Source organism: Kribbella yunnanensis (assembly GCF_039529655.1).
Lineage (GTDB): Bacteria > Actinomycetota > Actinomycetes > Propionibacteriales > Kribbellaceae > Kribbella > Kribbella yunnanensis.
In genome coordinates, this window is sequence record NZ_BAAANF010000002.1 from 640066 (window position 1) to 694917 (window position 54852).

General features: G+C 67.2%; 61 protein-coding genes (1 of these 61 only partly in view). 23 read left to right on the top strand and 38 right to left on the bottom strand.

The annotated features are described in order from the left end of the window. Positions 1–206: 206 nt before the first annotated feature. Positions 207–635, bottom strand: a complete 429-nt coding sequence (locus tag ABD231_RS04545) for a hypothetical protein (protein WP_344145443.1) — start codon at positions 633–635, stop codon at positions 207–209. A gap of 201 nt (positions 636–836) precedes the next feature. Between ABD231_RS04545 and ABD231_RS04550 the strand changes: the two genes are divergently transcribed. Together ABD231_RS04550 and ABD231_RS04555 are read left to right on the top strand one after the other, a co-directional pair. After that, positions 837–1304 carry a hypothetical protein gene (locus tag ABD231_RS04550; protein ID WP_344145444.1) on the top strand — a complete coding sequence of 156 codons (468 nt, stop codon included), beginning with the start codon at positions 837–839 and terminating at the stop codon, positions 1302–1304. Between the two features lie 179 nt (positions 1305–1483). Next, entirely contained in the window at positions 1484–3277 is a 1794-nt protein-coding gene (locus tag ABD231_RS04555; RefSeq protein ID WP_344145446.1) for an ABC-F family ATP-binding cassette domain-containing protein, read from the top strand. Between the two features lie 361 nt (positions 3278–3638). On the opposite strand, the gene ABD231_RS04560 is transcribed toward ABD231_RS04555, so the two are convergent. Next, positions 3639–4136 carry a MarR family winged helix-turn-helix transcriptional regulator gene (locus ABD231_RS04560; protein WP_344145447.1) on the bottom strand — a complete coding sequence of 166 codons (498 nt, stop codon included), beginning with the start codon at positions 4134–4136 and terminating at the stop codon, positions 3639–3641. Positions 4137–4238: 102 nt separating this feature from the next. On the opposite strand from ABD231_RS04560, the gene ABD231_RS04565 reads away from it, so the two are divergent. Beyond that, the gene (locus tag ABD231_RS04565) at positions 4239–5021 is read left to right on the top strand and encodes a methyltransferase domain-containing protein (RefSeq protein WP_344145449.1); all 783 of its coding nucleotides are present in this window, start codon (positions 4239–4241) and stop codon (positions 5019–5021) included. Then, positions 5018–5365 carry a VOC family protein gene (locus tag ABD231_RS04570; protein ID WP_344145451.1) on the top strand — a complete coding sequence of 116 codons (348 nt, stop codon included), beginning with the start codon at positions 5018–5020 and terminating at the stop codon, positions 5363–5365. Before ABD231_RS04565 ends, ABD231_RS04570 begins: the two co-directional genes overlap by 4 nt. Positions 5366–5417: 52 nt before the next feature. Here ABD231_RS04570 and ABD231_RS04575 read toward each other — a convergent pair whose 3' ends face one another. The 16 genes from ABD231_RS04575 to ABD231_RS04650 form a co-directional block, all read right to left on the bottom strand. Next, positions 5418–7877 (bottom strand): ABC transporter permease, encoded by a 2460-nt coding sequence (locus tag ABD231_RS04575; protein ID WP_344145452.1) that lies wholly within the window; start codon positions 7875–7877, stop codon positions 5418–5420. A gap of 1 nt (position 7878) precedes the next feature. Continuing rightward, a complete protein-coding gene (locus tag ABD231_RS04580) occupies positions 7879–8607 on the bottom strand; it encodes an ABC transporter ATP-binding protein (protein ID WP_380154832.1) in 729 nt (242 codons plus the stop codon). 327 nt (positions 8608–8934) lie between these two features. Further along, positions 8935–9603, bottom strand: coding sequence for a response regulator transcription factor (locus tag ABD231_RS04585; protein ID WP_344145456.1), 669 nt, complete (start codon positions 9601–9603; stop codon positions 8935–8937). Then, positions 9600–10784 (bottom strand): sensor histidine kinase, encoded by a 1185-nt coding sequence (locus ABD231_RS04590; RefSeq protein ID WP_344145458.1) that lies wholly within the window; start codon positions 10782–10784, stop codon positions 9600–9602. The genes ABD231_RS04585 and ABD231_RS04590 overlap by 4 nt, the downstream gene beginning before the upstream one ends. A gap of 172 nt (positions 10785–10956) precedes the next feature. Further along, positions 10957–11598: a TetR/AcrR family transcriptional regulator gene (locus ABD231_RS04595; protein WP_344145460.1), complete on the bottom strand. Its 642-nt coding sequence runs from the start codon at positions 11596–11598 to the stop codon at positions 10957–10959. 58 nt (positions 11599–11656) lie between these two features. Beyond that, the gene (locus tag ABD231_RS04600) at positions 11657–12658 is read right to left on the bottom strand and encodes an acyl-CoA desaturase (protein WP_344145462.1); all 1002 of its coding nucleotides are present in this window, start codon (positions 12656–12658) and stop codon (positions 11657–11659) included. A gap of 281 nt (positions 12659–12939) precedes the next feature. Then, positions 12940–14190 carry a tyrosine-type recombinase/integrase gene (locus ABD231_RS04605; RefSeq protein WP_344145464.1) on the bottom strand — a complete coding sequence of 417 codons (1251 nt, stop codon included), beginning with the start codon at positions 14188–14190 and terminating at the stop codon, positions 12940–12942. Beyond that, positions 14190–14369, bottom strand: coding sequence for a helix-turn-helix domain-containing protein (locus ABD231_RS04610; RefSeq protein ID WP_344145466.1), 180 nt, complete (start codon positions 14367–14369; stop codon positions 14190–14192). The genes ABD231_RS04605 and ABD231_RS04610 overlap by 1 nt, the downstream gene beginning before the upstream one ends. Positions 14370–14383: 14 nt before the next feature. Then, on the bottom strand, positions 14384–15937 hold the full coding sequence (locus ABD231_RS04615; protein ID WP_344145468.1) for a replication initiator: 1554 nt from the start codon (positions 15935–15937) through the stop codon (positions 14384–14386). Then, the gene (locus tag ABD231_RS04620; RefSeq protein WP_344145470.1) at positions 15934–16134 is read right to left on the bottom strand and encodes a hypothetical protein; all 201 of its coding nucleotides are present in this window, start codon (positions 16132–16134) and stop codon (positions 15934–15936) included. The genes ABD231_RS04615 and ABD231_RS04620 overlap by 4 nt, the downstream gene beginning before the upstream one ends. Beyond that, complete coding sequence (locus ABD231_RS04625; protein ID WP_344145472.1) at positions 16131–16388, bottom strand: hypothetical protein; 258 nt, start codon at positions 16386–16388, stop codon at positions 16131–16133. The genes ABD231_RS04620 and ABD231_RS04625 overlap by 4 nt, the downstream gene beginning before the upstream one ends. Next, complete coding sequence (locus ABD231_RS04630) at positions 16388–16774, bottom strand: WhiB family transcriptional regulator (protein WP_344145474.1); 387 nt, start codon at positions 16772–16774, stop codon at positions 16388–16390. Before ABD231_RS04630 ends, ABD231_RS04625 begins: the two co-directional genes overlap by 1 nt. After that, positions 16771–18177, bottom strand: coding sequence for an FtsK/SpoIIIE domain-containing protein (locus ABD231_RS04635; protein WP_344145476.1), 1407 nt, complete (start codon positions 18175–18177; stop codon positions 16771–16773). Before ABD231_RS04635 ends, ABD231_RS04630 begins: the two co-directional genes overlap by 4 nt. 7 nt (positions 18178–18184) lie before the next feature. Beyond that, positions 18185–18457: a hypothetical protein gene (locus ABD231_RS04640; RefSeq protein ID WP_344145478.1), complete on the bottom strand. Its 273-nt coding sequence runs from the start codon at positions 18455–18457 to the stop codon at positions 18185–18187. Continuing rightward, the gene (locus ABD231_RS04645) at positions 18457–18714 is read right to left on the bottom strand and encodes a hypothetical protein (RefSeq protein ID WP_344145480.1); all 258 of its coding nucleotides are present in this window, start codon (positions 18712–18714) and stop codon (positions 18457–18459) included. The genes ABD231_RS04640 and ABD231_RS04645 overlap by 1 nt, the downstream gene beginning before the upstream one ends. Beyond that, positions 18714–19118 (bottom strand): hypothetical protein, encoded by a 405-nt coding sequence (locus tag ABD231_RS04650; protein WP_344145482.1) that lies wholly within the window; start codon positions 19116–19118, stop codon positions 18714–18716. Before ABD231_RS04650 ends, ABD231_RS04645 begins: the two co-directional genes overlap by 1 nt. A gap of 107 nt (positions 19119–19225) precedes the next feature. Between ABD231_RS04650 and ABD231_RS04655 the strand changes: the two genes are divergently transcribed. Both ABD231_RS04655 and ABD231_RS04660 read left to right on the top strand, forming a co-directional pair. Beyond that, on the top strand, positions 19226–19951 hold the full coding sequence (locus ABD231_RS04655; RefSeq protein ID WP_344145484.1) for a GntR family transcriptional regulator: 726 nt from the start codon (positions 19226–19228) through the stop codon (positions 19949–19951). After that, entirely contained in the window at positions 19951–20457 is a 507-nt protein-coding gene (locus ABD231_RS04660) for a GNAT family N-acetyltransferase (RefSeq protein WP_344145486.1), read from the top strand. The genes ABD231_RS04655 and ABD231_RS04660 overlap by 1 nt, the downstream gene beginning before the upstream one ends. A 433-nt stretch (positions 20458–20890) precedes the next feature. On the opposite strand, the gene ABD231_RS04665 is transcribed toward ABD231_RS04660, so the two are convergent. The 5 genes from ABD231_RS04665 to ABD231_RS04685 all read right to left on the bottom strand — a co-directional run bounded on the left by ABD231_RS04665 (position 20891) and on the right by ABD231_RS04685 (position 23442). Further along, positions 20891–21274, bottom strand: a complete 384-nt coding sequence (locus ABD231_RS04665) for a hypothetical protein (protein WP_344145488.1) — start codon at positions 21272–21274, stop codon at positions 20891–20893. Between the two features lie 237 nt (positions 21275–21511). Further along, entirely contained in the window at positions 21512–21973 is a 462-nt protein-coding gene (locus ABD231_RS04670; protein ID WP_344145489.1) for an HIT family protein, read from the bottom strand. Further along, the gene (locus ABD231_RS04675) at positions 21960–22499 is read right to left on the bottom strand and encodes a GNAT family N-acetyltransferase (protein ID WP_344145490.1); all 540 of its coding nucleotides are present in this window, start codon (positions 22497–22499) and stop codon (positions 21960–21962) included. The genes ABD231_RS04670 and ABD231_RS04675 overlap by 14 nt, the downstream gene beginning before the upstream one ends. A gap of 47 nt (positions 22500–22546) precedes the next feature. Further along, complete coding sequence (locus ABD231_RS04680; protein ID WP_344145492.1) at positions 22547–23023, bottom strand: hypothetical protein; 477 nt, start codon at positions 23021–23023, stop codon at positions 22547–22549. After that, the gene (locus ABD231_RS04685) at positions 23020–23442 is read right to left on the bottom strand and encodes a GNAT family N-acetyltransferase (protein ID WP_344145494.1); all 423 of its coding nucleotides are present in this window, start codon (positions 23440–23442) and stop codon (positions 23020–23022) included. Before ABD231_RS04685 ends, ABD231_RS04680 begins: the two co-directional genes overlap by 4 nt. A gap of 41 nt (positions 23443–23483) precedes the next feature. Here ABD231_RS04685 and ABD231_RS04690 point away from each other — a divergent pair, with 41 nt between their 5' ends. Beyond that, positions 23484–24143, top strand: coding sequence for a class I SAM-dependent methyltransferase (locus ABD231_RS04690; RefSeq protein WP_344145496.1), 660 nt, complete (start codon positions 23484–23486; stop codon positions 24141–24143). 19 nt (positions 24144–24162) lie between these two features. Continuing rightward, a complete protein-coding gene (locus ABD231_RS04695; protein ID WP_344145498.1) occupies positions 24163–25584 on the top strand; it encodes a serine hydrolase domain-containing protein in 1422 nt (473 codons plus the stop codon). Between the two features lies 1 nt (position 25585). Here the strand turns inward: ABD231_RS04695 and ABD231_RS04700 are convergent, their stop codons facing one another. Genes ABD231_RS04700 through ABD231_RS04710 form a run of 3 tightly spaced genes read right to left on the bottom strand, consistent with a single transcriptional unit; the run spans position 25586 to position 27134 of the window. Further along, positions 25586–25972: a VOC family protein gene (locus ABD231_RS04700; protein WP_344145500.1), complete on the bottom strand. Its 387-nt coding sequence runs from the start codon at positions 25970–25972 to the stop codon at positions 25586–25588. A 27-nt stretch (positions 25973–25999) separates the two neighbouring features. After that, the gene (locus tag ABD231_RS04705; RefSeq protein WP_344145501.1) at positions 26000–26782 is read right to left on the bottom strand and encodes an alpha/beta fold hydrolase; all 783 of its coding nucleotides are present in this window, start codon (positions 26780–26782) and stop codon (positions 26000–26002) included. Positions 26783–26801: 19 nt separating this feature from the next. After that, a complete protein-coding gene (locus ABD231_RS04710; protein WP_344145503.1) occupies positions 26802–27134 on the bottom strand; it encodes a VOC family protein in 333 nt (110 codons plus the stop codon). Positions 27135–27288: 154 nt separating this feature from the next. Between ABD231_RS04710 and ABD231_RS04715 the strand changes: the two genes are divergently transcribed. The 3 genes from ABD231_RS04715 to ABD231_RS04725 all read left to right on the top strand — a co-directional run bounded on the left by ABD231_RS04715 (position 27289) and on the right by ABD231_RS04725 (position 31071). After that, entirely contained in the window at positions 27289–28509 is a 1221-nt protein-coding gene (locus ABD231_RS04715) for a hypothetical protein (RefSeq protein WP_344145505.1), read from the top strand. A 115-nt stretch (positions 28510–28624) separates the two neighbouring features. After that, positions 28625–30076, top strand: coding sequence for a bifunctional UDP-N-acetylglucosamine diphosphorylase/glucosamine-1-phosphate N-acetyltransferase GlmU (gene glmU, locus ABD231_RS04720; RefSeq protein WP_344145507.1), 1452 nt, complete (start codon positions 28625–28627; stop codon positions 30074–30076). A 14-nt stretch (positions 30077–30090) separates the two neighbouring features. Continuing rightward, positions 30091–31071: a ribose-phosphate diphosphokinase gene (locus tag ABD231_RS04725; RefSeq protein ID WP_344145509.1), complete on the top strand. Its 981-nt coding sequence runs from the start codon at positions 30091–30093 to the stop codon at positions 31069–31071. Here ABD231_RS04725 and ABD231_RS04730 read toward each other — a convergent pair. Continuing rightward, positions 31068–32102, bottom strand: a complete 1035-nt coding sequence (locus ABD231_RS04730) for a type IV toxin-antitoxin system AbiEi family antitoxin domain-containing protein (protein ID WP_344145511.1) — start codon at positions 32100–32102, stop codon at positions 31068–31070. The genes ABD231_RS04725 and ABD231_RS04730 overlap by 4 nt on opposite strands. A gap of 149 nt (positions 32103–32251) precedes the next feature. Between ABD231_RS04730 and ABD231_RS04735 the strand changes: the two genes are divergently transcribed. Then, on the top strand, positions 32252–33013 hold the full coding sequence (locus tag ABD231_RS04735) for a DUF1932 domain-containing protein (protein ID WP_344145513.1): 762 nt from the start codon (positions 32252–32254) through the stop codon (positions 33011–33013). Here the strand turns inward: ABD231_RS04735 and ABD231_RS04740 are convergent. The 10 genes from ABD231_RS04740 to ABD231_RS04785 form a co-directional block, all read right to left on the bottom strand. Next, positions 33006–33608 carry a hypothetical protein gene (locus ABD231_RS04740; RefSeq protein WP_344145515.1) on the bottom strand — a complete coding sequence of 201 codons (603 nt, stop codon included), beginning with the start codon at positions 33606–33608 and terminating at the stop codon, positions 33006–33008. The genes ABD231_RS04735 and ABD231_RS04740 overlap by 8 nt on opposite strands. Beyond that, positions 33605–34210 carry a DUF3137 domain-containing protein gene (locus ABD231_RS04745; protein WP_344145517.1) on the bottom strand — a complete coding sequence of 202 codons (606 nt, stop codon included), beginning with the start codon at positions 34208–34210 and terminating at the stop codon, positions 33605–33607. Before ABD231_RS04745 ends, ABD231_RS04740 begins: the two co-directional genes overlap by 4 nt. A 38-nt stretch (positions 34211–34248) precedes the next feature. Next, on the bottom strand, positions 34249–34905 hold the full coding sequence (locus ABD231_RS04750) for a hypothetical protein (protein WP_344145519.1): 657 nt from the start codon (positions 34903–34905) through the stop codon (positions 34249–34251). Between the two features lie 67 nt (positions 34906–34972). After that, a complete protein-coding gene (locus tag ABD231_RS04755; RefSeq protein WP_344145521.1) occupies positions 34973–35614 on the bottom strand; it encodes a choice-of-anchor M domain-containing protein in 642 nt (213 codons plus the stop codon). Beyond that, positions 35611–36249: a choice-of-anchor M domain-containing protein gene (locus ABD231_RS04760; RefSeq protein WP_344145523.1), complete on the bottom strand. Its 639-nt coding sequence runs from the start codon at positions 36247–36249 to the stop codon at positions 35611–35613. Before ABD231_RS04760 ends, ABD231_RS04755 begins: the two co-directional genes overlap by 4 nt. A gap of 12 nt (positions 36250–36261) precedes the next feature. Beyond that, positions 36262–37128: an anchored repeat-type ABC transporter permease subunit gene (locus ABD231_RS04765; RefSeq protein ID WP_344145525.1), complete on the bottom strand. Its 867-nt coding sequence runs from the start codon at positions 37126–37128 to the stop codon at positions 36262–36264. Beyond that, the gene (locus tag ABD231_RS04770) at positions 37125–37871 is read right to left on the bottom strand and encodes an anchored repeat-type ABC transporter ATP-binding subunit (RefSeq protein ID WP_344145527.1); all 747 of its coding nucleotides are present in this window, start codon (positions 37869–37871) and stop codon (positions 37125–37127) included. The genes ABD231_RS04765 and ABD231_RS04770 overlap by 4 nt, the downstream gene beginning before the upstream one ends. Continuing rightward, positions 37868–38638, bottom strand: coding sequence for a choice-of-anchor M domain-containing protein (locus ABD231_RS04775; protein WP_344145529.1), 771 nt, complete (start codon positions 38636–38638; stop codon positions 37868–37870). Before ABD231_RS04775 ends, ABD231_RS04770 begins: the two co-directional genes overlap by 4 nt. Beyond that, entirely contained in the window at positions 38635–40158 is a 1524-nt protein-coding gene (locus tag ABD231_RS04780) for an anchored repeat ABC transporter, substrate-binding protein (RefSeq protein ID WP_344145531.1), read from the bottom strand. Before ABD231_RS04780 ends, ABD231_RS04775 begins: the two co-directional genes overlap by 4 nt. Next, positions 40155–42506 carry a choice-of-anchor M domain-containing protein gene (locus ABD231_RS04785; protein WP_344145533.1) on the bottom strand — a complete coding sequence of 784 codons (2352 nt, stop codon included), beginning with the start codon at positions 42504–42506 and terminating at the stop codon, positions 40155–40157. Before ABD231_RS04785 ends, ABD231_RS04780 begins: the two co-directional genes overlap by 4 nt. A 305-nt stretch (positions 42507–42811) precedes the next feature. On the opposite strand from ABD231_RS04785, the gene ABD231_RS04790 reads away from it, so the two are divergent. Genes ABD231_RS04790 through ABD231_RS04810 form a run of 5 tightly spaced genes read left to right on the top strand, consistent with a single transcriptional unit; the run spans position 42812 to position 49405 of the window. Next, positions 42812–43441, top strand: coding sequence for a 50S ribosomal protein L25/general stress protein Ctc (locus ABD231_RS04790; protein ID WP_344145535.1), 630 nt, complete (start codon positions 42812–42814; stop codon positions 43439–43441). 43 nt (positions 43442–43484) lie between these two features. Continuing rightward, positions 43485–44060, top strand: coding sequence for an aminoacyl-tRNA hydrolase (gene pth / locus ABD231_RS04795; RefSeq protein WP_344145537.1), 576 nt, complete (start codon positions 43485–43487; stop codon positions 44058–44060). 12 nt (positions 44061–44072) lie between these two features. Next, the gene (gene mfd, locus ABD231_RS04800; protein WP_344145539.1) at positions 44073–47696 is read left to right on the top strand and encodes a transcription-repair coupling factor; all 3624 of its coding nucleotides are present in this window, start codon (positions 44073–44075) and stop codon (positions 47694–47696) included. 28 nt (positions 47697–47724) lie between these two features. After that, on the top strand, positions 47725–48351 hold the full coding sequence (locus ABD231_RS04805; protein ID WP_344145541.1) for a SurA N-terminal domain-containing protein: 627 nt from the start codon (positions 47725–47727) through the stop codon (positions 48349–48351). Between the two features lie 10 nt (positions 48352–48361). Continuing rightward, complete coding sequence (locus tag ABD231_RS04810) at positions 48362–49405, top strand: MazG family protein (protein WP_344145543.1); 1044 nt, start codon at positions 48362–48364, stop codon at positions 49403–49405. Between the two features lie 482 nt (positions 49406–49887). On the opposite strand, the gene ABD231_RS04815 is transcribed toward ABD231_RS04810, so the two are convergent. Next, entirely contained in the window at positions 49888–50334 is a 447-nt protein-coding gene (locus tag ABD231_RS04815; protein WP_344145545.1) for a hypothetical protein, read from the bottom strand. A 66-nt stretch (positions 50335–50400) separates the two neighbouring features. Here ABD231_RS04815 and ABD231_RS04820 point away from each other — a divergent pair, with 66 nt between their 5' ends. The 6 genes in view from ABD231_RS04820 to ABD231_RS04845 are tightly spaced (at most 39 nt apart) and all read left to right on the top strand, a layout consistent with a single transcriptional unit that may run on beyond the window. Continuing rightward, entirely contained in the window at positions 50401–51264 is an 864-nt protein-coding gene (locus tag ABD231_RS04820; RefSeq protein ID WP_344145547.1) for a LysR family transcriptional regulator, read from the top strand. Then, positions 51261–51800 carry an RNA 2'-phosphotransferase gene (locus ABD231_RS04825; RefSeq protein WP_344145549.1) on the top strand — a complete coding sequence of 180 codons (540 nt, stop codon included), beginning with the start codon at positions 51261–51263 and terminating at the stop codon, positions 51798–51800. The genes ABD231_RS04820 and ABD231_RS04825 overlap by 4 nt, the downstream gene beginning before the upstream one ends. Positions 51801–51839: 39 nt before the next feature. Further along, positions 51840–53120, top strand: a complete 1281-nt coding sequence (gene eno / locus ABD231_RS04830) for a phosphopyruvate hydratase (protein WP_344145551.1) — start codon at positions 51840–51842, stop codon at positions 53118–53120. A gap of 1 nt (position 53121) precedes the next feature. Then, positions 53122–53727 (top strand): FtsB family cell division protein, encoded by a 606-nt coding sequence (locus ABD231_RS04835; protein WP_380154566.1) that lies wholly within the window; start codon positions 53122–53124, stop codon positions 53725–53727. A gap of 4 nt (positions 53728–53731) precedes the next feature. Next, on the top strand, positions 53732–54214 hold the full coding sequence (locus tag ABD231_RS04840; RefSeq protein WP_344145553.1) for a DUF501 domain-containing protein: 483 nt from the start codon (positions 53732–53734) through the stop codon (positions 54212–54214). Positions 54215–54221: 7 nt separating this feature from the next. Further along, a protein-coding gene (locus tag ABD231_RS04845) for a Ppx/GppA phosphatase family protein (RefSeq protein WP_344145555.1) crosses the window boundary here: on the top strand, positions 54222–54852 show its 5' portion. 290 nt of this gene lie beyond the right edge of the window; only the first 631 of its 921 coding nucleotides appear in the window; it begins with the start codon at positions 54222–54224; its stop codon lies off the right edge, out of view.

Sequence of the window (54852 nt, forward strand, 5' to 3'; positions counted from 1 at the left end):
ACCCCCTCAACCCCCACGAATACCAATCCCACCTGAACGGAACCCGATGACCGAACCCCAGGGCCATCACAACTGAAGGCGGCCGGGGTTCGTGAGCGTGGAGTGTGCCGGTCAAACCCAAATGTGATGGCCCGCAGGTCCGCTCGTTGTGCCGTAATGCGACAGCGCCCGAAGTCTGTGGGGGACTTCGGGCGCTGCGGGGGAGGTCACTTCTTGGTGATCTCGAGGTACTGCTGCTTGGTGACGAGGCCGGCGACGGCGACGCGGAAGTAGTTCTTGCCGACGCGGGAGGACTTCACGTAGACCGAGTAGGTGCCCTTCGAGGTGACCTTGGTGGTCGCGGGGAAGTTGACCCACTTCTTGCCCTCGAGGCGCTGGACCTGGACGGTGGTGTTCTTGGCGATGCCGGTGGTCTTGCCGAAGTAGCGGACCTTGGAGCCGGCCGGCACGATCCAGTCGCTGGCGTCGATGGTGACGCTCTTCTTGACGGCGGCGGTGGAGGCGGCCACCGTGGTGCTCTTGGTCTCCGCGCTGGCGGACGTGGCGCCGACGATCCCGGCGATCGCACCGGCCGCAAGCCCAAGCCCGGCAGCGGTGGCGGTAACCCGGCGAACCAACTGAGAACGAACGCGCATGATAGTGATTTCCCCTCGTATGCAAGGGCTCCCAGTGAGCCCGCCGCCCATAGAGACGCCGCCACACACCATTTGGTTGGATCACAGCCGGATCACGAACTTCGTGCCTTTGGATGCCTTGGGCAACAGGAGGTGAAATGTGCATGAGAGGGATGCCCGGAGGGTGACTCGGATGCTTGTACGACGGACGATGGGTGCCTGATGCGATTCGAACTCGACCCGCCACGCGGTGTACCGCCTCTCGAAGTCGGCATGAGCCTGGCTGAGGCCAGGGAGGCCATGGGGTGCTGGGGTTCACCGGAGGAAGTACCGGGTGGACTGACGCCGGCGCTTCGGGTGCGAGATGCTCAGCTCGCCTTTGACGTTTTCGCGCACTTCGAGGACGGAGTGTCCGTGACCGCGGTAGAGCTCTGGAGACCGCTCGGGCCCGGAGCCGCTTCGGTTGTGTGGAACGGTGTCGACGTGTTCCAGACCGCTGCAGACGCGGTGCTGCAGAGACTTCGCGAATCTGGGGCAAACGTCGATGTGTCAGATCCTCGGAGCCCCTTCTGCCCGGAGGTAACTATCGGCTTCGACAGGTCGGGAGGACCACAGTTCGCCGGGCCTGACCTACCGCCGTGGTTCGAGTCGGTGCTCGTCGCCGCGCCGGGCTACTACTCGCTTGCGTGACGTGACTCGGTCAAGTTGAGCTAGGACGATCAGGATCGCTGCGGGCGATTGCTGCGGAGGTCAACGCGATCTGTGCGAGAACTGGAGCGCTGGTCGTGTGGAGTGATGCCGGGCCGTTCGGGGCCTAGGTGGGCCAGGGCGGCTGGCTGTGTTGGTACGTCGGATAGGGTGGGGCGGTTATGGCTGCCGCTAATTTGGTCAACTTGGAAGCTGTGTCTAAGGGCTTCGGGACTCGTGTGTTGCTGGACTCCGTGAGTCTGGGGGTGGGGCGGGGGGACCGGGTTGGGGTGGTTGGGCGCAACGGGGACGGGAAGTCGACGTTGTTGTCGGTGTTGGCGCGGCGTGAGGAGCCTGATAGCGGGCGGATTACGCATATGCGGGATCTGCGGTTGGGGTATCTGGGGCAGACGGATGAGCTGAACCCGGAGGAGACCGTGCTGCATGCGGTGCTGGGGGATGTGGAGACTTATACGTGGGCCGCGGATCCGCGGGCACGGTCGGTGATGGAGCACTTGCTGGGTGAAGTCGACCTTGAGGCGAAGGTGGGCACGCTCAGTGGTGGGGAGCGGCGGCGGGCTTCGTTGGCCAAGTTGCTGATGACTGAGGTCGACCTGCTGGTGCTGGATGAGCCGACGAACCACCTGGATATCGAGGCGGTCAACTGGCTGGCTCAGCATGTGGTGGATCGGGCCGGGGCGTTGATCGTGGTGACGCACGACCGGTGGTTCCTCGACGCGGTGTGTACCAACACGTGGGAGGTGCAGGGCGGCAACATCTCGTCGTACGACGGTGGGTACGCCGCCTATGTCCTCGCGAAGGCGGAACGCTCGAGGAGCGCCCAGGTCAGTGAGGTCAAGCGGCAGAATCTCCTGAAGAAGGAGCTGGCGTGGTTGCGGCGGGGTGCGCCGGCGCGGACGAGTAAGCCGAAGTTCCGGATCGATGCGGCGAACGCGCTGATCGAGAACGAGCCGGAGCCGCGGGACAAGCTGGCGTTGTCGAAGCTGGCGACGGCGCGGCTGGGTAAGGACGTGTTCGACGCGGAGGACGTGAGTCTGAAGTTCGGTGATCGGGTGATGCTCGATCACGTGACGTTCCGGCTGGGCCCGGCGGACCGGATCGGGTTGCTGGGGCCGAACGGGGCCGGCAAGACGACGTTCCTGAAGGTGCTGACAGGTCTGCTGCCGCCGGACCAGGGCAAGGTGAAGCAGGGGAAGACGGTTCGCGTCGCCAACCTGTCGCAGCATCTGGAGGAGGTCGACGGGACGGTGACCGTCCTCGACCACATCACTGCCATCAAACGTACGGCGGCGCTCGCGGGCGGCGGCGGTGAGATGACGAGCTCGCAATTGCTGGAGCGGTTCGGGTTCACGGGTGATCGGCTGACGACGCGGATCTCGGATCTGTCGGGTGGTGAGCGGCGGCGACTGCAGTTGCTGCGGATCCTGCTGGATGAGCCGAACGTTCTGATCCTCGACGAGCCGACCAACGATCTGGACGTCGAGACGCTCACCGTGCTGGAGGACTTCCTCGACAGCTGGCCGGGTGTCGTCGTCACCGTCACCCACGACCGGTACTTCCTGGAGCGGGTCAGCGACATGGTCTACGCGATCATGGGCGACGGCCGGGTTCGGCACCTGCCGCGCGGGGTCGACCAGTACATCGAGGACCTCGATGCCGGCGTCACCCGCCGTACCGATGCGAAACCGGTCGAGACCGTGGACGGTCCCAAGACCGCACAGCCGCAGCCGCCGGTGGATGCGGCCGTGGCGCGGGCGGCGAAGAAGGAGCTGAACCGGATCGAGCGGCAGATCGCGAAGATCACCGAGTCCGAGGCGAAGCTGCACGATCAGATCGCCGCGAACGCGAGCAACTACGAGCGCCTCGCCGAACTCGACACCGAGCTGCGCAAACTCGGCGACGAGCGTTCCGAGCTCGAAACGCTCTGGTTCGAAGCTGCCGAACGGGCCGAATAAACACCAGCAATAGAAAATAGCTGTCGCGCCCTCCGATCCCCTGTGATTCGGAGGGCGCGACAGCTTGGGTGAGCGGGCCCCGTGCCGATCGTCGTTGTCCGGGCCCCGAGCCCCGGACACCAGCGACCGCTTTCGGCGAACCACCTCTAGCCGCCGAAGTCACCGTTTGTTCTAACTTGCTGTAGTCAAATAACCACCGACAGTGAGGACCCTAGTGGCCTCGATCACTCTGTGTCGATAGACCTCCGCTACAGCAGTCTCTCGATCTCGTTGCAACTAGCAACGATTCGGGAGATGCGAAGTGACGGGGTGTGGTTTTGCAGAATGGCGGCATCATTCTGCGGAATGTGTATACAAAAAGTCAGTGCTTTTCCAGGTCGAACGGCCGCACGAGTTCGCGCAATACCTGCGCGATCCGGGTCTGGTCCCGCGCGCTGATCGACCCGAGCAACGTCCGCTCGTGCGCCAGCAAATCGGCCATGGCCGCATCTACCGCATCACGCCCGGCGTCTGTCAGCTGAACCAGTACGCCGCGCCGGTCGCCCGGATCCGGAAGCCGCTCGACCAAACCGCGTGCGGTCAGTCGATCAACCCGGTTCGTCATCGTCCCCGAGGTCACCAGGGTTTCCTTCAGCAGCTTCCCGGGAGACAGTTGGTACGGCGATCCCGCCCGCCGCAAGGCCGCCAGTACGTCGAACTCCCATGACTCGAGCCCGTGGGTCTCGAAGGCCTGGCTGCGGGCCCGGTCCAGGTGCCGCGCGAGCCGGCTGACCCGCGACAGGACCTCCATCGGGGTCACGTCGAGGTCCGGCCGCTCCCGGCGCCAGGCCTCCAGCAGCCGGTCGACCTCGTCTTCCATACCCGTGAGCGTACGCCATCAAGACTCTTGACATCAAGAGATCTCCGATGCCTAATATATCTCGACATCAAGATAAACCCCGAAAGACTGAGAGGTGCGACGATGCGCACGTCACCCGTCTGGAGCCCCGAGCAGTACGGCACGTACGCCGACGAGCGCGGCCGCCCGTTCGCCGACCTGGTCCGCCGAATCCACGCCGACGACGTCCGCACGGTCGTCGACCTCGGCTGCGGTCCCGGTGGGCTCACCGCGACCTTGCGCGAGTCGTGGCCGGAGGCAACGATCGTCGGGGTCGACAGTTCGCCGCAGATGATCGCGGCCGCGCAGGAGTTCGCCGATGACCACCTGAGTTTCGAGCTCGGCGACGTACATGACTGGTCGGCGCCCGAAGGCAGCCTCGACGTGATCGTCACGAACGCGACCCTGCAGTGGATCCCCGATCAGCTCGACCTGCTGCCCGGCTTCGTCAAAGCGCTCCGCCCCGGCGGTTGGCTCGCGATCCAGATCCCCGGCAACGGCAACGCGCCCTCACACGCGATCCTCCGCGAACTCGCCGCCAAGGACCCGTACGCCGAATTCGCGCGCGACCGCTCGTTGCGCCCCGAGGTCCCCGGCCCGGGCGACTATGTCGACGTACTGAGTGCCGAGGGTTGTGTCGTGGACGCGTGGGAGACGACGTATTTCCACCTTCTCCAAGGGGACAACGCCGTACTGGAGTGGGTGAAGGGGACTGGTGCTCGCCCGGTGCTGCAGTCGCTGCCGGATGAGCTGCGCCAGGAGTTTGAGGCCGAGTACGGCGCTCGGCTGGCCGGGGCCTATCCGCAGCGCGACTACGGCACGCTGCTTCCCTTCCGCCGGATTTTCGCAGTAGGGCAAAAGCGATGAGGCTCGACCACGTGCAGGTCTCCTGCCCGCCCGGCGGCGAAGATGTCGCCCGCGCGTTCTACCGCGACGCCCTCGGGATGACCGAGCTCGAGAAGCCCGAGCTGCTCAAACCGCGCGGCGGCTGCTGGTTCCGTGCGGGTGATGCCGAGATCCACGTCGGCGTCGAACAGGACTTCCGCCCAGCCAGGAAAGCTCATCCGGCCCTCGCAACAGCTGACCTCGACGCACTCGCCGCCCAGCTCGAAAGCCGCGGGTATCCAGTTGCCTGGGACAACGAAACGATCCCGGGCCGCAGGCGTTTTCACACCGCCGACGGCCACGGGAACCGGATCGAGATCGTCTGACACACAGCGGCTCGCCCAGCCCCCTCAAGCCGGGCGAGCCGCTAGCTCGGCGTCACTCCGTCGCGAGCGCACCAGCCGGTGCGACCTTGGCGGCGCGGCGAGCGGGCAGTACCGAGGCGAGCAGACCGGCGACCGCGGCGATCGCCGCAATCGCGACCAGCAGTCCGACCGGCACGGCGTACTGGACCTTGCCGTCGATCGTTTGACCGCCCATCAGTGCACTCGTCCCAGTCCAGCCGTAGGCCAACCCGAGCGCGATTCCGAGGCCGGCGGCAACCAATGCCATCAGCAACGATTCGATGGCGAGCATGCTGCGCAGCTGGCGCCGGGTCAGACCCATTGCCCTCAGCAACGCATTCTCCCGGGTCCGCTCCAGTACCGACAGGCTGAGCGTGTTGCCCACGCCAACCAGTGCGATCAGGACCGAGACCCCGAGCAGACCGATGCCGACGGCAAGCAGTACATCGAAGATCTTCGTGTACGACGACCGCTTGGCCAGGCCGCCGCTGACATCGAGCTCCTTCACCGACGGCAGTGACTGGCTCACCTCCTCGATGACCTTCGAGCCATCGGCCTTCGGATCCGAGGCCAGCCAGTACCCGGCGATCGGCGCGGTCGGCGCCAGCTTGGCGAGATCCGTTGAAGTCACGTTGAACGGATCCAGGCCGAGTCCGAGCTGCAGTGTCACTGTCAGCTTGTTCTTGCCGGAGACGATCGTGACCTTCGAACCCTCCTTCAGTTGCAGCCGATGAAGCGTGCTGTAGTCGACCAACGCCGTACCGGACTTGAGCTTGTCGACGAGCGCGGGGTTGTGGATGACCGTGCCGGCCGTGGCCTGGTCGATGCCCGTGACCGAGTACTCCTCGCCCTTGGACTTCACGACCATCTTGTGGACCGGGACGACCTGGGTGATGCCCTTGATCGCCTTCAACTGCTCGGCGGCACTGGCCGGCATCTTCTCGTTGTAGGTCATCACCGTCAGGTCGACCGGGTACTGCCCGTCCATCGACACGTCGAACGTCTTGCGGACCGAGGCGATGCCGACACAGGTCAGGCTGATCAGCGTCACGCCGATCAGGAGCGCCGCGGTGGTGGCCGCCGTACGCTTCGGGTTCCGTACTGCGTTCGCGACCGCGATGCGGGACGGAACGCCGGCCCGTGCCGGCAGGGCGCCGAGCACCTTGATCAGCGCCGGCACCAGGAGCGTGCCGATCGCCAGCACCCCGAGGAACGAGATCACGCCACCGGCGACGCCGACGATCACCTGGTGCTCGGTTGCCGCCAGCCCCAGCAGCGCACCGCCACCGGCGAGGAGCAAGAAGCCGAGGACCAGCCGGAACACGCCCCGCTTCGAAGCGGCCGCCGGTGCGACGTCAGGCCGCAGCGCAGCCAGCGGAGCAACCTTGGTGGCCCGACGAGCCGGTACGACGGCTGCCGCGATCGTGGCGATCGTGCCGAGCAGCAGCGGCAGGAAGATCGACAGCAGGTCGAGGTGCAGCGAGACCGGCGGCATCCCCCAGTCGAATTCGCGGGACAGCGCCAGCGCCAGCGCGGACAGTGCGACCCCGAAGACCACACCGATCGCGGAGGCGATCACGCCGACCACGGTCGCCTCGGCGAGTACCGAGGAGAACACCTGGCGGCGGGACGCGCCGACACAGCGCAGCAGTGCCATCTCGCGGGTCCGCTGGGCGATCACGATGGTGAAGGTGTTGCCGATCACCAGGCAGGCGACGAAGAGCGCGATCACGGCGAACATGCCGAACACGCCACCCAGGACGTCGATTCCGTTGGTGTAGTTCTTGACCTCGTGCTCGATCCAGCCCTTGCCGGTGAAGGCCTGGACACCGTTCGGCAGCACGGCCTGCACGGAGTCGGCCAGCGCCTGCGGATCAGTACCGGGCTTACCGGCGATCTTGACGCCCTGGATGTAGCCGTCCGGCTCGAAGATCTTCACCATGGCCGGCGTGGCGACGGCCGCGCCCTGGCCGAAGGCGCTCTTGTCGTCGATCAGGCCGACGATCTTCACGGTCCAGGACTTGTTGTTATACGACGTGATCCGCAGCGACTGGCCCAGTGTCAGATGGTGCTTGGCCGCGAGCCTGTTCGGCAGCGCGATCTCATTCGTTGCGGTCGGCAACTTCCCGGACGTCGTACCGGGGGAGGAGATCTGGGTGGTGGGGTGCAGAGCGTCGATCGGCAGCGAGACCGGCCGGACCAGGCCCGGGAAGCTGGCCTCCATGTAGGCGGTCGCCGTCGGGACCACCTCCGCGACCTGCGGCAGCGCCTTCACCTTGGCGACGGTCGCCGGGGTGATCGACTCGCGATCGGGGTACACGTACGCGTCGACACCCTTGTACTGCGCGCCGACCGTCTCGTCGATGCCGTGTGATGCAGAGCTGTGTGCAGTCAGCGCCAGGGTGCCGAAGCCGACCCCCAGCACGATCGCCAGGCAGGCGGCGACCAAGCGGCCCATGTGGGCGCGCAACGAAGAAAGGAGCGAACGTCGCACGTCAGGCCCCCAGCTGGCGCAGCGCGTCGAGAACGGTCTCCGGCTTCGGGTCGTACAGCTCGCCGGCCAGCTTGCCGTCGGCGAGCATCACCACGCGGTCGGCGTACGACGCCGCCAGCGGGTCGTGGGTCACCATCACCACGGTCTGCCCGAACTCACGGACACTGCGGCGCAGGAAGCCGAGGACCTCGGCGCCCGAGCGCGAGTCCAGGTTGCCGGTCGGCTCGTCGGCGAAGACGACCTCCGGCCGCCCGACCAGCGCACGCGCCACGGCGACGCGCTGCTGCTGGCCGCCGGACAGCTCCGACGGGCGGTGCGTGAGGCGGTCCTCCAGACCCAGTACGTCGACCAGCGTGGCCAGCCACTGCTGGTCGGGCTTGCGGCTGCCGAGCTCGAGCGGGAGCAGGATGTTGTCCTTGGCGGACAGCATCGGCAGCAGGTTGAAGGACTGGAAGACGAAGCCGATCCGGTCCCGGCGGATCTTGGTCAGCGCGGCGTCCGGGAGCTGGGTCAGCTCGGTCTCGCCGAGCAGGACCTGGCCGCTGGTCGGCGTGTCCAGCCCGGCCAGGCAGTGCATCAGCGTCGACTTGCCGGACCCGGACGGGCCCATGATCGCGGTGAAGTTGCCGACCGCGAAGTCGACCGAGACGCCGTCCAGCGCGGCCACGGCAGTGTCACCCTGTCCGTACACCTTGCGCAGCTCGTGCGCGCGGATCGCCGTACGCGGCATCCCGTCCTGCGGCAGCCGCCCTGCCGCAAGCTCACCGGTCTGCAAACTCATGTCACTCCCTGGTTCCACGACAGGCCCGCCCTGTCATGCTCACCAAGTTAGTGAGAACGGCATCCCGGTACGTCGGACCACGGACCGTATTCCGTGTAGTACCTGGGTATGAGAGGGGGTCTGGGGACTCCACGCCTACTGCGCAGCACTCGGCACGGCACCTCGCCGCACTGGTGCAAAGGCCACGATGGAAAAACATCGAGGCCTCCGCCCCAGCACGCCGAGCTACCGCACCGAGCACTTGCTCGCTACGGCGTGCAGTCCCCAGACCCCCTCTTACTTGGTCGGCCGGACCAGCCCGGTCTCGTACCCGAGGACGACGAGCGCGACCCGGTCGCGCAGTCCGGTCTTGGCCAGGATGCGGCCGATATGCGTCTTCACCGTTGCCTCGGACAACGTGAACAGCTTGGCGATCTCGGTGTTCGACAGGCCGCGTGCCACCTCGACCAGCACCTCGCGCTCGCGGGCGGTCAACTCGGCCAGGTCCGGTCGCTCGACCCCTTGGTCCGGCAGGGCTCCGGCGAAATGCTCGAGCAGGCGCTTCGTCGTACTGGGGGAGACGACGGCGTCGCCGGAATGCACCTGGCGGATGGCCGACAGCAGGTCGGCCGGCGGGGTGTTCTTGAGCAGGAAGCCGGCCGCACCGGCCTTGATCGCGGCGAACGCGTACTCGTCCAGGTCGAAGGTGGTCAGCACGATCACCTTGGGGGCCTGCGGCAACGACTGCAGCCGGTTCGTGGCCTCCACCCCGTCGAGCCGCGGCATCCGAACATCCATCAGTACGACGTCGCACGCGGTCACGGAGATCTTCTCGACCGCCTCACCGCCGTCGCCGGCCTGCCCGACCACCCGCATGTCCGGCTGGGAGTCCACGAGCATCGTGAAGCCGGCCCGGACCAGCTCCTGGTCGTCCACCAGGAAAACCCGGATTACGTCTTCATTCACTGCTGGCCTCCGTTGGGCAGGTGATACGGCAGCTTGGCGATCACCTCGTAACCGCCGCCCGCCTTCGGTCCGGCGTTCACCGTACCGCCCGAGACCGATGCGCGTTGATGCATCCCCACCAGGCCGTGACCTGGTTCGGTGCTCGGGGCAACGCCACCGCCGCGGCCGTCATCGGTGACCACCACGGTCAGCATCTCGCGCCCGAAGTCCAAGGTGACGGACGTGTGCGCTCCCGGCCCGGCGTGTTTCAGCGTGTTGGTCAGACCCTCCTGCACGATCCGGTACGCCGTCAGTCCGAGCAGCGCGGGCAGATCCCGCGGCGCGCCGGTGACCTGGTAGTCGACCGAGAGGCCGGCGTCCCGGACGTTGTCGATCAGTTCGGGGAGGCTGGAGACGCCTGGCTGGGGGCGCGGCTGGTTCGGATCGAGCTCGCGCTGCTCCTCCTGTTTGAGCAGGCCGAGCATCTTGCGCATCTCGGTCAGGCTGGCGCGGCCGGTATCGCCGATCGTGGCCAGCGCCTTCTTCGCCGCCTCGGGCGACTGGTCGGCGGCGTACAGACCGCCGTCGGCCTGGACGATCATGATCGACAGACCGTGCGCGACCACGTCGTGGATCTCGCGGGCGATCCGAGTCCGCTCGGCCGAGACCGCGAGCTTCGACTCGCGGTCGCGATCACGCTCGGCCTGGACAGCGCGCTCCTCGAGTTGGACGACGTACAGGGCTCTGGTGCGACGGCGTTCGCCGAACGCCCAGACGCCGAAGACGAGCGCGCCGAGGGCGACCATCATGGTCACCTGCTGGCGCCAGTCGGAATTCGACCAGTAGCGGGAGGTCGCCATCAGCACGCCGAGACCGCCGACGCCGAGCGCGATCCGGCTGAGGCGGACGTCGCCGTACACGGAGATCGCGTAGAGGGCGACGATCAGGCCGACGTTGCCGGGCTGCAGGTCGACACCGCCCAGCCACTGCAGGACGGCGACTGACGAGACCGCGAAGAAGACGAGTTCGGGGTGGGTGCGGCGCCAGATCAGCGGACCGAGCATCGCGAGGCCGAGGAGCCCGCCCCACCGCGCCTGCGCGAGCCCGAGGAAGCCGGCCGACACGACGAGGGCGCCCGCGAACAGCAGATCGAACGCCTTGCTGCGCGCAGGCAGCGGCCGCGCGGTCAGTAACCCCGTCATCCGGCCAGCGTACGGGTGAGCGCCCCGCCCGCGAGTCATGCCACGGTCGGATGTCGCCGTACGACCAGCGCCCTAACGACAGGACGTAGGCATCTACGCATACCGCTCCACACGCCTGGGTCTGGCGCGGATCGGCCGTCAGTGGACGTATACGTCCTGTCCTTCGGAGGATTTATTTGTGCGGCCGGGTCGATAGAACCGGTTTGGGTTCTAGCCCGGAGAGGCCGTTCCAGGCGAGGTTGACGAGGTGGGCGGCGACGTCCTGTTTGCGCGGGCGGCGAGCGTCGAGCCACCACTGCCCGGTGAGCGCGACCATGCCGACCAGCATCTGGGCGTACATCGGGGCGTTCTTCGGGTCCAGACCGCGGCGCTTGAAGTTCTCGGCCAGGATGTGCTCGACCCGGGTACCGACATCGCTCAGGATCGAGATGAACGATCCCGTCGAGGAGCCGACCGGCGAGTCCCGGACCAGGATCCGGAAGCCGTCGGAGTTGTTCTCGATGTAGTCCAGCAGCGCGAGCGCCGCCTGCTCGACCAGTTCGTGCGCCCGGCCCGCGGTCAGCGACTGGGTGACACCGTCGAGCAGCGCGCGAACCTCGCGGTCCACGATCACGGCGTACAGGCCTTCCTTGCCGCCGAAGTGCTCGTACACGACCGGTTTGGAGACCTCGGACCGGGCCGCGATCTCCTCCACCGAGGTGGCGTCGTAGCCGCGCTGCGCGAACAGGCCGCGGGCGACCGTGATCAGTTGCTCGCGACGCTCGGCACTGGTCATCCGGATCCGCCCGGAGCGGCGCGGTTTGGGTTCCGTCACGTCGAGATCACGTCAACATCATGCCGCATTTCGGGTGTTGCCGGTGGGAGTTTTACGGTCAGGCCGCCTTCAGAGTACGGCGCGCGTCGTCCACGCGCCGGGCTTCCAGCCGTTCCTTGACCGGCCAGCGGACGTCGCTCACCCAGCCCATCTTCTCGAAGAACCAGATGGTCCGGGCGGAGGTGTCGAGCTGACCCTTCAGTACGCCGTGCCGCGCACAGGTCGGGTCCGAGTGGTGCAGGTTGTGCCACGACTCGCCCTGGCTCAGGATCGCCAGCCACCACACGTTGCCCGACTTGTCCCGGCTCTTGAACGGCCGGTCGCCGATCGTGTGACAGATCGAGTTGATCGACCACGTCACGTGATGCAGCAGCGCGATCCGGACGAGGCTGGCCCAGAAGAATGCGGTGAACGCGCCCTCCCACGACCACGACCACAACCCGCCGATCACAGCCGGCAGCAGCAACGAAACCGTCACCAGCACCGGGAACATCCGCGACACCCGGACGATGTCCTTGTCCTTCAGCAGATCCGGCGCGTACTGCCGCTGCGGAGTCTGCTCGGTGTCGAACAACCAGCCCACATGCGCGTGGAAGAACCCCTTCGTCAGCGCCCCCAACGTGTTCCCGTACTTCCACGGGCTGTGCGGATCGCCGTCACGGTCGGAGAACTTGTGATGCTTACGGTGATCAGCCACCCACCGAACCACCGGCCCCTCGATCGCCAGCGAACCAGCGATCGCCAACGCATACTTCATCGGCCGGTTCGGCTTGAACGACTTGTGCGTGAACAACCGGTGGAAACCGATCGAGATCCCGTGCCCCGACACCGTGTAGAACGCCACCGCGAGCACGATGTCCCGCCACCCCAGGAACCCGCCCCAAGCAATCGGCACCGCAGCCAGCACAGCCAGGAACGGAATCCCGATGAACAACGCCAGCGCGACCTGCTCCCACACCTGCTTCTGCTCACCCCCGAGCGTCCCCGTATCGACGTCGAGCACGTCGTCCTGCACAACGCGGTCCGGAGCCTCCGGCGCGGCAACGGCGGGTGGAGTCATCGCTGTCTTCCCTCGGTCGGCGGACACCTTACCTACGCAACCGTAACCTACGGACCCGTAGGTAAGGAACCCCTCAGCTTGTCACCGACCCCACTCATGGCACACTGTCTCGGCAACCACGATCCCCCGTGGGGTAATCGGCAGCCCGCGAGACTTTGAATCTCGAAGACCTGGATCGAAACCAGGCGGGGGAGCGACAAGAACCCCCAGGTCAGAGCGTTTCTGACTTGGGGGTTCACTCGTCTCCGGGTCGTTTTGCTAACGCTTTTGCTAACAGGGCCTTACTCAGTCGCCTTGCTCTCACTCTCGGTAGCCCTTTCCTCGGGCTTCCCGTCGACAGCGTCGGCGAAGGTGTTAGCAGCCTCGTCGGCGTGCTGGCGAATGACGTGGGCGTAGACCCGGAGCGTGATGGCGGGGTCGGCGTGGCCGAGGCGCTCCGCCACGACGTGAACCGGTACCCCAGCGATCAGGAGCAACGTCGCGTGGACGTGTCGCAAGTCGTGCAGCCGAGCCGGTGGCAGGGGATGAGCTGGACGGGGAAGCTTCTGTCGTGGCGTCTTCCGGGTGCCCGGAATGGCCGGTTCGTTGAACTGCCGAATTAGCACCGAGATCAGGTTGGTAACGGTGTCGGGTGGAACCGGCCGACCCAGACCGGTGGTGAAGACGTAGTCCTCGCCGAGCCAGGCATCTCCGGCTGTCATCTGCTCCACGGCCTGTCGGGCCTGGTGCTCGCGGAGGATCGTCAACGTTCGCTTGTCCAGAGGGACAGTCCGTTCACGGCCGCTCTTGGGAGTGCCTTCAAGTCGCTTCCCGCCGACCATGCCCGCCGTACCTTGGATTCGGATCGCTCCCTTCTCGAAGTCCACGTTTGCCCAGCGCAGGAACAACAGTTCGCCTCGGCGAGCGCCGGAGTAGGCCGACAGCCGGAAGAACGCGAACAGGCGGTGCGACTCTGCGTGCTGGAGGAACATGCGCAGCTCCTCGGCCGACCAGACCGTCCCAAGCGGCTTGGCCTCACGTCGCGGACGCTTGGCTGTCTTGCAGGGGTTCGACGGGATCAGTCGATCAGCGTGGACGGCGTCGTTCAGCGCCTTCCGGAGAATCGCGTTGATGTACTCGATACTCCGGCTGGACACGCCGGTTCCGTGACGGCCGCCCTTGGTCGACAGGTCCTTGTACAGCTTGGTCAGCGTTGCCGAACTGACAGCCTGCAACCGCATGGAGCCGATCTTCGGGTACACGTGTCGGGCCAGCCACTCGCGATACCCGGCCAGCGTGCTCGGCTTGATCTCCATCTCGTGGCCGTCGAGCCAGCCCTCCACGTACTGCTTCAGCGTGATCTTGCTCTTGTCGATGAACTCACCCCGGCGAGCAGCAACCCGGGCCTCATCCCGAGCTTCCTTGGCGTCGTCCTCGCGCTCGAATCCGCCGACCCACTTGGGCTTGCTCTTCCCGGTGGCGGCGTCCTTGACGCGGATGACGTAGTACCACTTCTTCCCGCGCTTGATCAGACCGTCGTTCAGCTCGGTCATCAGGCCACCTCATCGAGGTCCGCGACGAAGTCGAGCAGGTCGGACGAGCGGACCAGGCGCGAGTTGTCGATCTTGACCGACCGCAGCGCGCCGGACTGGATGAGCTGGTACACCTTCGCGCGGCTCACGGCGAGCGCTTCGGCGACCTCGGGGACGCGGTACAACAGCTTGTGCTCCATGGTGATCCCTCGATTCAGGCCGCAGGCGCGGCGGTCGTGGCAGTTGCCGAACGGGTGTCGTCGGGTGGTGCGTTGGGTCGTTGTTTGGCTTGCTCGTAGGCGGTTTGCCAGCGGATGCGTTCGTTGATTCCTCGGGTCATGACGCCGTGCCAGGTGGGCAGGTCGGTGTCTTTGGCGCGGTCGACGGGTTCCCAGATGAAGCGCGGTCGGCCGTCCTCGAGTTCGGCTGTGGCGGCGTAGCGGTCGGTGTCGGGCATGTCGACGCCAGCAGCGGCGAGGGTCTGCCGGACGACCTCGGCCCGGTCGGCGCGGTGCTCTGCGAGGGTCTTGCCGGTCCACTGACGCGAGACCAGGACACGGCGGCCACCAAGACCTAGGTGGTGCCTGTCGTGGGCTTTGGAGGGGCACCAGCCGGGGCGCATGCCCCCTTCTGCGTCCTTGGGCTGGACGCCGTACCGAAGCCAGTTCGAGCAGCCTGGAGAGCAGGGCAGCCAGCGGACCTCGCGGTGCAGCCGGTCAAGGTGGATCGCCTGCCGGGTGGTGATCTCGTCGTCATCGCCGTAGGTGTCGGCGATCGACTTGGACAGGTACTTGGTCAGGTAGCCGACCGCCTTGCCGACCTTGTCGTCGGCCGAGGCGATGATGCCTTGATAGTCGACCTGGCTACCGAGCTTGACCACGTGCGCCGGGGTCGCCGCCGGGTCCTCGCCGATCGCGTCTAGGGCCTGATCCCAGGTCGGGAGAAATCGGCCGGCCTGGTCGACGTATCGGCCGGCCAGGTCATCCCACCGAGGCACGTCCTCGCCGACGTAGACAGGTTCCGTGCACTGCGGCCACCAGAGCTGGTGGTAGGTCGCGGCGGCAACGTCCTTGACGGTCTGGCGAGGGATGACGCCCCGGACAGCGGCGTGCAGGTGCGGCGCGAGACGGCGTTGTGCCTCGACGGTGGCGAAGTACTGGACCTTGTACCCGGCGCAGCGGCGCAGGTTCTGCCAGAACCGGTCAACGATCTTGGGGAAGTGCAGCGCGTCCATCGCGGCGCGGTGGTAGTCGTACGTGCCGGGGTTGATCGGTGTGCCGTCTGAGCCCACGCGGCCATACGACGGCAGCGTCAGCGTGAGGAACATCGACGGCCGGTAGGTCTTGCCATCAGGGGTCGTGAACGCCGTACCCACAGTGCGGTTGTCCATCGGGACCTTGGGCAGGTCGGGAGCGTCCTGGCGGCGACGAGTCGACCGGGTACGGCGAGCCGATTCGGTGTCGTCGGCCTGGTCCTCGTCGCCGTTTTCGGACAGCTCCGCGGAGAGGTCGTCGGCCTGGTCGTCGGCGGGGATTTCGTCGTCACGGTGCCAGCCCTCGCGGCACTGCTGCATGCGGAGCTTACGGGCGCGATCGGCGCACACCGGGCACTGACGGGCCTGCGTGGACCCGCACGGGATCGGGACAACGAGCTGTTCACCGGTCGCGGTGTCGGTCAGCCGGGACAGGATCGGGCGGACACAGACACCGTTGCGGACGGCAAGTTCGTGCAGGACATCGGGGGCGACTTGGCCCAGCGTCGACATCATTGGGGACCATCTCCTCGGCGTGACTGGTCTCGTTCACCGGCCCAAGGGATCCGCGCCGTGAGGTAGACGCGGACACCCCTCGAACCACGGTTGGGGTAGAGGCGGCCGGAGCCGGTGAAGTCGAAGATCACGCCCAGGACCTTGAGCATGACCTCGATCTCCTCGGGGTCGCCGGAGACGCGGAGGCGGACTGTCATCGGAGTGCCTGCCACTCGGCGAAGGCCTGTCCGAAGATGTCCGCTGCGCAGGTCTCGCACCACCGCAGGAGCGGGCGGCTGTTCACGGTGACGAGGGCGTGCGGTTCGCCGGACAGGATCAGGCCCCGGCACGATCCGGCCTGCGGGTCGGCTGCGAATCGCGTGCACACGAACGGGCCCAGGGCCACGAGGATGAACTCGTGTCGGGCGTACAGAACGATTCCGTCGCTGATGTGGAACGTGAACCCGGTCATCAGGCGGCCCGCCACAGCAGTTCGGGCAGCAAGGTCGTGCGATCGAGGGCATCCGGGACGGTGGTGCCGTCTGACAGGTCCCAGGTGAGGACGTGACGCTGTACCTCGGTCGTGCCACCCCATACGCCGTACTCCTCACCGGCCGACAGCGCGTAGGCCAGGCACGAGCGGCGGACCGGGCAGAAGCCGCAACGATCGAGGGCAGCGGCCTTGCCGGTGGTGTCGGCGTCCTCGGGGAACCACGCGTCGTTGCCGGTCGAGCGGCAGTCACCCATGCCTTCCCAGCCGGGTACGACGTGCGCGGCCAGCTCGGCGCGTAGCTCGTTGCTCAGCTCGGGTGGGGTGAAGACGAGTTCGAGCTGTCCAGCGGTCTCGCGTCGCTTCATGCTGCTTCTCCGGTCTCGCTCGTGGTGGTCTCGTTGAGGTCGACCGAGTGCAGCCGATGAACCGGCCCGTATTGGGCGGCCATGGCCTTGATCTCGTCGTCGGTGACGTAGGCAGCGCGGACCCGGGTCGAGTGGCTTTGGCCTTCGAGCCGGACGTAGCCGATACCGGGGGTGTCTCGCGAGATCGAGTCGCACAGTGCGCCGTTGTCCCAGGCGTCATCACCCAGCACCATGTCGACCTCAGAAGCCTTGGCCAGCCGGAGCGCGATCTTGTCGGGGAACAGGTCGCGCCACTCACACACCCGCTTGGTCACGTCCTGCGCGGCGGCCATGACGTGGAAACCGGGAGCGCGGCCCTTGGTGAGCAGCAGACCGAGCGCGTTCTCTGCGCGGCCCTGCAACCGGCGATCTGGCTGCAACGCGGTCAGGGTCGCGAGCTCGTCCACGATGACCATCACCAGCGGTGTCGCTGTGGTCGGCTTGAAAGTCCGAGTCGTGCCGCGCAGACGCTTGCACCGGGCATCCATCTCTTCGGCGGCCTCTTCGAGCAGCTCAACCATCGACTCGTAGTCGTCGCGCTCGTAGCGGGTGAACAGCTCCTTGCCGAACTCCAGCTCCATCCCGCCCTTGGGATCGATTGCCCAGACCTGCACGAGCCCTGCCCGGATGAACGGTGCCAGCGCCCGCAGAGCTGACCAGATGATCGAGCCCTTACCGGAGCCGGTCGCACCCGCGATGAAGACGTGAGAGCCCCGGATCCGCAGCCGCCAGGGAGTGCCGTCGTCGGCGTGCCCGATGACGATCCCATCGAGCTGCGCCAGGTCGAGCGAGGTCGGGATCGGGACAGCAGGGATCGTTGCCCGCAAGGGGTTTCGCATCTCAAGGTCAAGCCAAACCCGGCCGGGACGAGCCTTGCGGAGCCGGGCGTCAACGGCGCCCATCGACTCGGCGAGATTGGTTCGCTTGCCCTCAAGGTCCTTGATCGTCATGCCGACCGGGAGCTGAAGGAGCAGCCGGTCAACGCTCGGCGTGCAACGAACCTTGACGATCCGGGGACGCATCGTGCGACCCGTGGCCTCGTCGGTGATGCCGAGCGACAGGCGCCCCATCCAGAACCGCCAGGCCATCCCGTAGCGGACCCAGCGGCGGAACCACTGCACGGCCGGACGGCGAACGAACCGGTTGAACGAGGACCGGTGACGCCACCACCACGCTGCACCGCCACCGAGGACCAGGACCGCGACCAGGGTCCGGGTCGTCCAGCCCCACCGGGCCACCTGCACCGCGACGAACGCGACGACCAGGAGGGGACCGGTGAGGCCAGGACGGCGCAGCAGCGCATAGACCACGATTGCCAGCGCTCTAACCAGCCGCCAGACCACTTGAGCCAGCTTGGTAACCATCCGCCCATCACCCCCGGCCCCTGGCATGAGCGCGGAAGCCACCAACGGCGCTCAGCATCGCTTCCTCGATGTGCGCCAACTCGTCGCGTGCGGCGGCCAGCGCGTCACTCGCGCCACAGTCCGTGAGATCGGCCGTCGCGTCGACCAGGCGTGCACACGTCTGCTGCGCGGTGATCGTTGCCACGAGCAACTTCGAGAGCGCCCGCAGTGACTCCGCGTCGTTGCCAGCCCCCAGCGCGACCGCCCACAAGTCGAGCGTGCGTCCCGCCGTCGCAGCCATCACAGTCCCCTTTCATGCCGGTGGAAGGCTCGCGTTCCGGCATCCAACGCCGCGTACGCGTCTTCCAGCGCCAAGGCAGCCCGCCGAGCGTTCACGCCCTCGGGCAGGATCGCCAGCGAGTTGACGAGGTTCTTGCTGGTCTCGTGGGCTTCCACGACCTTGTTCATCAGGTCGAGCAATGCGTTGACCGCCTCGTCGTCAGTGCGGGCGTCCAAGACCACAGCCCAGTCGTTGAGGTGTTTCGACGACATGCTCATCACGCCGCCGCCTGCTTGGCGTTGCGCGGGGCGCGGACCTCGGTCGCCCGGAACGACCAGGCCAGCCGGGGACGGCCGTTGTTCTCCGCGACATACGGGGTAGCCGTCATGCCCTCGAACACCACCGGCGTGAACGGCATCCCCGGAGACATCGGCGGCAACACCGGCTGCACCTTGGCCAGGATCTTGACCGACACGGTCTTGTCCGCCTTGCGGGCATCGATGTCGCCGTCCATCACGTCGACCGACCAGATCGGCAGACCGGTCTCCTCGTCCACCGAGTACACCGGCCGCTCCTTGGTGGACCGGTCGAAGTCCTTCACCTGCGTGACTGCCGACACCGCGAACGCGCCGTACGGGAACACGTCGTCGCAGGTCACCTTGATCTTGCGGGGCATCGCCATGGCTATTCTCCTTCTAGGACCTATTGGACATGTACCAATAAGCGGTACACGACATATTGGAACAAGTCCCATAGGCTTGTCAAGGAACCAGCGGAAGAGGGCTTGAAGTGACCGAGACCAAGCAGGAGCAGACGCGGCGGTTGCTACGCGATCGGCTGCCCGAGCCGGGTGCTGCTCTGCCCAGCGAGTCCGAGCTGATGGCCGAGTACGACGTCAGCCGGAACACGATCCGGGCTGCGTTGGCGGCGCTGGAGGCCGAGGGGCTGATCACGAGCAGCCAGGGGAGCCGCCGTATCGTCCGGGAGCTCCACCGCTGGGAATGGTCGATGAGCGAGTGGGAGCGGGCGCACTCGAACGACGGCGATGCGTGGGCCAACACCATCCGCGCGCAGGGCGGCGAACCGGCCAACGACCTCCAGATCGTCACCATCGCTGCACCGGCCGACGTGGCGGAGGCTCTCGGCATCGAGCCAGGAACCGCGATCCAAGCCCGGCACCGGCTCCGGAGCGTCAATGGCGAGCCGCACCAGCTCAGTGACTCCTATTTCCCGCCTTTCGTGACCGATGGCAACGAGCTGTTCTGGCGGCCGACTGACCTTGGTGTTCAGGGAGGTCTTCTGGCGGCCACCGGTCACCCGCAGGTGCGCTGGCACGACACCCTCACGGCCCGGATGCCGTCAGCCGAGGAGGCGCAGCGTCTCCGCATGGGGCCGGGCACTCCGATGCTGGTGCACACCCGGACCGGCTACGACGCCGAAGACCGCATCGTTCGCTTCATGGTTACCCGCATGGCGGCCGACCGTGTCGAGATCTCCTACGACCTGGACGCCTGATGCTGATCACCCTTGACGAGTCACACCGCCCGCTCGTCTACCAGATCCGCGCCGACGCTGAGGACTGGCTAGAGGCCCGCGACATCGACCAGTACCGGCGCGGCCTTGACCCGACAGTCGTCCGGGCCAACATCGACCGCGAGTTCGACGCCGGGGAGTTTCGCGGCTGGCAGGTCGACGGCGAGGTAGTTGCGGTCCTCGCGATCATCGAGCCGGACCCGGAGCTGTGGACCCCGGAGGAGATCGCCGAACCGCAGACCTACGTTAGCCGGGTCATGGTCGCAAAAGACCAGCACGGCAAGGGCTACGGCTCCGCGATGCTCAAGGCCGTCGAGGAGCAGGCCAGTGCCCGTGGGGATCGCTGGATCCGGCTGAACTGCTGGAGCACCAACTACCCCTTGCACGACTACTACCGGGGCCTCGGCTTCAAGTACGTCCGCACGGTCGACATTCCCGGCCGCATGAGCGGAGCGCTGTTCCAGCTCGATCTCACCCAGGTGAGCTGACCGCCTGTATCCAGGTCGCCGAGAGGTCCCGGGGCATCGGTGTCTTGTCCCTGTCCCGTGGCTCTCTGCCGAGTTTGGCTCTTATAGATCAAGGCGCGCCTTCGGCGCGCGGCCCGGCCGTGCGCATGCGACCTCCGGCCGTTCACCGTCCGGGCCGACCCTCGGGTTCCTTCACGAGAGCCAACAACATCTGCCTCCGGCAGGGGCCTCACGACTCCGGGATGACGGGAGCCTGTCGGCCGGTAGATCGTGGGTGGTCGGGGTGCGTCTTCCCGCCTGCCGCTCAGCCCAGTCAGGACCTATCAGGAGCCACCAGAGGGGGCAAGGTCGTTCGTCCAGCGGGGCGCTCCACCTTGCCCCCTCAGCCGCCTCCTGATCGCGCTACGCGTGGGCTGAACGGCAGACGGGAAGACGCTGGCGATGGAGCGTGGCCTCAGCCGGATTTCCACCAGCGCTGTGGGGCGTCAAGGACCGTTAGGGCCGCGCTGGCTGCCGACGAGATTTGCCGGTGTGTATCGCCCGCGTTCTCATGGGTGTGCCACAGAGCGAAGTCCTGGAGTGCCGCCCGAGCCGCAGGCTTCAGCCACTTGTGTCGCCTCGCAAGTGCTGCCAGCAGGTGGATATAGGCGACCTGTTCTGTTACTCCGACCTCGCGCTTGTCGGCCGGTCGAGCATGTGCGATCAGGACCATCGATCCGAACTGATTGGCGGTCTCCAGCTCGCGGCGGAGTTGAAAGTCCCGCGAGGCGATCCGAGCTCCCCACAGGACGCCCACCGTGGGGATCAACGCGACAACGATCGGAAGCAGCGACCTCATGGGTAGAGCCTGCCCAGACGCGGCAGCTTGCTAACGCTTTTGCTAACAGGAGGGGTGGACGGCCGTGGACGGCGAGCCCTGATTTGGGCAGCCGCCCCGCTCAGAGGGGGCGTCAGCATTGACCGCTGTAGACGTGTGTCGACGGGGGATCAGCAACTTTGAATCTCGAAGACCTGGATCGAAACCAGGCGGGGGAGCAACCGAACCCCGGCTCGGGTCTCCTGAGCCGGGGTTTTGCTATCGCTCGAGATGCGCGCGGAGTTTGTGGGCGTAGGGCTCGCGGTCGGCGCGGGTGGCGGGGGTTGGTAGGTGGCGGGTGTTGTAGAGGTTGTCGCCGGGGTAGCGCGGGAAGACGTGTACGTGGTGGTGCCAGGCGTCCTGGTAGCCGGCTGGTTCGTTGTGCTGGCGGGTGGAGACGCCTGCGCAGCCGTAGGTGGAGCGGATGGCGATGGCGATCGCGCGGACGGCGTCGTGGACCGCGTGGCCGTCGGGGGCGGGTAGGTCGTACAGGTTCTCGTGGTGGGTGTTCGGTACGACGAGCAGGTGGCCGAGGTTGTTCGGCCACCAGCGGGAGGCGACGAAGGCCGTGGCGCGGTCTGTTCGCAGTACGACGTCCTGCTGGCTGGTCAGGTCGTCTTCGTCGCCACGAACGACCAGGCAGAGCGGGCATTCGTAGCCTGCGGGCTCATGGTTGAACACGGCCGGACCAGGTGGCTAGGCATTGTTCGGTGCCGTAGGCGTGGTAGCGGGTTAGCTCGGTGAAACCCAGCTTGGTGGCTAGGCGGAGGGAGCGTTCGTTGGCTGTTTGGGTGGTGAGGACTACTCCCTCGCCGGGGTGGGTGGTCGCGAACCAGGCGAGCGCTGCGGCACACGCCTCGGCGGCGTAACCGCGACCCCAGGTGTGGGGGAGGAACAGGTAGCCGAGTTCGACATCTCCGGCCTCCGGGTGGAGATAGTCCGGGCTCTCCACGTTGCGCCCGCTGAGCGTGACCGTGCCGATCGCCGAACCGTCGAGTTCGACAACGAAGAACCCCGGCCGCTGACCAGGCACCTCGGGAAGCGCCCGCTCCAGCTCACCACGGTCCTGCGCACCACCGACGTACGCCCCAACCTCCGCCGAAGCCAGCAACTCGACGATGGCCGCGCGATCCCGCCCCTCGGACTCACGCAGTACCAGCCGCTCCGTCCGAATCGGCACAGGCGGCCAAGCAACACTCCCAAGCATCCCGCGAACCTACCAACGACACCGGCCACCGCCGGGAGGAGCGATGCCTACGGGTTGCGCTCTGGGCAGTTGGAATCTGTCCAGGTGACCACCAAGTCCTCGCAGGTGATGATGAGGGAGCCGGACAAGCAGGTGAATTCGTGGGTGCAGCCGTGCTCAACGGGGAGGATTTCGTCGAGCATCACACCTCCGAGGTCGGCAACTTCGGAGACCTCGCCTGGCGGGTCCATCGCCACATCTTGTACGCCGGTGTAGCGGATCGTCAGGTCGTCCTCGTGCTTCCAGCAGTTGTGCTTCAGATGTAGTTCGGCCCAGGGGATGCCGTTGGCCTCTCCGAAGGTGAGGTGCTGGGGCTTGAGGTCCTTGATGCAGCGCTTGCCCCAGAAGTTGTAGTGCTCCGGATCAGTTGCGAAGGCACGCGCACCTGCGGGGAGTGAAGTTGCTAGCGATGGCAGCTGTGCCAGGTAGGCGGCCGGATCGGAGAAGGTGCCATCCCTGGTGAACTCCACCCTGACGTATTTCATGAGCGTGCGCCGCCGAGGAGGAACCAGTAGTTGACGGTGGGGCCTTGGTCGGCGAGGCCGCCGCCGAAAGCGTCGTACAGGGAGCGGGCGGGGTGGTTGTCGGCGCCGGTGGTGAGGAACATCTTGGTGGCGCCGGCTTGGGTGCCGGCGGTTATGAAGGCTTGGAGGAGGGCTCGGCCGATGCCGCGGCGGCGGTGGGGTTCGGCTACTGCTAGTTGGTGGAGGTAGAGCATGGAGCTGCCGTCGGGGCGGGGGAGGTGATAGCCCCAGCACCAGCCGAGGATTTCGGGGTCGGCGGCTACGAAGGCGAGGTTGGCTGGTGAGTCGAGGTAGGTGGGAGCGAGGTCGGCGCCCATGAATTTGTGTACGGCGGCCTTGAGCAGGTCGGGGGTCGCGGCCTGGATCGTGGGCGTGTGCATATTCGGAAGCCTGCCATGGGGATCGTGTCTACGGTGGGGGGATGCGTTACTACGAGGTTGAGGCGCGGGCGGTTTATCGGCGGGTGGTGCGGGAGGGGTGGACGCAGTGGAACGAGGTTTTTGAGGGTGGGGGTGGGTTTGCGGACTTTCCTAATCGGGGGTTCTTGGAGGGGGTGGTGGGTGAGCTCGCGGTGGGTGGGCGGGTTTTGGAGTATGGGTGTGGGACTGGGCCGGCGGCTTGTTTCTTGGCGGGGTTGGGGTTTCGGGTTGATGCGGTCGACTTGATTCCGGAGGCGATCGCGTTGGCTGAGCGGTTTGCGGAGGAGTTGGGGGTTCGGGTCAACTTCGGCGTACAAGATGTTTGTCGTTGGCCTGCGGAGGTTGAGACGCGGTACGACGTGGTGCTCGACAGCTTCTGTTTGCAGAACATCGTGCTGGACGAGGATCGGGCCGCGGTGTTTCGTGGGGTGCGGGATCGATTGTTGCCGGGTGGGCGTTATTTGATCTCGACGGCCTTGTACGACGAGGATCGCGGGTACGGCGAGGAGTTCCGGTACGACGCGGTCACCGGGATCTGCTATCGGGGCGAACTGCCGTATCGGCGGCATCTGAGGCCGGCCGCGTTGCGCGCTGAGTTGGTGGCGGCGGGGTTCGAGGTGTTGTCGTTCAGCGGGAATAATTTGGTGTGCGCGCGGGGGTAGTCGCGGATACCGTGCACGGATGACCGCCTTGTTGCCACGGTCGACTCCTGCTGCTGTGGGGATGTCGTCGCGTTCGATCATCGCGCTGCTGGATCGGATCGCGGCGGATTCCGTCGAGCTCCACTCGATCATGGTGGTACGCCGGGGACACGTCGTCGCGGAAGGTTGGTGGACGCCGTACTCGGCGGATCGGCCGCATCTCCTGTACTCGTTGACGAAATCGTTCACGTCGATCGCGGTCGGGCTGGTGATCGCTGACGGGTTGCTGTCGTTGGATGATCGCGTGGTGGACGTGTTGCCTGAGCAGGTTCCGGATGATGTTTCGGAGCAGGGGCGTCGGATCACCGTGCATCACTTGTTGTCGATGACGGTTGGTCATCCGATCGACAGTCTTGGTGAGGCGTGGGAGCTGGAACCGGATGATCTGGTGAAGGGCTTCTTGCGGGTGCCGTTCACCGATGCCGAGGGGACGAAGCACACCTACGACAACGCGACCACGTTCATCCTGGCGCGGATGGTGGAGCGCGTGACTGGCCGCGGTCTTCCGGAGTTGCTGGATGAGCGGTTGTTCAAACCGATGGGGATCGACCACGCTGAATGGGATCGCGTGGCGAGTGGGCTCGCGTTCGGGTTTCACGGGCTGTATCTGCGGACCGAGGCGATTGCGGCTTTCGGGGAGCTGCTGTTGCGCGGCGGGCGGTGGGGTGATCGTCAGCTGGTACCGCGTGAATGGGTGGAGCTCGCGACGAGTCGGCAGATCGAGACGTTGCAGGTCGAGGACGCCTGGGCCGCCGAGGACTTCCTGTGTGGGTACGGCTATCAGTTCTGGCGGTCGCGGCACGGCTTCTTCGGGAACGGTGCCTTCGGTCAGCAGTGTGTGGTCGTCCCGGAGCATGAGCTCGTCATCGCCGTGACGTCCGCGCTCGACGAGCGGCAGCCGATCCCCGGGATCTTCTGGGACTATCTCCTGCCCGCACTCGACGAACCGGGGAGCGCCGAGGACGACGAGCTCCTCGTCGAGTGTCTGCGGCAGCTCTCCCTCACGCCGGTCCCGGGCGAGGCCGCGCCGGGGCGTTCCGCCAAGGCGACAGTCGATGCATCCGCCGAGAACTCGGCACTGCCCGACGGTACGACGGTCGTCGTCGATCCCGTGGACGGCGGATGGCTGCTGCGGTTCGGTTCCTGGCCGAGTGTCGCAGTCGGCCACGGCGATTGGCGGGAGAGCTCACCACTCGGCCGCCCAGTCGTGGCAACCGCCGCTTGGCACGACGACACGTTCGTCGCCGAGCTCCAGATCATCACGAGCCCACACCGAGTCCGCCTGGAACTCGACACCACAACAGCAACCGCAGTCGCCATCTGGAACGGCGTACCGCTAACCGGCCCCAACCTCGAGCGCCTCCTGCGCGCACCCCTGATGACCCGCCCAGACGTCTCCTGACCTAGTCGGTGGGGAGCCAGCAGAGGCAGAAGGGGTGGCCGGCGGGGTCGGCGTAGGTGGTTACGCCGCGGGGTGCGGTGGGGTTTTCGGCTGGTTTGAGGAGGCGGGCGCCTAGGGAGAGGGCTTTGTCGTGGGCTTCGGTGTGGGCGGGTTGGCCTTCGAAGTAGAGGTCGAGGTGGATTTGCTGGGGTTGGGTGTCGTCGGGCCAGGTGGGTGGCTGGTGGTCGGGAGCGTGCTGTACGCCGAGGGCCCAGCCGCCGTCGACCCAGATGGCGTGCCAGCGGTCGTTCCACTTGTCGACGGTGCCGTCGAGGAAGCCGGCCCAGAAGGTGCTTTCGGCGTCCAGGTCGGCGGCGTCGAAGACGATCATGCGGTGCTTGATGTCCATGAGGTGAGTCTCCAATGACGGGGCAGTTCAGGCGAGAAACTCGTTGAGGTGTTGGGCCCACACGTCGGGGCGCTCGAAGTGGCACATGTGGGCGGTGTTGGGGATGACGGTCAGCTGGCTGTTCGGTACGGCGGTGTGCAGGCGCTCGGCGAGTTGAAGCGGGAAGCCCATGTCCTTCTCGCCGTGCAGGATCAGGATCGGCTTCGCAAAATCGCGCAGGATGGCTTCGGGATCACCTGGACACCAGGGGTGATAGAGACCGGCGAGTGCGCGTTCGTAGCTCCAGTCGCCCTCGTCGGTCCCGAGGCTCTCCAGCAGTTCGAGGTACGCCGGGGCCTTGGCGAGGTCCCAGACGAAGATGGTCGAGTTGCGTTCCGCGGGTTGCGCCAACCGCTCTCGTCGCTGGTACTCGTCCCAGCCGGCCAGATACTCCTCGGCCGCATGAGCGTCGTACGCCGAAGTCGACGCCAGCACCAACCGCCGTACCAGCTCGGGGTGTTTGTCCACGAACTGCATCGCCGCGCGCCCGCCGGTCGAGAACCCCAGTAGGTCGACCTGCCCGAGCCCGAGCTCCTCGATCAGCCGCCGGGTGTCCTCCACGACGTACTCCGGTTGCAACCGATCGGCAGGAAGCCCGCGGGTGCTCCGCCCGCACCCTCGGAAGTCGAACAGCACCACATGTCGCCGCACGTCCGCGAACCCCGGTATCAGATACCCGTGCCCCACATCCGGCCCACCGTGCATCACCACCAGCGAAGGCTCATCCCCGCGCTGCCCCAACTCCCGCACGAACAACTCCACCTCACCCACACCCACCATCCGCTCCATCTCAGGGGTGGATGAGGCAGAAGAGGGTGCCGTCGGGGGCTTGGAGGACGGTGAAGTCTGCGTTCTCGGGGTAGGTCCAGTCCTCGACGAGATGGGCGCCGAGAGTTTCCAGGCGGGTGATCTCGGCGGCGAGGGAGGTGTCGGGGGTGAGCCATAGGTCTAGGTGGGTTCGGTCGGTGGAGTCGAGGTGGAGGCGGGTGGCGGCGCGGTTGGGTGGGATGAGGAAGTCGGGGTTGCTGGCTTGGGGGGTGTAGTCGAGGGCCTGGCTCCAGAAGGTGGAGGCGGGGGTGGTGTCGGGGACGTTGAGGACGATGGCGCCGAGGGTGAGACCCATGATTTCTCCCGGTTCGGGGTGAGGTTTTCGCCTGGAGGCAATGGTCTCGCAGGGCACCGACAGAAAGCAGAAGTCCAGTCGGCGAAGTGCTTGCTGTGGGCAACGACCAACCCATCCGGATGACTTACCGGGTGGGTGAGTCGTTGGGGTGGGCATGAAGCGGGTCGGGTGGTTGGTCGTCGGTGGACTGCTGGGTGCTGGGCTGGTGGTGGCGCCTGGTGGTCCACGGGTGGGCGTACTGCCGGTTGCCGCTGAGCTGGGGTTGCCGTCGGCGGGTGACGGCCGGGTGGAGCCGGTGGTGGGTTCTGCGGTGGATGTCGCGCTGGCTCGGCAGGCGGTGGCGGTGCGGCGGGGGGATGCGGCCGGGTTCCTGGCTGAGGTGGCGCCGGGGGCTGTGGGGCGGCAGGCGCGGGTGTTCCGGGGGCTGCGGGCGCTGGAGGCTGAGGTGGGCTTCCGGCGGCGGGAGGCGTGGGTGGATCCGGGGGCGGTACGGCGGTATGGGGCAGGCGCGGTGACATTCCGGGTGAGCCTGCGGTACGCCGTAACGGGGTTGCCGCCGGCGGTGGCGGATCTCGGCTACACGTATGTGGTGCGGGGTGGGGTGGCGCGACTGGTGGATGTGAACCGGCTGGACGCGGTGCTGAAGAGCAACCGGCAGCCGTGGGATGTGGCTGAGCTGGAGGTTGTACGGCGGTCTGGTGTCGTCGTGCTCGTGGATCGGGGCCAGCGCGCGCGGGGTGAGCGGATCGCGGCGGTGACCGCGCAGGCGGCGCAGGTGGTGGACCGCCTGTGGCCCGGACCGCTCCAGAAGATCCCGCTGGTGGTCGCGCTGAAGAACCCCACCGTCCTCACCACCCTGCCGGCCACGCTGCCGGGGCAGGAGCCGATCCGAATCCAACCGATGCACAGCGCGAGGCCGGACGGTCGCCCTGTCGGGGGATGGGTAGTGGTTGAGCCGTCCGACAGCGTGCCGAGTCTGGCTGAGGTGGTGCATGGGCTTACTCACCTGGCTGCGGTGAAGATGGGGGATGAGGCTCCTCGGTGGTTGGCTGAGGGGCTGGCGGCTTATGCGGCCAACCTGGTTCGGCCGGTTGAGGTGGTGGCTCGGGAGCGGGCGGCGGTGGCGAAGGCTGTGCGGGGGCGGGTGGAGCGGCTGCCTCGGGATGACGAGTTCGGGACTACGGAGAGTTACCGGGTCAGCTGGCTGGCGGTGGAGCTGATGGTGCGGGCGGTGGGTGTGGGATCGGTCACGCGGTTCTACCTGCAGGTCGCCAGGCGGGGATACAGCGAGTTCGCGCGGGCGCGGATGATGCAGGAGTACGCCGGGATCACGGCCGGCGACCTGGTGGTGAACCTGCGGGGACCGGCTGCCTGAGCAGCCGGATGCGGAAACCCCGGCGAAGAGCAAGTAGGCTTGCGCGGGCACCGATTCGAGTGCCTGTGCAGATACTTGTTCCAGAAACTCGCAGGGAACTCGAGGAGAAGACCGCGTGACTTCCCATCGCCCCGCGGCGGTCGTGATCATGGCCGCCGGGCTCGGAACCCGGATGAAATCGTCGACCCCGAAGGTGCTGCACGAGATCGGCGGGCGCAGCCTGGTCGGTCACGCGGTGGTCACCGCGCGTGCGCTCGCCCCGGAGCACCTCGTGGTCGTGGTCGGCAACGGCCGGGAGCTGGTCGAGGCTCACCTGACCGCGCTGGACCCGGACGTGAAGACCGCCGTCCAGGAGCAGCAGCTCGGGACCGGTGACGCCGTGCGCTCCGGACTGACCGCCGTACCGGCTGCTTTCGAGGGCTCGGTGATCGTCACGTCGGGTGACGTTCCGCTGCTGCAGGCCGAGACGCTGCACGAGCTGGTCGCCGAGCACGACAAGCAGGGCAACGCCGTCACCGTGCTGACCGCGCGGGTCGCCGACCCGACGGGGTACGGGCGGATCGTCCCGGGCGCCGACGGCACGGTCGCCGCGATCGTCGAGCACAAGGACGCGACCGCCGAGCAGCGCCAGATCGACGAGATCAACGCCGGGATCTACGTCTTCGACGCGGCCACGCTGCGCGACGGGCTGAGCCGGCTGACCACCGACAACGCGCAGGGCGAGCTGTACCTGACCGACGTCCTGTCGATCGCCCGGACCGACGGCAAGCGCGTCGGGGCGTACGTCACCGAGGACGCGATGCAGACCGAGGGCGTGAACGACCGCGTCCAGCTGGCCACGCTCCGCGCCGAGCTGAACCGCCGTACGCTCGACAAGCTGATGCGCGGCGGTGTCACGATCGTCGACCCGAACACCACCTGGGTGGACAGCACCGTCGAGCTCGCCCAGGACGTCACCCTGCTGCCGAACACGCAGCTGCACGGCGCCACCACGGCCGGCAGCGGTACGACGATCGGTCCGGATACGACCCTGACCGATGTACAGATCGGTGCGAACGCGACGATCATCCGCGCGCACGGCTCGAGCTCGGTGCTCGGCGACGGCGCGAGTGTCGGCCCGTTCGCCTACCTGCGCCCCGGTACCAAGGTCGGCGTGAAGGGCAAGATCGGCACCTTCGTCGAGACCAAGAACACCAGCATCGGTGACGGCGCCAAGGTGCCGCACCTGACGTACGCCGGGGACGCGACGATCGGCGAGGGCGCGAACATCGGCGCCGGCACGATCTTCGCGAACTACGACGGCCAGAAGAAGTACCCGACGTTCATCGGCAAGCACTCGTTCATCGGGAGCAACTCGGTGATCGTCGCCCCGCGGACGGTCGCGGACGGCGCCTACCTGGCCGCCGGCACCGCGCTGACCGAGGACGTCGGTCCGGGCGAGATCGCCGTCGCCCGGGGCCGGCAGCGCAACATCAAGGGCTGGGTCGCGCGCAAGCGGGCCGGGACGAAGACGGCGCAAGCTGCTGCGGAAGCAGAAGCCGCGGCCGATACTGGCGACAAGAAGTAAACGGGAGGCCGGCCATGAGCGGGATGAAGCGAACCACCGAGAAGAACCTGATGGTGTTCTCCGGCAGAGCCCATCCCGGGCTGGCCGAGGAGGTCGCCGAGCAGCTGGGATCCGGCCTGGTGCCGACCTCGGCGTACGACTTCGCCAACGGCGAGATCTATGTCCGGTTCGAGGAGTCGGTGCGCGGTAGCGACGCCTTCGTGATCCAGAGTCACACCTCGCCGATCAACGAGTGGATCATGGAGCAGCTGATCATGGTCGACGCGCTCAAGCGCGCCTCGGCCAAGCGGATCACCGTCGTGCTCCCGTTCTACGGCTACGCCCGGCAGGACAAGAAGCACCGCGGCCGGGAGCCGATCTCGGCCCGGCTGATGGCCGACCTGTTCAAGACGGCCGGCGCGAACCGGCTGATCTGCGTCGACCTGCACACCTCGCAGATCCAGGGCTTCTTCGACGGCCCCGTCGACCACCTGATGGCGCTGCCGATCCTGAGCGACTACGTCCGCGACAAGTACGGCGACCAGCAGCTGGCCGTGGTCTCGCCGGACGCCGGCCGGATCAAGGTGGCCGAGCAGTGGTCCGCCCGCCTGAACAACGCCCCGCTGGCCTTCATCCACAAGACCCGCGACATCGACCGGCCGAACGAGACGGTCGCGAACCGCGTCGTCGGTGAGGTCAAGAACCGCGTCTGCATCCTGGTCGACGACATGATCGACACCGGCGGCACCATCACCAAGGCCGCCGACGCCCTGATCGCCGAAGGCGCCGCCGGTGTGGTCATCGCCGCCACCCACGCCATCCTGTCCGGCCCCGCGGTCGACCGCCTGAAGAACTGCCAGGCCAGCGAGGTCATCGTCACCAACACCCTGCCGATCGCCGCGGACCGCCGCTTCGACAAACTCACCGAACTCTCCATCGCCCCCCTCATCAGCCGAGCCATCCGCGAAGTCTTCGAAGACGGCTCCGTCACCAGCCTCTTCGACGGCCGCGCCTAACCCTCCACCGAACCGCCGGGGAGCGTCAACCGCCCGTTTCGGGTGATAGAACTCCCCGGCCCTTCAGCGCGGACAGGGCCGACCGGGCAGGTGGGGCTGCACCGGGTTGGGCGGCCGGGCCAGCCGCGGTAGGTGAGTACAGCGGCGACTTGGGCTGCCGCGGCACAGGGATCGCCGGTCAGCTGATATCCGAACCTGAGCGTCACCTGAGCGTCGACTGCCGCGGCGTTGTCCCTTGCCATGTCTCGCCACTGCGAGGCAACATCCGCGTGCCCGATACGCCCGTCGACCTCGACGATCACGCCGTACGGGTCGTACCGACAGTCCCGCCGAATCGTCGTACCGCCGAGGGGCCCGAGCGCTTGGCGGGTGGCGACCGGAAGGCCGTGAGCACGCTCCACCCTCTCGAGGTAGACGAGTTCCAGCCACGACTCGACCCCTGCGCCGGCGTCACGCAGTACCTGAACGATGGCCTCGCGGCGAGGAAGGTTCCGTAGTTGATCGAGTTCGGCCAGTAGGCGCCGCGGGGTGGTCAGGCGCTGACGACAAGCATCCAGAACCATGGCCAAGGCAGCATCGCCGTTCGGCCGTCGGCTCGCGACCGTCAGAAGGGCAACCTCCAGCCGCACGATCGGTGGCTCACGGCTACCCAGCAAGCGGCCGTCCAGATCGCGGCAGCGCCGAATCACGATGCCCGGTTGCCGACGTACCCGCCGGTGGTGTGGGAGGTCCAGCCACACCGGCTCGGCCGCCCAGTCGCCGTCCAGCCCGTACCGGCGCAGCGCGGTCTCACCACCCAGCGCTGCATCAGGTCCGTAGGCCAGCCACGCCGCCCAGATCCGCGTTTCCCACGGAACCGCTCCGGTGAAATTGACGTACGCACCGCGATAAACCCGCTGGATTCGCCCCGACCGCAGCCGCGCCGTGATCATCTTGTCCGACACTCCCTCCAGCCGCGCCTGGCGCCAGCTGAATGCGCCCAGCTGCTTCTGCAGCAACTCCCCGAACTGTTTCCCCAGAAATCCATTCACACCCCAGAAGATGCACCCATCCCGCCCCTCCTCACCCCCTCCTCCCGTCCCCTGTGGATAACCAGAGCTGGGGAGGCTTAACCGTTGTTTTCGGGTGGTGAGGCTCCCCGGCGTTGGCATATCTCGGTCAGAGCTGATCTGCTCGAGCCATGCGGATCACCGTCTTTCACCCGGGCGCGATGGGTTCACGGCTCGCCGGAGAGCTCGTCAGCGCTGGCCACACCGTCAGTTGGGTCCCCGAAGGGCGCAGTCAGGCCTCTGTTGAGCGGGCTGAGGCCGCCGGGCTGGTGGGGCTGCCTTTTGAGGAGGCGGTTGCGGGGGCTGAGGTGGTGTTGTGCTCGTGTGCGCCGCAGGGGGCGGTGGACATTGCTCGGCAGGTCGGGGGTGCTGGGTTCACCGGCCTGTACGTCGAGGCGAATCCGCTCTCGCCGGTGTCGCTGCGGGAGGCGCAGGCCGCCGTACCGGGGGCGACGTTTGTGGACGCTGGGGTGATCGGGCCGCCGCCGAGTGGTGGTTCCAGTCCGACGCATCTGATGCTGTCCGGAGGCGCTGCGGGCGATGCTGCTGCACTATGGGCTGGTACGGCGGTCACTCCGCGCGTGGTTGGCGCGGAACCGGGTGCGGCGAGCGCGGCGAAGTCGGCGTACGCGTTGTACAACAAGGGGAAGGCGGCCCTTGCAGTGCTGGCGTTTCAGCTCGCTGAGAAGCACGGGGTGACGGACGCGCTGGTCGCACAGCAGGTGCGCGCGGATGCGGGGTCACTCCGCGATCCGGAGTTGCCGGAGCAGTTGCGATCCGTGGCGTGGCGCTGGGGACCGGAGTTCGACGAGCTGGCCGCGACGCTGGACGACGCCGGGCTGGAGGGCGATGTGGCCCGGGCGCTGCGTCAGGTGTGGACCAAGCTCAGCTGAAGTCTTTGAACACGTACGGGTCGATGCGTTCGAGTAGACCGTCGAAAGCCTGAGTGGTGTGCTTAACCGTGTCTGCCGTCCAGTAGCCGACGTTCCACGCGATCAGCACGCCACCGTCGATTCGCCACTGCAGTTTCGGGTAGCGGAGTAGCCATTCCAGCACCCGCGGTGTGAGGAGCGCACTGGCAAAGCGGCGGTCCGAACACTCGACCGAGAACGTCCGGTTGAACTCAGCGCTCTCGAACTCCAGGTTGTCCGGCAGCATCGGGTTCTTCGGGAACACGGCCAGTGGAGGCAGTGCGGTCGGCAGACTCATCGCAACCACGTGACACTTGGCGGCGGTCGCCGTACGGGATGCCTGGTAGGTGAAATCGCAGGCCCACAACCGCTGGTCGCGAACCATCCGCTCCGCGTTGCCCTGTACGCCGAACGCGCGGCTGGCCGCCTCAGCAAGCCATGGCTCGACAGGGGCCGGTGTGAGTCCCACAGCAGTCACCCGGTCCGCAAAGAACGCCCGCTGCCGCTGCTGCACCCGCAGGTAGAGCGCACCGAGCCCCACGGCCAGTACGGCGATCACTACGACTGTGATGATCATGAGGCCGCGTAGTCCCTGAGGACGAACGGCGGGATCCGGTCGATCACACCGGCCATCGCCTCCAGCCGGACCAGGACCTCTGCCACCGGAACCTCGCCGTACCCCCAGGACACGAGTGCGTTGCCGGCCAGGTGCCACTGCAGGTCAGGGTTCTGCAACATCCACTCCATCAGCCGCGGCTGCAGTACGGCGGAAGCGAACCGCTGATCATCAGCCTGCACCCGGAACCGGTCGTTGAACGCTTGACTCTCCAGCTCGATGTCATTTCCCAGAACCCGCGTCAACGTCGAGTCCCGCGACACCGTCAACCGCGGCAACCCGACTGGCAAGCTGAGCGCGATCAAATGCACCGGCGCCGGCCCGCGCCGCGCAGTGAACTCATAATCGAGCACCCGCAACCCCCGCCCACCGAAGTCCCCGGTGAACATCTGCGTAGCCCGCCCCTTGATAGTCAGCCGCCCAGCAAGCTCCACCAACCAAGGCTCCGCCGGAGCCACCAACCACCCCTGCGCCTCCATCACCGCAGCCCGCCGCCTCAGCGCAGTACCCCGCCTCCGCCGCCGTACGAGGAGTATCGCCACCCCACCCACCAGAATCAGCACCCCCAACGTCCCCGTCCCCACGGGAATCCACCACACGTTCACAGGGGAGCGCCGTAGTCGCGGAGGACGAAGGGTGGGATGCGGTCGATGACGCCGGTCATGGCTTCTAGGCGGGCTTGTACGTCGGGGGCGGTGAAGGGGCCGTAGCCCCAGGAGACCAGGGCGTTGCCGGCTAGCTGCCATTCGAGGCCGGGGTTGGCTAGCGTCCACTCCATCAGTTGCGGGTGTAGGACGGCTGAGGCGTAGCGCTGGTCGGCGCAGTCGATGCGGAAAGCGTCGTTGAACGCTTGGCTCTCCAGCTCGATGTCGTTGCCGAAGGCACGTCGCAGCGCGGAGTCCTTCGACACAGTGAGTGGCGGGAGCGCGGTGGGGAGGTTGAGGGCTACTAGGTGCACGTTGTGGGTCTGGGAGGACTTGCCGTTGCTGGTTGTGTAGAAGTAGTCCAGCGCGCACATGCCGCGGCCGCGGTAGTCGCCGGCGAACATTTCACCCGGCCGACCGCGGGTGTACAGCCCGGCGGCCACATCGGCCAGCCACGGGTTGGCGGGTGCCAGGTGCCAGCCGTACTGCGCCATGGCCTGCGCTCGCTGTTGCAGTGCGGCGCGGCGGCGTTTGGTGTACTCGATGATCACCAGCACCACGGCCACGATCACCGCAGTACCGCCCAGCAGCAGCACGATCATGAACGCGGTCACCACGGCAATTTAGCGTTCCCGAGGTGCAGGGGGCTCGGCGCCGAGCCCCCTGCCTGTGTCGGTGCTGTTACGGCTGGACGGTGAAGGTGTAGGTCTTCTGTCCGGTGGTGACGGCCGTGCCGCCGGTGGTGGTGGCGGTTACCTCGAAGACTGCCGTGTAGGTGCCGGCGGCTTCGAAAGCCCAGTTGGCGTGGGCGTGGGTGTTGATGGCGATGGAACGGGTGTCCGGCAGGCCGTTGCCGCTGTCGAACCACACTGTCGGCGTACCGAGGGAGTTGGTGGTGTAGACGGAGACGTCGTCCGGTCCGCTGACCGAGACCAGCTTCACGGAGACGGTGTTGCCGGACAGGACGCCGCTGGCGACGCCCTCGGTGCTGAAGCCGGGCCAGACGATGTTGCTGGCCTGCGTCTGCGGCAGGATCCAGACCGGGTCACCGGGCGCGCCCAGGAACGAGTTCGCCGAGCTCGACGGGACGGTGGTCTTGCTGGCCGACACTGCGTTCAGTACGACGTCCGCCGGTGCGCGGTCGACCGCAGGGGTCACCGTGCTGTCGCGGAGGTCGAGTGTCAGCGCCGAACCGGTCCAGTCGACGTCGATGGCGTCGACGTGACCCGACGAGATCGTGGTGGCGGCGAACGCCGGGCCGACCGACAGGACAGTCGCAGCGAAACCGGCGATCAGGGCGCCGGCCACCCCACGGGCCTTCACGCCTGCACCTTGAAGGTGTAGGTCGCGATGGCCGACGTGACCTTCTGACCGGTCGCAGCGAGGGTGCCACTGACCTTGAACTTCAGCTTGTACGTACCGGCCGCCTCGAACGCCCAGTTCGCGTGCAGGTGACCGCCGGCCGTCGTACTGATGGTGTCCGGCAGACCGTTGCCGCTGTCCGCGAGCCGGGTCGGCGTACCGAACGCATCCGTGGTGAAGATGCTGAAGTCGGCCGGGCCGTAGACGCTGACCAGGGTGACCTTCAGAGCGTCGTTGGTGAAGACACCACTGGCGATCTCCTCGGCGCCGATCCCGGGCCAGAGCAGCTCGGGGTCCTGGACCTGGGGCAGCACCCACGCGGCGCTGCCCGGCGTACCGAGGAAGCTGTAGGCCGCGTCATCCGGTACGGCGATCTTCGCGCCCGGCTTGGCGACGAGCTGCACCTCGGACGGTGCGTACTCGGTGTCGGTCTCCTCGTCGTGAACGTGCACGTTGAAGGCGTTGTCCTCCCAGGCGAGGCCGACGACGTCGACATGTCCCTGGTCGAGGGTTACAGCAGCCGACGCCGGGACGGCGACTGCAGTGAGCGCGAGGACTGTCGTTGCCGACAGCACAACGCGATGGAATTTGCGCATGCGTTAGACCTTTCAGGGGTTGGCGGAAACCACTGCCGCCGTACGTGAGGTACGGCGGGAGAGCAGACCGTGCCGGGGCGCGAACACCCAGCACGCGATGAACACCGCGGTGGCGGTGAGGACGATCAACCCGCCGGCGGCAAGGTTGAAGGCGTAGGACAGGTAGAGACCGGTCAGGCCGGAGACGGCGCCGATCACCGGCGCCATCACCATCATCACGCCGATCCGGTCGGTGAGCAGGCGGGCACAGGCGGCCGGGGTGATCAGCAGCGCCAGCACGAGAATGTTGCCGACGGCCTGGATCGAGATCACGATCGCGACCGTCACCATCGCGTACATGGCCAGGTCCAGCCAGAAGATCGGCAGCCCGACCGACCGCGCAGTCTCGCGATCCAGACCGACCGTGACGAACTCCTTGTGCAGCGCTCCGGTGATCAGCAGCAGTACGGCGCCCGCGATCGCGACCGTGATCACGTCCGCGTTGCCGATCCCGAGCACCGAACCGAACAGGAACGATTCGAGCGAACCGCCGTACCCGGGCGCCGTACTCATCACGACGATGCCGAGACCGAACGCGGCCGCGAAGAACACGCCGATCACAGTGTCCTCCTTGAGTCGCCGGTTCTGCGAGAAGACAGCCACCGACAGCGCGGTGATCAGACCGGCGACGATGCCGCCGAGAACGAGGCTGGTCTTCAGCACGAACGCGATCGCGATGCCAGGGAAGACCGAATGCGCGACCGCGTCCCCGATGAACGCCATCCCGCGCAGGGCGACGTGGGTGCCGATGACGCCGCAGACGATGCCGGACATCAGTACGACGAGGAACGCGCGCTGCATGAACACATGCGTCCACGGCTCGGTGAAGAACTCGATCATCGGGCCACTCCCAAGCTGTGCAGGAGCTGCTCGGACCGCGCGACCCCGAAGGCCCGCAGCCAGATCGCCGGGTCCCGCAGCTCGTCCGGGGTGCCGTCGGCAACGACCGTGCCGTTGAGCAGGCAGAGCCGGTGGCAGGTGTCGGCTGCGGCCGGGAGGTCGTGCGTGGTCATCAGGATCGCGGTGTCCTCGGCGGTGAGGTCCTTGAACAACCGCGTGAGAATCTCCTGCGTCGGTACGTCGAGACCGGTGAACGGTTCGTCGAGCAATAGCAGGCTCGGTTTGAGCGCTAGTGCGCGCGCGACCAGGACTCGTTGCCGTTGGCCCCCAGATAGCTCGCCGATTGGTCGACTGGCGAGGTCAGTGAGATCGACGCGCTCAAGAGCTTCTTGTACGGCGTCGCGGTCGGCCTGACCCGGTCTGCGCAGCCAGCCGATGCGATGCGTGCGACCGGTCATTACGGCGGTTCGGACCTGGACGGGATAATCCCAGACGAACTCGTGGCGCTGGGGAACGTAGCCGATCGAACCGCGTGCCTCGGTTGGTGTCTTGCCGTCGATGGTGATGGTTCCGGCGGTGATGGGGAGTAGTCCGAGCAGGGAGCGCAGGAGGGTCGTCTTGCCGGCGCCGTTCGGGCCGATCAGGCCGACGTGTTCCCGGGCTGCGATGGTGAGGGAGACGTCGTTGAGGACCTCGCGGCCGCCGAGCTCGACGGCGACTCCGGTGATGGTGAGGACGGTCATGTGCGCCTCCTGATCACGACGAAGCCGGTGGTGGCGAGGACAAGGACGGCCGCGCCGGCGATGAACCACCACAGCTCGATCCGTTGGCCCTCCTGGGGTGTCGCGCTGGCGGCCGGTATCGGCGTCGGCGTGGCGAACGCCGTACGGGGGTCTCCCTCGCCGGCGTGGATGCGGAGGGTGCGGCGGTCGGTGACCGAGGTGCCGTCCGTCAGTTTGGCGGTCATCGCGACGTCGAGCAGGTAGGTGCCTTGGGCATCGAAAGTCCAGTTGCCGTGGACATGAGTGTTGACGTCGATCCCGGTCTGCTGCGGGAACGGTTTGCGGCTGTCGAAGACGGGCTGCGGTTTACCGAAGTCCGAGTTGAGGAACAGCGTGAACGCGCCCGGACCGCGCACACCTTCCAGCGACCAGGTCACCTCGCGGTCAACCCTGGTGGCGACTTCGGCGTCCTGCGTGTTCCAGCCCGGCCAGACGATTCCTTCTTGCTGGACTTGCGGGATGACCCAGATCGACTGGCCGGGCTTGCCGAGGAACTGGTACGCCGGATCGGCCGGTACGGCGATCTTCGCCTTGCCGGTCGCTTGGAGGACGACCGTGTCCAGGTCGCGCCAGGTAGCGGGGTCGGTGGTGTCGTCGCGGAGCTGAACCGTCCACCGACCGTCGACGAACTTCGGGCCGAGGTCGACGTGACCGTTGCTGATGACAACTGGATCGGCTGTGGGGGCCAGTGGGGCAACTGCGAGGAGGAGAGCGGCGAGGAGTTTCATCGGTGGTCTCCCAGGCAGCGCTTCAGCTCGTCGGCGTTGTGGCGCATCATGTCGACATAGGTCCTTGCGTGGTCGTCGAACGCGTCGCCGTACAGCGAGCAGACCTGGACGCCTTGGTCGCGGGCGACCTGGATCAGGACGGATGCGCGCTGGGCGAGGTTCGGTTCGGTGAAGACGGCTGGGACCTTCAGATTGCGGATCGTGTCGGAGAGTTTGCGCACCTGCTCGACACTTGGTTCCTGGGCTGGGTTCGGTACGACGAAGCCGGCGACGGTCATCTGGTACGCCGAGGCTAGGTATCCGAATGCGTCGTGCGTGGTGATGAGTTGGCGACGATCCGGCGGGATGGTGGCGAGCGTCGTACGGAGGTATTCGTCGAGCTCGTCGAGTTTTCGTAGGTATGTGGTGGTGTTGGCCTCGTAGGTCTGCTTGCCGGCCGGGTCCTTGGAGCTGAGGGTGTCGCGCATCAGTTGCACGTAGGCCTTGGCGTTGGCGACGTCCTCCCAGAGGTGGGGGTCGATCTCGCCGTGGACGTGTTTGCCGAGGACGGCTTGCGGGAGTTGGTGGATCTGCATGCCGGGTTTGCCGAGGAAGGCGAATCTCGGGTCGTCGGGGATGGGGACCAGGGCCTTGTTCGGTACGTCGATGACTACGTTGGCGGCGGGGACTTGGGTCTGCGCGCCGGGTTTCTTGGCGTCTGAGTAGGCGTAGACCTGGCCGGAGTCGAGGTCGACGGTGAGGTCGGTGTGGCCGTCGTCGAGGACTGTCGTCTTGCCCTTCACCGAGTGTGGGTCTACGCCGACGGCGAAGGTGAAGGTGCCTTGGCCGAGGGGTTGGAGTTTGCCGTCGTTGTTGTCGAGGGCCCCTTTGAGGGTGAGGTGGTAGATGCCCGGCTTGGTGAACGCCCAGTTGAGATGCGTGTGCGCGGCGGGAGGGAGCGTCGTACTGTCGGCTTTGTCGAGGCCGTCTGTGGAGTCGAAGTAGCGGTCCGGCTGGCCGAGTGATTCGGTCAGGTAGGCAACCAGTTGACCGGGGCCGTCGAGCTTGGTGGCTGCTAGTTGGACTGACGACGTTCTGGTGGCACCGCGTTGTTTGCCGGTACCGCGGACGCGGAGTCCTAGCCAGAGGACGTCGAGCCCGATGTTCTCCACGAGCGGGATGACATGCGCGCCGTACGACTCGGCCGCTTCGGCGAGGGAGACGTTGGGCGCGTCCTTGGCGGCGTTCGCGTCGATGGTTTTGATGAGGCTCTGCGGTTCGAGCAGCAGGTGATTCGTGAACGTGACGTCGGCTTTGGCCACGCGCTTCGCGTCCGCCGGGGTCGGTTCGTAGGAATGCGGGTCGCCCCCGGGCGGAACCAGACTCGTCGCCGCCACCCGGTCGCCGCCGACCTGCTGCACAAGATCAGCCAAGATCTCGGTCGTGGTGACGACGTTCAGCTTCCCGTCGCTACCTGCTGCCGTGGTGCTGCACCCGGTGAGCAACGCCAATGCCGTCGCTGCCGCGATAGCCCGCTTCACTTCGTGCCTCGCTTCGACACAACCAGCAGGCCGGTGCCGAGCAGGATGAACAACCCAGCCGCCACAAACCACCCAACCGGTACGTCGGCCCCGGTAGCCGCCAGCCTGCACCCCGACCCCGCACCTCGTGCACCCACCAACCGCTCGGTGGCCGATTGCGTGGTCGAACCGTGCTCAAGGTGGAGGGAGCGGGCTCCGCCGGTGGGGGCTACTACGACCTTGAGGGTGGAGGTGGTGTGGGCGGTGGGGGTGGAGTGGGTGAAGGTGAGGTTGTAGGTGCCTGGTTTGGTGAAGGACCAGTTGCCGTGGGCGTGGGTGCCGATGGGGATGCTGTAGGTGTCGGGGAGACCGTCGGCGGAGTTGAAGATGATTTGGGGCTGGCCGAAGGAGTTGAACTCGAAGACGGAGACGCGGCCGGGGCCGGTCACCTTGTCAAGGCGCCAGGTGACTGCGTTGCCTGGGATCTGGCCGGGTTTGAGTTCTTCGGTGTTCCAGCCGAGCCAGATGACGCCTTCTTTCTGCGTCTGGGGGATTTGCCAGACGGGGGTGCCTTTGGGGCCCAGGAAGCTGAAGGCGCCGCCGGGGGAGGTGGTACCGGCTGCTGAGGTGAGGCGGATGGTGACCGCGGCCGGGTCACGCCAGACCGGCGTACCGGACTTGGTGCCGTCCTTGATGCGCGACTGCAGTGCACCGGCAACCAGTCGTACGGCGTAGTCCGCGTGACCGCTCGAGAGCGTCGTACCGGTGGTCGCGGGCTGGGTGGTGGACGCGGTCGGCGTACTGGGGGCTACGGCGGGTGGCGGTGTGGTGATGCAGGGCTTCGGGGTGCTGGACGCCGACACGGTGGTGGATGCGGTTGCCGAGTGCTCGACCGGTGAGGTGGGGCGCTGTGTGGGCTTCCGCGTGGGCGGCGGAGTGCTGGTGGGGTGGGTTGTGGGTGACGACGTTGGCGTGGTCGTGGTGGTGGGTGGGTTGGTGGGGCAGAGGGGTTTGAGGTTGGTGCCTACTACTACGGGGAGGGTGGCGGTGTCGGTTAGGTGTTTGCCGGTCTTGGTGGTGGCTGTGTAGGTGAAGGTGAGGCGGTAGAGGCCTTGGTGGGTGAAGGCCCAGTTGCCGTGGGCGTGGGTGGGGGCTGCCAGGGGGATGGACTGGGGGAGGTGCTTGCTGCTGTCGAAAGAGATGAGTGGGGCGCCGAATTGGTCGAATTGGAAGATCGCTAGTTTGCCGGGGCCTTGGACCTTGTCGAGGGACCAGCGGACTGGGCCGTTGAGGGTGGTGTAGTCGACGGACTCGGTGTTCCAGCCGGCCCAGAGGAGGTTGTCGGACTGGGTTTGGGGGATTTGCCAGATGGTTGCGCCTGGGGTGCCCAGGAAGCGGTATCTCGGGTCGGCGGGGACGGTCTCGGCGCCTTCGGGTTTCACCTGGAACGCGACGGTTGCCGGGTCGCGCCATACCGGGGTGCCGCGGGTGCCGTCCTTCACCTGGAACCGCAGCCGGTCGCCGACAGTACGAGCGGCGACATCCACGTGCCCGACCGACAGCACCGTGGTGACGCAGGACGGCGTACTGGGTGACGGCGTCGTGGGGTGCGGGGTCGACGGCCGCGGAGTCGTCGGCGGCGTACTGGACGGAGTCGCTGTCGGAGTCGGCGTTGGTTCGGTCACCGGCTCGTAGGGGCCTACTGCCCAGGTGTAGGTGATGGGGCCTGATGTGACGGGGGTGCCGGTTGGGGTTACGGCGGTGGCTCCGAAGGTTAGGTGGTAGGTGCCTTGGGCGGCGAAGGACCAGTTGGCGTGGACGTGGCGGCCTACGGGCTGGTGGAGGGTTTTGTAGGCGGGGTCTACCGAGCTGAAGATGCGGGGGACCGTGCCGGTGAACTCGTCGTAGTTGGCGAAGACCTCGACGGCGCCTGGGCCGTCAACACCCAGGAGGGTCAGGTCGACGGTGTCGTCACGTAGTGCGCCCGCGGGGATCGTTTCGGTGTCCCAGCCGGGCCAGATGAGGTCGGGGTCCTGGGATTCGGGCGCCATCCAGACGGTGCTGCCTGGTGTGCCCAGGAAGGAAAAGGCCGGGAGGTCGGGGAGTTCGACGCGGGCCGAGCCGCGGTCCTCCAGGTTGAAGATCAGGCCGGCCGGATCGGCCTCCCGGTACGTGCCGGTGCCTATCCGGGTGGCCAACTTCAGTGCGCCCCCGTCGTACGTCGTGTGGAGGACGTCGGTGTGGACGGCGCGCAGCACCTCGGGGGCTGGAGCGGCCCCCGCAGTCCAGGGGACGAGCAGGCAGAGGAGGCCGAGGGTGAGGCTCAGGAGGGCAGACAGCAGCGCTGGACGGGAGTGAGTGGCGGTCACAGCTGCGGACTTTATCTGAATCGACAATCATTTTCATTAGAGTCGATCGTTTCCCGCCTGGATGGCGGTCAAAAGTCGTGCTCCGCGGCCGGGGACCCGGATTTCCTGTCTGAGCGCCTGCGTGGGTAGACTGTTGAGGTTGCCTCGGCGAGGGACGCCCCCCGAGAACTGATGGGCGCGGCTCCGTGATCGACGCGGTGGTTCGTTGCTTGATGCCTTCTCGGTGTCAGCAGGCGCCCGCTGAGGCCGCAGCCGAGTTTCAGCCAGTCAACAGATCACCGCAACGCATCTGAGGAGTTCATCTCGTGGCCGAGGTCAAGATCCAAGCCGAATCGCGCACGGAGTTCGGCAAGGGTGCTGCCCGCCGAATCCGCCGGGACAACAAGGTGCCCGCCGTTCTCTACGGCCACGGCACGGACCCGGTCCACATCACGCTGCCTGGTCACGACACCATGCTGGCGCTGAAGACCGCCAACGCCCTGCTGCTGATCGAGGTGGCCGGTAGCGAGAGCCTGCTGGCGCTGCCGAAGCAGGTTCAGCGCGACCCGCTGAAGGGCACCATCGAGCACGTCGACCTGGTCATCGTGAAGCGCGGTGAGAAGGTCGAGGTCGAGATCGCCGTGCACGTCGAGGGCGAGGCCGTCTCCGGCACCCTGGTCGTGCTCGAGAACGCCACGGTCCTGGTCGAGGCCGAGGCGACGCACATCCCGGACGGTGTCACCGTCTCCATCGAGGGCCTCGACGCCGGTACGGCGATCCACGCCTCCGACCTGAAGCTCCCGGCCGGGACGACGCTGGCCGTCGACCCGGAGACCCTGATCGTGAACATCACCACCGGTACCACGGCCGAGGAGCTGGAGGCCGACCTGGCCGCCGCGCCGGGCGCCGAGGCCACCGAGGCTGCCGCCGAGCCGGTGGCTGCCGCCGCCGAGTAGTCTGCGGCCGACAGCAGCAACAGTTTCAGGAGGGCCGGGATCCGTGGCGGACGACGTGTGGTTGGTCGTCGGACTGGGGAATCCCGGCCCTTCGTATGCCCGGACCCGGCACAACATCGGGCACCTGGTGGCCGACGAGCTGGCGGCCCGGACGGGCAGCACGTTCAAGCAGCACAAGCAGGTCAAGGCCGAGGTGATCGAGACCCGGATCAGCGGGCTCCGCACGATCCTGGCCAAGCCCCGGTCGTACATGAACGAGTCCGGCGGACCGGTGTCCGGCCTGCTGAAGTTCTTCAAGGTGGACCCGGCCAACCTGATCGCCGTGCACGACGAGCTCGACATCGACTTCGGGGTGCTGCGCTGCAAGTTCGGCGGCGGCGACAACGGACACAACGGGCTCAAATCGCTGCGGAAATCGCTTGGCACCGGTGAGTACTATCGAGTGCGGTTCGGTGTGGGTCGTCCACCGGGCCGGCAGAGTCCCGCCGACTTCGTCCTCAACGAGTTCTCCTCGACCGAGCGCAAGGATCTTCCGTTCGCCGTGGACCGGACCGCGGACGCCGTGGAATCACTGATGACGGCGGGCCTCGAAACAACCCAAGGCTTGTACAACTCCTGAAATGGGCTCCTCGTGAAACTCAGCGGTCTGGTCGACACCCTGGTCACCGATCCGGTGGTGGCCGAGGCCGTTCGTGATGCCCGCGGCGAGGTGGTCACGGCCCTCGACCTGGCGGCTCCCGGCCCGATCCGGCCGGTCCTGCTGGCGGCTCTCGCGGCCGAGCGCGGTGCGGATCGCCCGGTGCTTGCGGTCACGGCGACGTTCCGTGAGGCCGAGGAGCTGACCGAGGCGCTGCAGTGCCTGGTCGAGCCTGGTTCGGTCGCCTACTACCCCGCCTGGGAGACGCTGCCGCACGAGCGCCTGTCGCCGCGCTCGGACACGGTCGGCCGACGCCTCGCCGTACTGCGGCGTCTGGCGCACCCGGATCCGTCGGACGAGACGACCGGGCCGATCAAGATCCTGGTCGCGCCGGTGCGGTCGGTGTTGCAACCGCAGGTCGCGGGGCTGGCTGACCTCAAGCCGGTGCAGTTGCATGTCGGCGACACGGTCGAGCTGGCCGATGTCACCGAGCGGCTGGCCGGAGCGGCGTACAACCGGGTTGACCTGGTCGAGCGGCGTGGTGAGTTCGCGGTCCGCGGCGGCATCATCGATGTGTTCCCGCCGACCGAGGAGCACCCGCTGCGGGTGGACTTCTTCGGTGACGACGTGGAGGAGATCCGGTACTTCGCAGTCGCCGACCAGCGGTCCCTGGAGATCGCTCAGCACGGTCTGTGGGCTCCTCCGTGTCGCGAGCTGCTGCTGACCGACGAGGTGCGGGCGCGCGCCGGCGTACTGGCCAAGGAGCACCCGGAGCTGGCTGAGCTGTTCGAGAAGCTCGCCGAGGGGCATGCGGTCGAGGGCATGGAGTCGTTGGCTCCGGTTCTGGTCGACCACATGGAGCTGCTGGTCGACCTGATGCCGGCCGGGACGCATGTTGTGGTGAGCGATCCGGAGCGGGTGCGGGCGCGGGCCCACGACCTGGTGGCGACCAGCCAGGAGTTCCTGGAGGCGTCCTGGGCGGCCGCGGCTGGTGGCGGTGAGGCGCCGATCGATCTGGGCGCAGCGGCGTACGTCTCGCTCGGTGACGTCCGGTCGCATGCACTGGGCAAGGGCCTGGCGTGGTGGAGCCTGTCGCCGTTCTCCGCGGCGCCGACCGACGAGCCGGAGCTGCGCGACTCGATGGGTGCGCGCGTCTCGTTCGACATCGACACCGACTCCGGTGCGGTGTCCAGCCGGGCGGTCGCGGCGCACGAGGTCGATCCGTACCGCGGTGAGACGGCGGCTGCGGTTGAGGACATCCGTGGCTGGTTGCGCGACGGCTGGCGCGTTGTCTGCGTGACCGAAGGACACGGCCCCGCACAGCGACTGGCCGAGCTGCTGTCCGAGGCCGAGGTCGCGGCCCGGGCGGTCGAAGGGATCGACACGGTCCCCGAGCCGGGCGTCGTACTGATCTCGCAGGGACAGCTCGATCACGGGTTCATTGCCGAGGGCATCAAGTTCGCCGTACTGACCGAGAATGACCTGGCCGGGCAGCGGTCCGCGGCCGAACGCCGTTCCCAGCAACGGATGCCGAGCCGGCGGAAGAAGGCGGTCGACCCGCTGGAGCTGCAGCCCGGCGACTTCGTCGTCCACGAGCAGCACGGCGTCGGCCGGTACGTCGAGATGATGCAGCGCACCGTCGGGACGGGCACCCAGAAGGCCACCCGCGAGTACGTCGTCATCGAGTTCGCCCCGAGTAAGCGCGGTCAACCGGGCGACCGGCTGTATGTGCCGACCGACCAGCTCGACCAGGTCACGCGGTACGTCGGCGGTGAGCAGCCGAGCCTGGACAAGATGGGCGGCGGCGACTGGGCCAAGCGCAAGGGCCGGGCGCGCAAGGCGGTCAAGCAGATTGCCGGCGAGTTGATCAAGCTGTACGCCGCGCGCCAAGCGACCAAGGGACACGCGTTCGCCAAGGACACTCCGTGGCAGCGTGAGCTCGAGGACGCGTTCCCGTTCGTGGAGACGCCGGACCAGCTGGCCACGATCGACGACGTGAAGCGCGACATGGAGCGCATCATGCCGATGGACCGGATCGTGTGTGGTGACGTCGGTTACGGCAAGACGGAGATCGCCGTACGGGCTGCGTTCAAGGCGGTTCAGGACGGCAAGCAGGTCGCCGTACTGGTGCCGACCACGCTGCTCGTCCAGCAGCACTACGCGACCTTCGCCGAGCGGTACGCCGCCTTCCCGGTCAACGTGGCGCCGCTGTCGCGGTTCCAGACCGACAAGGAGGCCAAGGGCACGCTCGACGGGCTGGCCGACGGGTCGATCGATGTCGTGATCGGAACCCACCGGCTGCTGTCGGGCGAGGTGGCGTTCAAGGATCTGGGGCTCGTCATCGTCGACGAGGAGCAGCGGTTCGGCGTCGAGGCCAAGGAGCAGCTCAAGCGGTTGCGGACGGCCGTCGACGTACTGACGATGTCCGCGACACCGATCCCGCGCACGCTGGAGATGTCGATCACCGGCATCCGCGAGATGTCGACGATCGCGACCCCGCCCGAGGAGCGGCACCCGGTGCTGACCTTCGTCGGCGCCTACGAGGAGGGCCAGGTGACCGCGGCGATCCGGCGCGAGTTGCTGCGTGAGGGCCAGGTCTTCGTGGTGCACAACCGGGTGAACACGATCGAGAAGGCGGCCGCGCGGATCCGGCAGCTCGTGCCCGAGGCGCGGGTGTCGGTGGCCCACGGCCAGATGAACGAGCACACCCTCGAGCAGGTCATCCAGGGCTTCTGGGAGAAGCAGTCCGACGTCATCGTCTGTACGACGATCGTCGAGTCCGGGATCGACATCTCGAACGCGAACACGATGATCGTCGAGCGCTCCGACCTGCTCGGGTTGTCGCAGCTGCACCAGTTGCGTGGTCGCGTGGGTCGTGGTCGCGAGCGGGCGTACGCGTACTTCTTCTTCCCGCCGGAGAAGCCGCTGACCGAGACCGCGCACGACCGGCTGGCGACGATCGCCCAGCACGCCGATCTCGGTGGCGGTATGGCCGTCGCGATGAAGGACCTGGAGATCCGCGGCGCCGGCAACCTGCTCGGCGGTGAGCAGTCCGGGCACATCGCGGATGTCGGCTTCGACCTGTACGTGCGGCTGGTCGGCGAGGCGGTCGCCGAGTACAAGGGTGACACTCCGGCCGAGGAGCCCGAGGTCAAGATCGAGCTGCCGATCGACGCGCATCTCCCGCACGACTACGTGCCGTCGCAGCGGCTGCGACTCGAGATGTACCAGCGACTGGCCGCCGTACGGGATGCTGCTGGGATCGCGGAGCTGGTCGAGGAGCTGCACGACCGGTACGGCGAGATTCCGCAGGCCGTGCTGAACCTGATCGAGGTGGCGAAGTTCCGCAACCACGCCCGGCAGGCGGGGTTGCAGGACGTCACCCTGCAGGGCAATCTGATCCGGTTCGGGCCGGTGGACCTGCCGGACTCGAAGGTCCTGCGGCTGAACAGGCTGTACCCGAAGAGTCTGGTCAAGCCGCAACTGCGTACGATCCTGGTGCCGAGACCTGCCACCCGGCAGATCGGCGGCCAGCCGCTCCGCGACCAGGAGCTGCTGCAATGGTGTACCCGGTTGATCGACGACGTGATCGCCGAACCGATCGTGGTACCGGCGTGACTTCGACTGGAGATGCGAGGAGATTTCGGTGAGCAGAGCGCTTAAGGCTCTCGGTGTGGTTGCGGCCACGGTGCTGCTGGCGAGCGGCTGTGCGGCCGGGACCCACCCGGGCGCGGCGGCCGTGGTCGGCGACACCGAGATCAGCGTCGGCGACGTCGACAAGGTCTCGCGCGCGGTGTCCGGCGCGCTCGGACAGCCGTTCGAGACCAAGGTGACGCTCAGCGAGCTGGTCAACAACGCGCTCGTCCGGCAGGTCCGCGACCAGCGTTCGGTGACCGTCAGCGACGCCGAGACCGCGGCCGCGATGAAGCTCGTGGTCCGCGACCCGGCGGCGTACCAGAAGTTCGAGTCCGACCCGGTGGCGAAGGACTTCCTGGCCCAGGTGGCCGCGACCGCGGTGGCGACCATCAAGCTCGGCGGCGGTACCGGCGTCACCGACCCGCAGGTCCAGCAGGCCCAGAAGGCCGGCCTGACCGTGGTCAAGGACGCCTCGAAGAACATCGAGGTCAACGTCGCCCCGCGCTTCGGCAAGTGGACCGACGGCGCCATCGACGGCGCGATCTCCGGCTCGCTGTCCGAGGAGTCCGCGCAGGCCAAGGCCAAGCGCGAGGCCGCCGAGGCACAGCAGCAACAGCAGCAGCAGCCGCAGGGCTGAGGTTCTGTCGATGTCAGGTGCACCCGGCGGGTCGATCACGGTCGTCCTGACCAGCCCCCGGGTCGCCCCGGGCCTCCTCACCCGAGTCGCCTGGACGGCCCTGTCCAGCGCCGACCTAATCGGCGCCGACGCAGGCCCCACTCGCGCCGATGCCGAGGCTGCCGCCTTGCCGTCCCGCGCCGACGCGGTCGAGGCCGCCGCCGGGCCGGCTCGCGCTGACGTGCAGGCGATCGTGGGCTCGGGCTTCGTCGTGACCGCGGTCGCCGGTGTCGTGGGCGACCACTGGGCGTGGTTGTCGGACGCCGCCGCTTCCGGTCAACGCGTTGCCTGGTTGATCGGTGAGGACGGCGAACCCGGCCTGCTCCGCCTCGTCGCGGAACACCTGAGCGCCGAGCCGCGCCCGCCGTACGAGGTCGAGATCCTGCACGGCTCGTACGACGTCCCGGGCGCCCGCCTGATCGACCTCGTGCGCGTGATGGACCGCCTCCGCCGCAACTGCCCGTGGGACCAGGAGCAGACCCACGAGAGCCTGGCGAAATACCTGCTCGAGGAGACCTACGAGACCCTCGAAGCCATCGACACCGGCGACCGCGACCACCTCCGCGAGGAGCTCGGCGACCTGTTGCTCCAGGTCGCGTTCCACTCCCGCATCGCCGAGGACGACGACGCCTTCACCATCGACGACGTGGCCGGCGGCATCGTCGAGAAGCTCGTCCGCCGCCACCCGCACGTCTTCGGCACGGTCCACGCCGCCGACGCGGCCGCCGTCGAGGCCAACTGGGAATCCATCAAGGCCGCCGAAAAGCAGCGCAGCTCAGTCCTGGAAGGCATCCCCACCGCCCTCCCGGCTCTCGCGCTAGCCGACAAAATCCTCGGCCGCGCGTCCAAGCTCACCACCGAGCTCCCCGCCCCGACCTCCGACCAGGACCGCATCGGCGCCCAACTCCTCGCGCTCGTCCAAGAGTCCCGCGCCATCGGAGTAGACGCCGAACAAGCTCTCCGCACCACCCTCCAGCACCTCGCAACCGAGATCCGCGCCGCCGAATCCAGCTGACCCGGACTGCCCCCACTCACCAACCTCCGCGACGCACCGCCTCCCACGCTCAGCGGGCGTTCATCAGAGCCCCAATCCGCCACTTGGTGAGTGCCAGCGGTCCGCGCACCCCGAGAGGTGCTAACCACCTCGACCACCGTTGGGTCACCGATTCGCCCCGCGAGTCGTCGCTGACCACCCAAAGGTGGGTCGCCTGCTCTTTGTGCACGGAGTGCAACTTTGGGAACCCACCGACCATTTTCGTGAGCTCGAAGTGGTTGGTGGGTTCCCAAAGATGAGCTGGGCGCACAAAGAGCCGCGGGGTTGTCGGGGAACGGAGGGCTGCTCTTTGGGGGCGAGGTGGGGGGCGAGGTGACATGGAGTGGGGTGGGGGCGAGGCGAGGGCGAGGTGGGGTGAGGGTGAGGTGAGGTGGGGGCGACGGCTGGTGGGGTGAGGGCGAGGTGAAGTGGGGTGGGGTGGGAGCAAGGGGGTGGGTGGTGGGTTATCGAGGGGTTAGGGACCGGAGGATTGCGGCTTCGGTGGTGGGCCAGGTCTTGAAGAGGTAGCGGTTCGGGACCACGGGGGTGATGGCGGCGATCACGTCGGGTTTGTCGTCGACGAAGTGGGTGATGGACAGGTCGGCGCAGTGGTCGGCCTTTTGGGGGCGGCGCAGGCAGAAGCGGATGTGGTCGGCCGGGATGCCGGTGTGGTGGAAGAAGTCGTGGTGATGCAGCCATTCCAGCGAACGCTGCTGCACACGCGGACCGCACTTGGACACCAGCCAGGTGTCGGCGAAACGCGGTACCAGGCGGGCGATCGCATCGAAAGCACCCGGTACGGCGGGAGTTCGGAGCATGGCCGCGGTGTCGCCGGCGAAGAACGAGGTGTCGCCGGGACCTGTGGTGCCGTTGATGATCACTCGGCCGATGTCGATACCCAATCTGTTCATGGATTCAGCGTGCCGATTCGGGCTCTTCAGCAGAACTAGTATTTGTCGACAGAGCTATAGTTTCTGATGATGACTCTGGTGGCTGAGGATCTGCGGGTGTTCGCGGTGTTCGCGCGGCACCGGAACTTCACGCGGGCTGCGGTCGAGTTGCATGTGAGTCAGCCGGCGTTGCACACGCGGATCCGGAAGCTGCAGGAGCGGCTGGGGCACGAGCTGTATGTGAAGCGCGGGCGGTCGTTGCTGCTCACGGATGCTGGTGAGCGACTCGCGTTGTTCGCTAACGATGAGGCTGATCGGGCGACGGACTTCCTACGCACACTGGGGATCGAGTCGCCACGGCCGACCGTGTTGACGGCCGGGTCAGGTGCCTATCTTTACCTGTTGGGTGAGCCGATCCGGCGCTACGTCGCGAAGGGGCGTGAGCTGCGGCTGCTCACCGGCGATGCGGCACGCACGTTGGAGGCGGTGCGCGACGGTACGGCGGATGTCGGCGTGACCGCGCTCGGCGTTCCGCCGACCGACCTCGACTGTGAGTTGCTCGGACAGTTCCCGCAGACGTTGATCACGCGGGCAGATCACCGGCTGGCGGAACGGCGGTCGGTTCGGCTGAAGGACCTGCAGGACGAAGCCCTCGTCGTACCGCCGAAGGGGCGGCCGCATCGGGAGCAGTTGGAGCGTGCCCTGCTCGATCAGGGCGTGCGGTGGTCGGTGGCGGTCGAGGCGGAGGGGTGGGAGTTGCTGGTCCACTTCGTCCGGCTCGGGATCGGCCCGGCGGTCGTCAACGGATCGGTCCGTACGTCGGGAGCTGTGCGGAAGGTCCCGGTCAAGGACCTCCCGCCGATCCGGTACTACGTGGTGTCGCGCGGCGATCGCGGTGCGGAACTGAAGGAGCTGCTCGCGAGCCGACAACCGCCGGGGAAGTCGGTATGACCGCGGACAGCCGGGCTTTGTCGAGGCTGCTGAGGCACACCGCGGGGGAGCGCGGGCTCGCGATGACCGCGGACGGGTGGGCCGCGATCGCCGACGTACTGAAGGTCGTCGGGATGGAGCGCGGGGCCCTCGACCGCGCGGTCGAGGTGAACGACAAGCGGCGGTTGCAGGTGGACGGGGAGCGGATCCGGGCTTGTCAGGGGCATTCGCTCGCCGGGATGCCGGTCACCCGTGAAGCTTTGGAGAACAGTTGGGAACGGGTGTACCCGGATCACCTGCTGTGGCACGGAACTACGGAACGTGTGGTGGCGGTGATCCGGAGTGAAGGGCTGAAGTCCGGGCGGCGGACGCATGTGCACTTGGCTCCCGCTCAGGACAGTCTGGTGGGGCGGCGAACCAAGGTGGACGTGCTCTTGACCGTGGATCCTGAGAATTTGCCGGTGTATCGGGCGCCCAACGGGGTGTTGCTGGTTCGGGAGGTCCCGGCGGATGCGATCGTGGACGCGGTCCACCCCGCTCGGTGGTCTCAACGATAGGCTCGGAGCCGATTCGTCATCGAAACCTGGGAGTCAATTGTGGCCACCATCGAGGCCGTCGGCGCCCGCGAGATTCTCGACTCGCGCGGCAACCCCACTGTCGAGGTCGAGGTTCTCCTCGACGACGACACCGTTGCCCGGGCCGCAGTGCCGTCGGGTGCGTCCACCGGTCAGTTCGAGGCCGTCGAGCTCCGTGACGGCGACAAGGCCCGGTACGGCGGGAAGGGTGTCCTGAAGGCCGTCACGGCCATCCTCGAGGACATCGACAAGGAGATCGTCGGGTACGACGTCCACGAGCAGCGGCTGATCGACTACGCGCTGCTCGATCTGGACGGCACCCCGAACAAGGCCAAGCTGGGCGCGAACGCCATCCTCGGTGTCAGCCTGGCGGTGGCGAAGGCGGCCGCGGAGAGCTCCGGCCTGCCCCTGTTCCGCTACGTCGGCGGCCCGAACGCGCACGTCCTGCCGGTCCCGATGATGAACATCCTGAACGGTGGCTCGCACGCGGACAGCAATGTCGACGTGCAGGAGTTCATGATCGCGCCGATCGGCGCCGCGACGTACAGCGACGCCCTGATGCAGGGTGCGAGCGTCTACCACGCGCTCAAGGCGGTCCTGAAGGAGCGCGGCCTGTCCACCGGCCTCGGCGACGAGGGCGGTTTCGCGCCGAACCTGGCCAGCAACCGCGAGGCGCTCGACCTGATCGCGGTCGCGGTCGAGAAGACTGGCCTGAAGCTCGGCACCGACATCGCCCTGGCGATGGACGTGGCGGCCAGCGAGTTCCACACCGACGGCGTCTACGCCTTCGAGGGCGGCAAGAAGTCGGGCGACGAGATGATCGCCTACTACGCCGACCTGGTGGCGTCGTACCCGATCGTGTCGATCGAGGACCCGCTGAACGAGGAGGACTGGGAGGGCTGGAAGAACCTCAGCGCCCAGCTCGGTGACAAGATCCAGATCGTCGGCGACGACCTGTTCGTCACCAACGTCGAGCGGCTGCAGCGCGGCATCAACGAGAAGTCGGCGAACAGCCTGCTGGTCAAGGTGAACCAGATCGGTTCGCTGACCGAGACCCTGGACGCGGTCGACCTGGCCCACCGCAACGGTTTCACCTGCATGATGAGCCACCGTTCCGGCGAGACCGAGGACACCACGATCGCCGACCTCGCGGTCGCGACGAACTGCGGCCAGATCAAGTCCGGTGCGCCGGCCCGGTCCGACCGCACCGCCAAATACAACCAGCTGCTCCGGATCGAGGAGGAGCTCGACGACGCGGCGACGTACGCGGGTCGTTCGGCCTTCCCGCGGTACCAGGGCTGACATGTCGACGTCCCGGCGGGATTCCGGCTCGCGTCCAGGTTCACGGCCGTCCAGCCGTACCCAGACGCGTCCACCGGCCCGCCGGGGCGACCAGCCGAAACGCCGTCCGGCGGTTTCGTCCGGCTCCGGCCCGGTCCGGACCCGGGGTTCGCGTAACCTCACCGGCCGGGCGGCCGTCGTACTGCTCGTGCTCGGTGCACTGATCGTTTCGTACGCGCAGAGCCTGCGGGTGTGGTTCGACCAGCACCAGCAGATCACCGCGTTGCAGCAGGAGATCCACGACCGCGAGAAGCGGGTCAAGGAGCTGAACGACGAGATCTCCCGCTGGGACGACGACGCGTTCGTGAAGGCGCAGGCGCGGCAGCGGCTCGGCTGGGTGATGCCGGGTGAGGTCGGGTACCGCGTGATCGGTGCCGACGGCAAGCCCGTGGGGGCGCCGCCGGAGCCGGGGACGCCGGTCGAACCGGGGGACGAGGCACCGAAGCCGGTTTGGTACACGAAGTTGTGGGGGAGTGTCGAGGGCGCCGGGAAGCCGCCGGCCGCACCGACGAAACGGCCGGCCAAGCCGACGCCGAAACCGATCCTGACCCCCTCGCCCGAAAGGTGAACCGTTGAGCGTCAGCCCCGACGACATCGAGGCCGTCGGCAAGCAGCTCGGCCGGACCGCGCGCGGTATCCGGTCCATCGCACACCGCTGCAGCTGCGGCCTGCCGGACGTGGTCGAGACCGAGCCCCGGTTGCCGGACGGCACGCCGTTCCCGACGACGTACTACGTGACGTGCCCGCGGCTCGCATCGGCGATCGGCACGCTCGAGGCCGAGGGCGTCATGAAGGACATGACCGACCGGCTCGGCTCGGATCCCGAATTGGCTGCCGCCTACCGCGCCGCGCATGAGTCCTACCTTGCGCACCGGGAATCGATCGAGCACGTCGACGAGATCGACGGGATCAGCGCGGGCGGAATGCCGACCCGGGTGAAGTGCCTGCACGTCCTGGCCGGCCACTCGCTGGCCGCTGGGCGCGGTGTGAACCCGCTCGGCGACGAGGCGCTGGACGCATTGCAGGACTGGGGTCGCCGGGGGCCTTGTGTTTGAGCACGTCGTGTCTGAGCGGGTGGCCGCAATCGACTGCGGCACGAATTCGATCCGCCTGCTGATCGCTGAGGCGGGCGCGGACGGTGATCTCGTGCAGCTCGATCGGCGGATGCAGATCGTGCGGCTCGGTCAGGGCGTGGACGCGACCGGACGGTTCGCCCCCGAGGCGCTCGAGCGGGTCTTCAAGGCCTCGGACGAGTACGCCGAACTGATCCGCGCGGCCGGGGTTTCGCGGACCCGGTTCGTGGCGACGTCGGCGGCGCGGGACGTGAGTAATCGCGACGAGTTCTTCGCCGGGATCGCGGCGCGATTCGGGGTGCAGCCGGAGATCATCACCGGGGCGGAAGAAGCTTCGTTGAGTTTCCGCGGAGCGACCGGCGGGCTGGCGGCACTCGCCGTACTGGGTCCTTATCTGGTTGCGGATATCGGTGGTGGGTCGACCGAGTTGATCCTCGGGGACGCGTCCGGGGTGATCGCGGCGGAGTCGCTGAATGTCGGGTCGGTGCGGATGACCGAGCGGCACATCAAGGCCGACCCGTCGACTGCTGCGGAGTTGGCGGCCGCGGGCAAGGACATCGACGCGCTGCTGGACTCGACCTCCGTGCCGATCACCTCGGCGCGGGCGCTGATCGGGGTTG

Bases quoted from the DNA above. Each gene is read 5' to 3' on its own strand.
- ABD231_RS04545 (WP_344145443.1), bottom strand. From the start codon at position 635: ATGCGCGTTCGTTCTCAGTTGGTTCGCCGGGTTACCGCCACCGCTGCC.
- ABD231_RS04550 (WP_344145444.1), top strand. From the start codon at position 837: ATGCGATTCGAACTCGACCCGCCACGCGGTGTACCGCCTCTCGAAGTC.
- ABD231_RS04555 (WP_344145446.1), top strand. From the start codon at position 1,484: ATGGCTGCCGCTAATTTGGTCAACTTGGAAGCTGTGTCTAAGGGCTTC.
- ABD231_RS04560 (WP_344145447.1), bottom strand. From the start codon at position 4,136: ATGGAAGACGAGGTCGACCGGCTGCTGGAGGCCTGGCGCCGGGAGCGG.
- ABD231_RS04565 (WP_344145449.1), top strand. From the start codon at position 4,239: ATGCGCACGTCACCCGTCTGGAGCCCCGAGCAGTACGGCACGTACGCC.
- ABD231_RS04570 (WP_344145451.1), top strand. From the start codon at position 5,018: ATGAGGCTCGACCACGTGCAGGTCTCCTGCCCGCCCGGCGGCGAAGAT.
- ABD231_RS04580 (WP_380154832.1), bottom strand. From the start codon at position 8,607: ATGCCGCGTACGGCGATCCGCGCGCACGAGCTGCGCAAGGTGTACGGA.
- ABD231_RS04590 (WP_344145458.1), bottom strand. From the start codon at position 10,784: ATGACGGGGTTACTGACCGCGCGGCCGCTGCCTGCGCGCAGCAAGGCG.
- ABD231_RS04600 (WP_344145462.1), bottom strand. From the start codon at position 12,658: ATGACTCCACCCGCCGTTGCCGCGCCGGAGGCTCCGGACCGCGTTGTG.
- ABD231_RS04605 (WP_344145464.1), bottom strand. From the start codon at position 14,190: ATGACCGAGCTGAACGACGGTCTGATCAAGCGCGGGAAGAAGTGGTAC.
- ABD231_RS04610 (WP_344145466.1), bottom strand. From the start codon at position 14,369: ATGGAGCACAAGCTGTTGTACCGCGTCCCCGAGGTCGCCGAAGCGCTC.
- ABD231_RS04615 (WP_344145468.1), bottom strand. From the start codon at position 15,937: ATGATGTCGACGCTGGGCCAAGTCGCCCCCGATGTCCTGCACGAACTT.
- ABD231_RS04620 (WP_344145470.1), bottom strand. From the start codon at position 16,134: ATGACAGTCCGCCTCCGCGTCTCCGGCGACCCCGAGGAGATCGAGGTC.
- ABD231_RS04625 (WP_344145472.1), bottom strand. From the start codon at position 16,388: ATGACCGGGTTCACGTTCCACATCAGCGACGGAATCGTTCTGTACGCC.
- ABD231_RS04630 (WP_344145474.1), bottom strand. From the start codon at position 16,774: ATGAAGCGACGCGAGACCGCTGGACAGCTCGAACTCGTCTTCACCCCA.
- ABD231_RS04635 (WP_344145476.1), bottom strand. From the start codon at position 18,177: ATGGTTACCAAGCTGGCTCAAGTGGTCTGGCGGCTGGTTAGAGCGCTG.
- ABD231_RS04640 (WP_344145478.1), bottom strand. From the start codon at position 18,457: ATGGCTGCGACGGCGGGACGCACGCTCGACTTGTGGGCGGTCGCGCTG.
- ABD231_RS04645 (WP_344145480.1), bottom strand. From the start codon at position 18,714: ATGAGCATGTCGTCGAAACACCTCAACGACTGGGCTGTGGTCTTGGAC.
- ABD231_RS04650 (WP_344145482.1), bottom strand. From the start codon at position 19,118: ATGGCGATGCCCCGCAAGATCAAGGTGACCTGCGACGACGTGTTCCCG.
- ABD231_RS04660 (WP_344145486.1), top strand. From the start codon at position 19,951: ATGCTGATCACCCTTGACGAGTCACACCGCCCGCTCGTCTACCAGATC.
- ABD231_RS04665 (WP_344145488.1), bottom strand. From the start codon at position 21,274: ATGAGGTCGCTGCTTCCGATCGTTGTCGCGTTGATCCCCACGGTGGGC.
- ABD231_RS04675 (WP_344145490.1), bottom strand. From the start codon at position 22,499: ATGCTTGGGAGTGTTGCTTGGCCGCCTGTGCCGATTCGGACGGAGCGG.
- ABD231_RS04680 (WP_344145492.1), bottom strand. From the start codon at position 23,023: ATGAAATACGTCAGGGTGGAGTTCACCAGGGATGGCACCTTCTCCGAT.
- ABD231_RS04685 (WP_344145494.1), bottom strand. From the start codon at position 23,442: ATGCACACGCCCACGATCCAGGCCGCGACCCCCGACCTGCTCAAGGCC.
- ABD231_RS04690 (WP_344145496.1), top strand. From the start codon at position 23,484: ATGCGTTACTACGAGGTTGAGGCGCGGGCGGTTTATCGGCGGGTGGTG.
- ABD231_RS04695 (WP_344145498.1), top strand. From the start codon at position 24,163: ATGACCGCCTTGTTGCCACGGTCGACTCCTGCTGCTGTGGGGATGTCG.
- ABD231_RS04700 (WP_344145500.1), bottom strand. From the start codon at position 25,972: ATGGACATCAAGCACCGCATGATCGTCTTCGACGCCGCCGACCTGGAC.
- ABD231_RS04710 (WP_344145503.1), bottom strand. From the start codon at position 27,134: ATGGGTCTCACCCTCGGCGCCATCGTCCTCAACGTCCCCGACACCACC.
- ABD231_RS04715 (WP_344145505.1), top strand. From the start codon at position 27,289: ATGAAGCGGGTCGGGTGGTTGGTCGTCGGTGGACTGCTGGGTGCTGGG.
- ABD231_RS04725 (WP_344145509.1), top strand. From the start codon at position 30,091: ATGAGCGGGATGAAGCGAACCACCGAGAAGAACCTGATGGTGTTCTCC.
- ABD231_RS04735 (WP_344145513.1), top strand. From the start codon at position 32,252: ATGCGGATCACCGTCTTTCACCCGGGCGCGATGGGTTCACGGCTCGCC.
- ABD231_RS04740 (WP_344145515.1), bottom strand. From the start codon at position 33,608: ATGATCATCACAGTCGTAGTGATCGCCGTACTGGCCGTGGGGCTCGGT.
- ABD231_RS04760 (WP_344145523.1), bottom strand. From the start codon at position 36,249: ATGCGCAAATTCCATCGCGTTGTGCTGTCGGCAACGACAGTCCTCGCG.
- ABD231_RS04765 (WP_344145525.1), bottom strand. From the start codon at position 37,128: ATGATCGAGTTCTTCACCGAGCCGTGGACGCATGTGTTCATGCAGCGC.
- ABD231_RS04770 (WP_344145527.1), bottom strand. From the start codon at position 37,871: ATGACCGTCCTCACCATCACCGGAGTCGCCGTCGAGCTCGGCGGCCGC.
- ABD231_RS04775 (WP_344145529.1), bottom strand. From the start codon at position 38,638: ATGAAACTCCTCGCCGCTCTCCTCCTCGCAGTTGCCCCACTGGCCCCC.
- ABD231_RS04810 (WP_344145543.1), top strand. From the start codon at position 48,362: ATGTCAGGTGCACCCGGCGGGTCGATCACGGTCGTCCTGACCAGCCCC.
- ABD231_RS04815 (WP_344145545.1), bottom strand. From the start codon at position 50,334: ATGAACAGATTGGGTATCGACATCGGCCGAGTGATCATCAACGGCACC.
- ABD231_RS04820 (WP_344145547.1), top strand. From the start codon at position 50,401: ATGATGACTCTGGTGGCTGAGGATCTGCGGGTGTTCGCGGTGTTCGCG.
- ABD231_RS04825 (WP_344145549.1), top strand. From the start codon at position 51,261: ATGACCGCGGACAGCCGGGCTTTGTCGAGGCTGCTGAGGCACACCGCG.
- ABD231_RS04835 (WP_380154566.1), top strand. From the start codon at position 53,122: ATGTCGACGTCCCGGCGGGATTCCGGCTCGCGTCCAGGTTCACGGCCG.